Below are 55558 nucleotides of genomic sequence, written 5' to 3'. Positions count from 1 at the left end.
GGGCCGACCTCTTCATCAAGCCGCGCCTCGAAGTGGAGCTTGCCTTCATCATGGGTGAGGATCTCAAAGGCCCGACCACCCGCATCTACGACGTTATGCGCGCCACCGAATTCATCGTGCCGGCGCTCGAAATCATCGACTATCGGACCGAGGTTCCGCGCGCGATCACTGATACCATAGCGGATAACGCGGCCTTCGGCGCCATCGTCGTCGGCGGTCGCGTGATACGTCCGATGGATGTCGACATCCGGTGGATCGGGGCGACGCTCTCCAAGAATGGGATCATCGAGGAGTCCGGCGTTTCGGCGGCCGTCATGGGACATCCCGCGGCAGGAATCGCCTGGCTCGTCAACAAGCTCCATGCGGTTGGCGGCAAACTGGAGAAGGGGCAGATCGTGCTGGCGGGCTCCTTTACCCGCCCGGTCGACATTGCTGCTGGCGACGTCATCCACGCCGATTATGGCCCGATCGGTGCTATCGGCGTCGCTTTTGTATAGGTGAAAACATGAATCTTCCGGAAAATCGCTTCAAGCGGGCGCTTCGCGAAAACAAGCAGCAGATAGGTCTCTGGTGCAGCCTGCCGGGCAGCTATGCCGCGGAGATCGTGGCGCCTTCGGGCTTCGACTGGCTGCTGTTCGACACCGAACACTCGCCGGGTGATGTGCTGACGGTCTTGCCGCAATTGCAGGCGGTCGCGGCCTACGACGTCTCGGCGATCGTGCGGCCTGCCAGCAACGACGCGGTATTGATCAAGCGGCACCTCGATATCGGCGCGCAGACGCTGCTCATTCCCTACGTGCAGAACCGGGAGGAAGCGGAAGCTGCGGTTTCTGCCATGCGCTATCCGCCGACCGGCATCCGCGGCGTGTCGGGGCTGACGCGGGCGACACGTTTTGGGCGTATTGCGAGCTATGCCAGGCGGGCAGAAGAAGAACTTTGTCTTTTGGTGCAGCTGGAAACCCGCTCGGCACTCGAGGCATTGGAAGACATTGCACAGGTTGATGGTGTCGATGGCGTCTTCATCGGCCCCGCGGATTTAGCAGCCAGCCTTGGACATCCGGGAGAGCCCGGCCATCCTGAGGTCGTGGCTGCCGTCGAGGACGCAATCAGCCGCCTTGCGGCTCTCAGCAAACCCGCAGGCATCCTGACGCCGGACACAGCCTTTGCTGCCCGCTGCATCGAACTTGGAACGACTTTTACTGCGGTCGGCATCGATGTCGGCCTTCTCGCCCGCGGGACCGAGACGCTCGCGGCCAAGTTCAAGCAACGCTGACCAGCAGGAATGCGCTATTCGGTAGAGGATCGAAAACATGACCGACGAAATTGCACGTTCGCGCGCCGCGCTGATACCGAAGGGCTACCTGCGTGCGGCGGTCAACCTTGCCAACATCGCCTTGGTGGGCGTCGATCCGGCAACGGGAAAATTTGAAGGCGTCAGCGTTGAACTGGCCCGCGACCTTTCAAAGCGCCTTGGTTGTCGCGTTGAATTTGTCACTTATCCCTCGGCCGCCAAAATTCTGGAAAAGGTCGATCACGACGAGTGGGACGTCGCCTTCCTCGCCGCCGACCCGGCACGTGAAGACAGGCTCTTGTTCTCGCCGGCCTACGCTCTGATCGAAGGTACGCTTGTCGTCCGGGAGGGAAGTCCGTACCGCTCCTTTGCTGATATCGATTCGGACGGCGTAAAAATCTGCGTCACACGAAACGCTGCATATGATCTCTATTTAGCGCGGCGTCTCGCTCACGCCAAAATCGTTCATGCTTCAACGCCAGCGGAAGCGCTCGACCTTTTTGTGAACGGCAATCATGACGCATCTGCTGGCATAAAGCAGGCTCTCGAGCGCTTTATCGGCGAGCATGAAGGGTTTCGTGTCTTGCTGGAACCATTCCTCATTATCAGGCAAACGATCGCTGTCAGTCGTTCCCACCCGGCTGCGGGTCTCCTGGTGCTCGAATTCGTCGAAGACGCTCTCCAGCACGGCTTCTCGGAAAACGTCGTTCGCGAAGCGCAAAGCAATGGCATTACCTTGCGGAAATGAGCCTCCAAAATCTCTGTCGATCGCGGGGCCACAGCAATGGCATGCCGGCGATCCACCTGTTCCATCTATGCGCCTTTCGCATGGGTGGGGTGAGGGATTGTCGCTGTTTTAAACCGATTGAAACGCCTATGTTGCGGTCATCGAAACGACGCCGGAACTAAACAAGGTTGCTGACGTCACATAGCCCTCAGGAAGGGGATTATCATGAACATAGCACGCTCTTTCAACAACTGGCGCAAGTTCCATCAGACCGTCACCGAACTCGGCCGCATGTCCGGCCGCGAACTGCAGGACCTCGGCATCGACCGAGCCGACATCCGCAGCGTTGCCCGCGCATCGGTCGCGCGCTAACCGTACGGCATTTTGTCTAAGAGTTCTCAACGCCCGCTGAAGACGCGGGCGTTTCTGCGTCGAAATCCAACGTATGAGCGATTGGATCTTTGTTCTCTTCGTCAGCCTTTCCGACTTTTGGTCACCGTCTTGCCGCCGATGCCCCGCGCCTCGCAGTAGCGCCAAACCTTCTCTGCGAGCGGCTTCAGCTCCGCCGTCGCTCCTTCGAGATCATTGATATCCTCTGCGAAAGTGTCTTCTGCGCCGACCGATTTGCGGATGCGGTCGGGTCTGACCTGGCGCTCGTCAATTCCACGGGCGATGCCATAGAAATACGCACCGGACTTGCCGAAATGCTCCTTTAGGAAGGCTAGCGACTTCGATTTCAGATCGAGCGCGGTCTCGATCCCATATTTGCGCATGCGCTCGGCGGTCGCTGGCCCGACCCCGTGGAATTTCCTGACAGGCAGTGTTTCGACAAAGCCAGGCCCATGTCCCCTTCGGAATGCCAATCTCCAAAGCAATTTCCCTAGCCCATTTGTGGGGTTTCGCACGGGACGTCAGCCGCGCGATATGGACCGCCCGGCGAGGAGCGGAGCGCACGCGGCGAGTCGATGGGATATGAACTCGGTGAAAAGCCGCACGCGCTTCGTCTTGCGTGTCTCCCCCTGCGTGAGAAGCCAAATCGTCGCAGGTGATTTCAGATCGATGCCCGGAACTCGCGCCAGCAGGTGATCGGCATCTCCGACGAAACAGGGTAATTTGGTCATGCCGATCCCTTGCCTTGCCGCAGCGATCTGCGCGTCGGCGTCCGGCGTCCTGAACGGAACCCCTGTGGCGCGAACCTCCCCTTCGTCGACCCAGGCCGGAACAGCCTGACCGCCGATGACGATGGGCCGGATTGGATCCGGCGAACCCGCACGCCAAGCGGCCAGTCTATCGCGGGACATATAAACACCCGCGAGCAAATCCGGACCTTTCAGACCATGAAGATTGAGCGGCAGGGTCTTGCGATCGGAGACCATCCGGATCGCCACATCGGCCTCCCGGTTGGTCAGATTCACGACCTCGCCGGTCGATACGATCTCCATCTCGATGTCCGGATGCAGACGCGCAAAATCTGCGATATCCGGCATGAGCAGGTGTGTCGCAAGGAACGGGGGCAGCGTCACCCGCAGAAGCCCGCGTACGCTCTGATCGCGCCCGAAGACGCGCGTCTCCAGTTGGTGCGACGAGGCTTCCATCTGGTTCGCGAACTCGAGAACCTCCTCGCCCGCGGCCGTCAGGCGGTAACCCGAAGGCAGCTTTTCGAACATCTGCGCCCCGAGGTGCTCCTCGAGCTGAGCGATGCGTCGCAGCACGGTCGAGTGGTTGACTCCCAGGCTCTTGGCGGCAGCCCGCACTGAGCCGCCACGAGCGGCTGCAAGAAAGTAGCGAACGTCATCCCAGTCGATCATGGTCCATTCCCGCGCCGCATGGGGCGGCTTGCGAAGACCAGTCTACCCTACTGGGCAGGATTGCGCATGATCGTCGCTGCGTTCGATCACGTAAGTGGATCGTTTACGCACCACGGATGCGCGCGATTGCGCACTCACCGCCTGGTGCCCGCGAACCCATATCGAGGCTGTCGGAGGATGTCTCCGAAAAGCGATGACCCGAGACGCGACACAAGGAATGCATGACATGACCAGATTGAATGGAAAGACCGCTGTGATCACGGGCGGCGCCACGGGTATCGGCCTCGCCGCTGCAAGGCGCTTCATCGAGTTGGGTGCCTTCGTCTTCATCTACGGCCGTCGGCAGCAAGCACTCGATGCGGCTGTGGCCGAGCTTGGACCCAATGCCCGCGCGGTGAAGGGGTCGGTCTCGGATGAGGCCGATCTGGATCGGCTCTACGCGGCGGTGAAAGCCGAGCGCGGAAGCCTCGACATCGTCTTCGCCAATGCCGGCGCCGGAAGCCCGCTTCCTCTCGGCCAGATCACTGCCAAGCACATCGACGACACTTTCGACACCAACGTGAAGGGCACGATCTTCACGGTCCAGAAGGCGCTACCACTGATGGGCCCGGGCGGTTCGATCATCCTGACGGGATCGAGCGCCGGCTCCACCGGCGCCCCGGCATTCACTGCCTACAGCGCCAGCAAGGCAGCCGTGCGCAATCTCGCACGGACCTGGGCGGAGGATCTGAAGGGTACCGGTATCCGGGTCAACGTTCTGTCGCCCGGCGCGACGGCGACCGAACTCGCGAAAGAAGCGCTCGGAGAGGAGGGCCAGAAGGCCTACGGCGCGATGACCCCGCTCCAGCGCATGGCCGATCCGGCGGAGATCGCGGCCGCGGCCGCCTTCCTCGCTTCGGACGACAGCAGCTTCATGACCGCCAGCGAAGTCGCCGTCGACGGCGGCCTGGCTCAACTCTGACCCCGGCGCGGTTCCGTGCCTAACTAACGCACAACGAAGGACAAAAGATTATGAAAGCACTCGAAGGTAAAATCGCAGTCATCACGGGCGGAAGCAGCGGGATCGGCTTGGCCACAGCCAAGCGTTTCGTGGAAGAAGGTGCGCAGGTCGTGATCATTGGGCGACGCGAGAAAGCCTTGCAAGAGGCCGCGGCCCTTATCGGGAAAAACGTGACAACAGTCGTGGGCGACGTCTCGCGCTTGGAAGATCTTGACCTTCTCTATGCCACCGTGAAGGAGAAACATGGTCACATCGACATTCTCTTCGCAAACGCGGGCGCAGGTACGGTCGCCCCGCTCGCGGCAGCTTCTGAGGCCCATTTTGACCAGACCTTCGATGTGAACGTGAAGGGTCTGTTCTTTACGGTGCAGAAGGCCCTTCCCATCTTCAAAGACGGCGGATCGATCATTCTGAACTCGTCGGTCTCGAATGTGATGGGGCTGCCAGCGTTTAGCGCCTACGCAGCAAGCAAGGCGGCTGTTCGCAGCTTCTCGCGATCTTGGACCCAAGAGTTGAAGGACCGCAATATCCGCGTCAATACGATGAGCCCCGGCGCGATCGAGACTCCTGCTTTGGCGACAACGACCGGCCTCACCGCTGAGCAAGCCGAGGAGGCGGTCGCCCAGTTTGCTGCACAGATCCCAATGGGTCGCAGGGGCAAGCCAGAGGAAATCGCGGCTGCGCTCACGTTCCTCGCCTCCGATGAAAGCTCCTACATTACCGGTATAGATCTCGCCGTCGATGGTGGTTGGGCGCAGGTCTGACCCAGCGTCAACACAGGATCGGAGAAGCATTATGAGCTACACAATCATCGGCTTCGGCAATATCGGCCGAGCTCTGGCCATGGCCTTTTCCCGCAAGGGAATCGAAGTGTCCGTGGCAACCACGCGCGACCCGGAAAGCTTTGCAGCTGATGCGGCGGCGATCGGGCCCAAGGTCATTGCTAAAACACTAGCGGAAGCCGTCAAGGCGGACATCATCTTCTTGGCTGTCCGTTTCGAGTCGCATCCAGATGTCGCCAAGGCGCTCCCCACCTGGCAGGGGAAGACCATCGTCGATGTGACCAATGCCTACGGCGTGCCTCCTGAAAAACTGGGGGGACAGCCGTCTTCCCTGGTCGTCGCGCAGGCATTCTCTGGTGCAAAACTAGTCAAGGGCTTCAACCATCTGGTCGCTGCCGTCCTTGATCAGGATCCGGCCGTGCATGGTGGCAGGAGGGTCGTGTTCCTGGCGAGCGACGATGACGACGCCGCAGCGGAGATTGGTGTGCTCGCGGAAAATCTCGGTTTTGCGCCAATCAAACTTGGCGGGCTGTCGGAAGGTGGGCTGCTGGTCCACGCGCGCGGAAATAGCTGGGGTCAACTGATCTTCAAGGACCTGGTCAAGTTCGACTGATGAACACGACGTGCCAACCGGCAGGGCTACGATGCACGGATCGGATCGAGCACGATGCGATCGGCGCCAAATGGAGAAATTCCCATGAGCATTGAGAAGAACATCCAGACCGTGAAGGACTTCTTCGCCGCGATCGGCCGCGGCGACAGGGATGGCCTGCTGGCACTGGTCGCCGAAGACATCGAGTGGATCATCCCCGGCAAAGACTGGCCGCTGGCCGGAACGCACCGCGGACACGCGGGGCTAAAGGATTTGCTTGAGACGGCATCCAAGTCGATTGAAACGTCCACGGAACCCCGGGAGTTCGTGGCGCAAGGAGACCGGGTCCTCGTGCTCGGCTTCGCGAGGGGAAGGATCAAAGCCACGAACAAGACGTTCGAGGACGACTGGATCTTCGCCATCACCGTCCGGGACGGCAGACTGACCAACATCCGGGAATACGTCGACACACAAGCATTGGCGCGCGCCGCGCAGATGGGCGCGGCCGGGCCTGCATAGCACTGTTCGGCCATCGGTTCGGTGTAGATGATAGATCAGACGAAAATCGCCCCATTGTACGCCGCGCGCTCGTCTAGTGCCCAACCGCAAAGGAGATTCCGATGTACGACCAATCCATACTATCCGAGTTGATCCGGTTCGCACGTGTAGATGCGGGCTCCACTGTCATTGACGTCTACCCAGGCGACGGCGATTGGACGCGCCTGTTCTCCGACGTCGTGGGAGCCAAAGGGCGGATCTACAGCTTCGTGCCGGCCGAAGTCGCCGACTTCAAGAACGATCCGGTTGGCCGCATGCGGACGCTCGCGAAGGAGCCGGGCCGAGAGAATGTCGAAGCCGTCTCGGCGGACCTCGTCGCGATACTGCAGGCCACGGAGCCAGCGGACGTCCTGTGGCTGCACCTGTTCTACCACGATCTCCATACCGCGCTGATGCAGGCCAGGGGCGCGACGGCGGCCGACTTCAATCGAGCGGTCTACGAGCGGCTGAAGCCCGGTGGGTTCTACGTCATCGTCGATCACGCCGCCGCCGCCGGAGCCGGCACAGGTGATGCCCAGTCATTGCATCGCATCGACCCCGCCTCCGTGCGCGAGGAGGTGGAGACGGCCGGCTTCGTACTGGATGCGGAAAGCACAATGCTCGCAAACAACGACGATCCGCACGCGATCAAGGTGTTCGATCCCTCGATCAAGGGCCAGACCGATCGTTTCGCATATCGGTTCGTGAAGCCCTGACAAAGGCCGGCGCGCCAACCTCAAGTCGACCACCCAAGGATGCCAGGATACTGCTCAACTGCGCCAGTCTGCAGCAACGTCAGCTTTCGGAACTCGCTGGAGAGCCTGCATTGCTGAGGAAGATCTTTTGCCCGAATTGCTCGTACGGGCAGACCCCGCCCCGCTTCAATACTCTCTTTGCCAGTATCGAAGGGCCCACATGCCCCCGAAATAGTAATGGCGTTATGAAAAGCTCACGGCAAATATGCTTATCAGAATTCTTCCGCCAGGGATGATGCAACGTGCTTCGACTGTGTATGATCAGGCATGGAAAGATCACTGCCAAAACAACAAGTGTACGACCGAGGCGAATCTGAGCAGACCGGAGGTTATCAGTCATAATCCCGTCTTCACAACGGCCCATGACATCATTCAAAACTCAAATTATTAGTTTGTTAAACTGTGGAAGCGCGGGAGGCTCGCATGGACGGGCGGGAAATCGAGAAGGCGTTTTACCCGAACTTCAACATGATCAGGCTCGTTGCAGCTTCCATGGTGATCTTCTCGCATGCCTTTCTTATCTCGGAAAAGACCTCGGCGAACGAGCCCTTCCGGCGTTTGCTCGGCCAGGGCACCCTTGGCATCTTCGGGGTCTATGCGTTCTTCATCACGAGCGGCTTCCTCGTCACACAGAGCGCGCAGTTCGGCAGCGCGGGCGGTTTTCTCTGGCGGCGGGCGCTGAGAATATATCCGGCGTTTGCGGTCTGCACGCTGCTGAGCGTCTACGTCTTGGGTGCCTTGTTCAGCCCGTTGGGCATCAGCGGTTACTTGCTCAAGTCGCTTCATGTGAAGACGACACTGCATTCGCTGTTCGACCCGAACTTCGGCATGACTCTGCCGCACGTGCAGTTTTATGATCCCGCAATCTCCTGGCTCGCCACCTTCGTCAACGGCTCTCTTTGGACGATCGGGCAGGAAATCTTCTGCTACCTCATCATCGCGGGATTAATGGCAATCGGGCTTCTGCGAGCCCAGCTTATGGCACTTGTCCTCGCCGTGGGCGTGACCTGGCAGCTTTTCTTCGATCATCCGTGGCCAAACATACGGTTCCTGACAGACTTCACTTTTATCGCTCCCTACTTCTGCTGCGGTTCGCTTCTCTGGATCGTGATGGAAAAGCGACAGCCTAATATTGTCCTGGCATTGATCTTTGTGGTGCTCGGTGTGCTCTGCCTCGTTATCTGGCCCAACTACTTTTACCGCCCTATGTTGTTTGCCTATCCGCTTATCTACATCGCGACCTCGCCGGTAATACGCCTGCCGACTCTCGAACGGGTAGGCGACGTCTCCTACGGCACCTATCTCTATGGATGGCCAGTGGAGCAGGTGATGAACCATGCCCTCGGCCAGTACAGCACGTGGTGGGCGGTCTTTGCCCTTTCTCTGCCGGCATCGTGGTTGCTCGGGTGGCTTTCGTGGCATCTCCTGGAAAAGCGTGCGCTGCGGTTGAAGCGGATCGCACTCCTCCGGTGACAGCCCATCAGTCCTTGAGAAAAGCTGGCTTCGACCCACACATCCCAGCGACTGCGAGACGGAAAAATTCCATAAATTCTATTTATGCCAGCGGCATTTAAATAAAGGGATCAAGGGTCGATTCCCTTCAAGGCGGCTATCTTGGATATTGCTCCACAGTCGATAATATCATATATGTAGGTATGTTCCTACATCGAGGTATTCTACGAGGTATTCTATGAGCATCACAAGTTTGTCTAGCCGGGAGTTGAACCACGACGTCAGCAAGGCAAAGAAGGCTGCCAAAAGAGGTCCTGTAGTTATTACAGATCGCGGGAAGCCGTCCCATGTGTTGATGACATACAGCGAATTCGTCCGCCTGACCGGCAAGCGCCGGAATCTCGTCGATGCTCTTTCAATGCCTGGTTTGTCGACGATTGAATTCGATCCACCGAGAGCCGAAATTGCACCTCGCAAGGTCGATTTGTCTTGAAGTACCTGTTGGATACCAACGTCCTCTCCGAGTTGCGCAAAGTTGGAGACGGTAAAGCAGATGCCAATGTGACGAAGTGGGTCGGTGCGCAAGATTCCAATGACTTGTTCATTTCCGCAATTACGATCCTGGAAATTGAGCGCGGGATATTAACCATCCAGCGTCGCGACGCTGCCCAGGGCTCTCGCTTACGGGGATGGATGGATAGCCGTGTTCGCCCTGAATTCGCCGAGCGAGTTCTGCCAATCGATGATGCGATAGCGACGCGTTGTGCCCACTTACATATTCCAGACCGCCGCAACGAGGCTGATGCTTTGATTGCCGCTACCGCGCTGGTTCACGGTTTAACTGTAGTCACGCGTAATGTTCAGGATTTCGACGATACCGGGGTGATCATAGTCGACCCCTGGCAAGACTGAAATCGGGTGCGGGCACCCCCTAGCGATGTCCATTTAGACTCCCCAGGCCACTCTGCAGTTCATGTCCTTCCAACTGCGCCAGACGTCGAATGACAGGATCTCAGGTTCAGCTCCGGTCGAGAGCCTCACGGCCGTTATCCCAGCGCATCCCTCGGGACACGGGTGGCCGAACCACTGATGAAGTTGGCGATACCAGCCCGGACAAGGTCTATCGCGCCTTCATCGAGGCCGACGCGCTTGCCAAATGGCTTCCGCCGAACGGCTTTCTCTGCACCGTGCATCATCTGGAGCCGGCCGTCGGCGGCACCTTCAGAATGTCGTTCCGCAACTTCACGACAGGTAACAGCCACGCCTTCGGCGGCGAATTTCTCGATCTCGTCCCTGGCGAACGCGTTCGCCCCCACCGCTCGTCAGGATCGAGCTCTGCGACTTCTGCGTCTCTCGGAACGAATTGCTGAATAAATTTACCATCGCAAGAAAATCGTCTTTCATTTCACAGTATATGTGTTAACACTTTATTAGGGATGGGGAGTATTCCGGATCTTATTTAAGAAAAGTTGGCATCGATGCCGATAATACCGGCGCGGCCGCGTGTTCACGCGTGTCATGCTGGTTTGATAATCTTGAATTAGCGCCGGATTACTTGTTTTGTGTTATGGGAGTATTTTGATGGGTACGCAAAGCACCGGCGGCGGCAGCACGACTTCTTTCTCCAATACGCCGCAGGCGAAGGATGACACTTACATCTGGACAGAAGACCAACTGCTCAGTCTCCAGCTCTACAATGCGGCCACCAAAACCATAACCCTCGACGTCATGTCGAATGATCTTGGCGGGAATGCCAAATCCCTCTTTTCGGTCGACGACGGTGATGGCAATCCAATTACCGCCGACTACGAGCTTCTTGCGAAAGACGTCGGAGCGAACGGGGCATCTGCCTGGGAGAAGACCCTGCTCAGCAATTGGGTCAGGATCAATAATGGAAAGATCGAATACCGTCTTAGTGATGGAAGCGGCATCGTCGGCTCGGGCGCGGATATCAACACGCTGTCTGCCGGTGAAATCCTCAAAGATAGTTTCGTCTACGCGATACGGCTCGGCAATGGCACGCTGAGCGAGGCAAATGTCTCGATCTCGCTCACCGGCGCCAACGATGCGGCTTCGATCGTCGTCGATGCGACGGTCACCGACGATCGGGCGACGGTCGAGGCGGGTGCGGCCGGCAGCGGCGATGCGAATGCCTCCGGCAAGCTGACGGTCAGCGATGTCGACGACGGCGAGGCGGCATTTGCCGTCCCGGCCTCCCTCAACGGCATCTATGGCAGCTTCACCTTCAATGCCGCCACCGGCAGCTGGACCTATGCGCTCGACAACAGCCGGGCCGCGACGCAGGCGCTCAACCAGGGCGACGCCGTCAGCGATACGCTGAGCGTCAGCTCGCTCGACGGCACGGCCAGCCACAACATCGTCGTCGCCATCACCGGCGCCAACGATGCGGCTTCGATCGTCGTCGATGCGACGGTCACCGACGATCGGGCGACGGTCGAGGCGGGTGCGGCCGGCAGCGGCGATGCGAATGCCTCCGGCAAGCTGACGGTCAGCGATGTCGACGACGGCGAGGCGGCATTTGCCGTCCCGGCCTCCCTCAACGGCATCTATGGCAGCTTCACCTTCAATGCCGCCACCGGCAGCTGGACCTATGCGCTCGACAACAGCCGGGCCGCGACGCAGGCGCTCAACCAGGGCGACGCCGTCAGCGATACGCTGAGCGTCAGCTCGCTCGACGGCACGGCCAGCCACAACATCGTCGTCGCCATCACCGGCGCCGATGATGGTCCCGCTAGGCAGGCGCCGACCGACATTAAGCTGACGCCTGTCGTTCCGCCGGATAGCGTCAACTTCAATAGTTTTGAGTTCAGTGGTTTGCTGTCGGCGACTGATCCCGACACAGGTGGGTTCAGCTTCAGCATTGCCTCGCAGTCGAATCCGGGCTTATTTTCGATTGCCGGCAACACGCTTCATTCGGATGCGCTATCGACGAATGGTACATTTTCAGTGACGGTAGCGGCAACGCAGACCGGTGATCCTATAGGCCCGGCCTTCGAAAAGACCGAGACGTTCACGATTATCACCGGTGGCAATGGCAACTCAGTGGACAATCCGACCGGTGGAACGGGCGACGACGTTCTCTACGGCGGTGGCGGTAACGATACGATGTTCGGGCTCGGAGGTGACGACACTCTTTTCGGCCAAGACGGCAACGACACCCTAAACGGTGGTGCTGGCAACAACACCCTGACCGGCGGCGTGGGAAATGACACCTTCTTTTTGCAAAAGTTTGCCACCACCACGAACCATATGACTGACTTCAACGCTGGGACGAATAGCACAACCGTGGACAGGTTCCAGTTGGACGTCGGAGGCGGCACGTTCGAGTTCGCCGTCGGCAACAACAATACAAATGTGGACAATGTGAAGGTGGGAAACAACGGCACGATCAATGTTGCCGGAACCGAGGTTGCCGTCAAAACGGACGTGAGCGTCACGAACGCAACCGTCCAGAGCACCATCAATAGTTACAGCAACATAACCACAGGGGCATTGTTCGTGTTCCACAATACGGATCTCGGCCATGCGGCGGTCTACTACGATCAGAACCCAAGTTCAGCCGGCGGCGCGGTGCTGGTCGCTGAATTCGACAACATCACAACCCTCGGCGGGCTTTCAAACTTCAACTCGGGCGACTTCTTGTTTAGCTGAGGCGAGCTGTGATCACGACCAGCATTCACCGCAGACGCAGCCCAATGAAGACCTCGCCTGCGGCGTCAATGACAGGATCCATCGGCGGCGCGGACAGGTGTCTTCCGACAGCAGCGAAATTCTGCGCCCATTCCCGTACTCGGGCCTGACGGGGAGGTCCCGGAGTTTGTGCGCCCAGCGCGCTGGGCGCGACGGATTCATCGGTGGATAGCATCAGGTCACACGCGTTGCGGCAGCCTGCCGACCTCAATTGCTGCCGTCCGGGACGCGATCGAATTGCTCAATATCTTCAATCCGAATTTCCGGTCGAGGTCTGACGCATTCCGGGCCAGGCCGTGAGTGCGATGTCGATCAGACGCTTCAGCAGAGCATTGCAGGCGCCGTCGCAGGCTTGGGCGGACATGCCCTGGATGATCGCGCCGTAGAAGCGCGCGAGCGTGTCGGTATCGGTTTCCGCCGGCAATTCGCCTTCGGTGATTGCGCGATCGAAGCGGCTCTTGAGAACTTGCATCGACGCCTCGCGCAGTGCCGCCGTCATCCGGGCGACCGATGCATTTTCTTCCGCATGCTGGAGGACCGCCGTCGAGACCAAGCATCCCCGCGGCTTGTCAGGCTGGGTATCGCCATCGGCTATATCGTAGAGGTAGCGGCTCAGGGCTTCGTAAACCGGAAGATTGGATTGCAGGATTTCCGACCGGCGACTGTTTTCACGGGCAATGCTGAAGTCGAGCGCCTGACGGTACAATTCTTCCTTGGAGCCGAAAGTCGAATAGAGCGTCGGCGGATTGATCCCCATGGCCTTCGTTAGGTCGGCGGTCGAGGTTCCTTCATAGCCGCGTTCCCAGAACAGGCGTGCGGCGATGTCGAGCCCGACGTCGCGATCGAGCACGCGTGGTCTACCTCGTTTGCGGACTGGCTCATCCATTAAAATAGTGATCCCTATTAAAATATTGACAGACCTTCTTTCACTCTTATTATAGGGGTCACTATTTAATTTATCAACGGAGTGATCAATGTCCCACAGACTCGCAAACAAGACAGCCCTAATCACCGGAAGCTCGCGCGGTATCGGCCGAGCCGCAGCCCTGGCTTTCGCGAAAGAAGGTGCCGCGCTGATCGGCGTGCATTACACCGCCAATTCGGATGCGGCCAATGCCACTGTCCGCGACATCGAAACGCTCGGCGTCAAGGCTGTAGCCGTGAAGGCCGATCTGCGGCAGGGCAAGGACTCTGCCGACAGCCTTTGGGCGCAATTCAGCGAAGCTGCCCGCACCGAGACGGGTTCGCCCGCTCTCGACATTCTGGTGAACAATGCCGGCATTGCGCCCGCGATACCCTTGAAGCAGACGAGCGAAGCCGCGTTCGACGAGGTGATGACGATTAACTACAAGGCGCCGTTCTTCCTGATCCAGGCAGTCGCCGACCACATTCGCGACAACGGCCGCATCATCAATGTCTCGACAGGTTTTACGCGGATCGCGGCCCCGTCGCATCCGGCCTATGCAGCCTCGAAGGGGGCGCTGGAGACGTTGACACTGGCGCTGGCACCAGAATTTGCGGTTCGCGGGATTACGGTCAATGCCGTGCTGCCGGGTGTGACGGAGACGGATATGAATGCAGAGTGGCTGGCGTCACCCGACGCGCGCGCCGGCGCCGAAGCACTCTCAGTCTTTTCCCGTGTCGGCCGGGCGGAAGACGTTGCCGACGTCATCGCTTTCCTTGCATCGAACGATGCGCGCTGGACGACCGGCCAGATGATCGATGCAACAGGTGGTGCTCGGATCTGATCTATCCGAGGCTCCGCTATGCAAGCCGTCAAACCAAGCGGCATAGGGCGTATTCTTGACGAAATTGACCGCGCTCGCTGAGCGCGATCTTGGCTTCGTCCACCGGCTCGCAAGGACGGCAGGCGTCCTGTCAGCTCGGCGGTCGTGAGCGTGCAGATCGGCGCGGCGTCCTCGACCATGGCCCCGCGCGGAGCGGGCCCGTGCGTTTCTGCGCAGAGAACCACATTTGAAAATCGACTGAACTGACTACGCCCTCATTTCGGTCAAAAGGCCGTCATCGCGCCTGATGGGAAGTAGATATCGCCCCGGCGCTGTCCCGCTTTCCGTGCGCCAGTTATGGACATCTGGAAAGCAGGGAAATTACCCGCGCGGCTTTTCTTTGACGTGTCCAAGGGTGCTCGCTCGACCAGCTAATGCCCCACAGGCGGAAGCCCAAGCCGCAGCATCATACCCCAGCGCAGTTCTCAACCAAGCGAGCGTCATCCGCTTTGTAGCTTCAAGCCCGTCTGGTGCCTCGATCTCGGTCTCCTTGGCATCGAGTCCTGCGATGCCGCCCAACCCATGGCCAACGCCATGAAGGGTGAGCAGAGCTCGCGCGCCTGGCCCGTCGTGATACGCATCGGCGTGCCATTCAGGACCACGCGGTGTAAAGTGCGGATTATCATCTGCCCCGCATACGACAAGGCTCTGCGTCGATAGGTGGGCAAAATCGAGATCGAAGAACGGAAAGCGCGCTGCATTCTCTGCCGTGAGATCCGTCCCACCCCGGCCCGGAGCCGTAAGCAGGATCCCTGCCGAGATTCGGGGATCGCAGAACGCCTCTCCATTAAGACGCGCGCCCAAGAGTAGGCTCACAGTGTGGCCACCAAAGGAATGCCCTGCAGCAGCGATGCGTCCATGGTCAAGCCGACCCGCTACCGCCGGTGCTTGCTCCTCGATATCGAGCAGCAGGTCGATAACCGCCCGCACCTCGGCAACGCGCTCTCGCCAAAAGAACGGCGCGCCCTCTGCATCTGCCGAAAGTCCACCGACGCGAGAACTCGCATGCGTTGGTTGAATGACGGCGAACCCACGCTCCGCCCAGAACTGCACCAAGGGAGCGTAACCATCCTTCGACGGAATATAGTAGGAAGGTCCAAAGCCATGCGACAGGATGACGATCGGCAGTTTGCTGCCGATCGTCGGTGCGGTCAAACGCAGTTCCAAAGGTTGCCGCCCGGCAAGATCTAGACGAATCGGTGAGTAGGCGACGGTTAACACCGCCTCCGGGGTCGGTATGTAGCTCGCAAAATTGATCAGGTTGTTGGTCGTCATTTGTGCCTCCTGCTAAGAGCGCCAAAATGGACGGGATCGGTCGGACGTTCTATGCTTGCAAATCCGCATCTATTTAGCGAACGTCCATTATGTCTGATCCGCTCGCCGAAATTGTCTCGCTCCTCAAACCCGCTCCTTCGATCGCCAAGCTGGTAACGGCGGGCGGGACGTGGCTCGTGGAGCGCCGAGATCTTGGGAGCCCGTTTTATTGTGCGATCGTGGAAGGACACTGTCTGCTTACGATCAATGACCGAGTACCGATCAGGCTCGCAGAAGGAGATTTCGTTCTGGTCCCGCAAATCCATACCCTTACCATGAGCAGTCTTATGCCTCCCCCGCGAGGCACCCTGCCGCAGCGGCTGGAGACGAGTCCCGGCGTTTTCCGCCTGGGCAATCCGGAAGCGGCTGCCGAGGTTACCGCCATGGTGGGTCATTGCACCTTCACGGGCAACGACAAGCAGTTGCTGAGCTCGCTGCTGCCGGGCATCGTTCATGTACAGGATGGGAGCAGTCTCACCGATCTAGTTCGGATGATCCATGCGGAGACGGTCAGTATGCTCGCGGCGCGAGACATGATCCTAACCAGGCTGCTGGAGGTGCTGTTCATAGCCGCGCTGCGTAGCGCCGGCAACACTACGACATCCCCCGGATTACTGCGCGGTCTCGCTGACAGTCGACTGGCGCCTGCCCTGCGACGCATCCATCGTGATCCGGCGGGCGAGGTCTCCGTCGAAATGCTGGCTGAGGCGACTGGTATGTCACGCTCAGCGTTTTTCGACCGCTTCCGGCAGCAGATGGGAGTGCGGCCCATGGAATATGTGACGAACTGGCGCATGGCCCTGGCAAAGGATATGCTGCGTCGCAGAGAGGCGCCGCTTGTCGAGATTGCTGCGAGGGTCGGCTATGCCTCCGCCAGTGCCTTCAATGTCGCGTTCGCCCGATATGTGGGAATGACACCCGGTGCCTTTGCGCGGAGCTGCTGAAAAACCTGGCGACCGACCGCTGGCACCGCGGCTAATTGAAAATTCCGTAAAGAGTCCGAAATGAACGCGACAGAAATATTTGGCCAGTGCCGGACTCAAGCCTCCGCAAGCGTCATTTTTCGCGAGGCTGCATCAGCATTGAGCCTGCGGAGACACGTTTGCCTTCGCGCTTATCCATAATCGCTTCGTACAGGGCCACAGCGGCATTGCGCACCTCGCCCTGCATACTGAAGTCCTCGTCAAAATCGGCATGGCTTTCGGCGTAATTCTTCCAATGGCCACCATAGCGGTCAATCTCTGCAAGCGCGCTGGCAGATTCGAGTTCCATCGACCTGTGCCAGTCAGCAAGGGATCGGCTAGATTCCCGGTACAATCAGATAACTATGCCTATGTGGATGAGAATAAAGAATCCCCGTCAGAGCGGGGATCAAGAAAGGGGGTGTTTTCTAGGCATAACGCGTCATGGCGTTACAAAGATACTTTGTGAAGCCTTTGTATCTTGTCAATAAATAATACTTTTTTGAGTTCTGTGTCCACAATTTGTTTTGCAATTAAAGGGTTCATTATTTGATTTCGCTCGAAAATACAAATTGAGCAGTGTTTCGATTAATAGTTTGTATTATTCGGCGGGCCGCTCAGCGAGCACTTGCTAAACCCCAAGCATTGAAATCTCCTGTGCGTTGGGCGGCCGCCACCTCAAACTCCACCGCCTCCCCCCGCTCCACCGCCTCCCCCCGCTCCATCGCCTCTTCCTCGTTGCGACCGCCGGCCACGCTAACAGTTACGGCATCGCTGTCATCACCAATCAAGTCGACTATCCAGCCGATCTTCTCGCGGCAGGTTTTGTGTGTATCAGAAGCACCGTGATCTTCCTATCAGCCACGCTTCCTGCCCTGACGCCAACGCGTATGGCAAAACTCCGCACCCCCTAACGGGATCGTTGGAGACAATCGAAGCAAACACTAACCGATCAGCAGTCACGCTGACATAGGTGTGGAAAAGGGAACAAAACACGAATATCTACTGGCCCGCGCGCAGGCAGTCGCGTATAGACGGAGACCCACGCACGAGGTTCCGAATTGACCTATCGCTTTCTGCATACTGCGGACGTGCATCTCGACTCGCCGTTGAAGACGCTTGCGTTGCGCAATCCCGAGCTGTCCGAAGTGATAGGATTGGCGACGCGGCGCGCGTTCGTCCGGATCATAGACCTCTGTCTCGAAGAACAGGTTGATGCGCTCGTACTCGCTGGCGATCTCTACGATGGCGATCAGACTTCGATGAAAACGGCGCGATTTCTGGCCGAGCAGCTTCGCCGGCTGCACGAGGCTGGGATCAAAAGCTTTATCATCCGCGGCAACCATGACGCCTTGTCGAGGATCACGACCGAGCTGGTGATGCCTGATAGCGTGAAAGTTTTCGGTGCGACCGCCGAAACGGTGGCCATTGATCGCGCGCCAGGGCATTTTCCTGTGGTCATTCACGGGCTCAGCTTCGCCAAGCCACATGCGCCGGAAAGCCTGCTGGTACGCTATCAACCGCCGGTGCCAGATACGGTCAACATCGGGATAATGCATACGAGCCTTGGCGGCTCCGAGAAACACGACTTGTACGCCCCGTGCAGTGTCACCGATCTCCAACGAAGCGGTTTCCGATACTGGGCGTTGGGACACATACATAAGCGGTCAATCGTTGAAGGCGCTTTGTCGGCCGTTGTCATGCCGGGAATTCCCCAGGGCCGCGACATTAACGAGGACGGTCCGAAGTCCGTTTCACTAGTGACCATACGCGACGATAAGTCAGTCGTCGTCGAAGAGCGGCAGACAAGCGTCGCGCAGTTCGAGCGGCTCGAGGTAGATGTGTCGGGTGCGTCGGACTGGAAGGAAATGATCGGCACGATCTTCAAAAAAATGGAGGATCTGCGATCGGTCGTGGAGGCCGACCATCTCGTCACCCGCCTGGAGATTACCGGATCGAACGAGCTGGCCTGGCGTGTTCGTCGCGATCTCGATCTTGTCCGGACCGAGATGGAAACCCGCGGCGCGATGATTGGAAATGTCTGGATCGACAAGGTCCATACGTCATGCGTACCGCCTAGCCGCTCCGAAAACAGGTCGGGAGCGCTTGAGGAACTCGTGACGATAATCGACAAGGAAGTGAAGGATTCGACCGACTACCAGCAGGACGTCCGAGCGATCGCGGACGAACTGCGTGGTCAGCTTCCTCCGGAACTGCGGGACATCTTCGGAGCCGACGAGATATCCTTCCAGCGGATATTGAGAAGCTTCGCCCGAGAGGGATCGTCCGATGTCGTTGCGCGTCTTCGCGGCGGCGAGGGGGAATAGATGAGGATCAATCGCCTCGATCTCACGCGCTACGGCAAGTTCACCGACGGCGTCATCAACTTCGGACCTCGGCCTGCGGATGGGCCCGATCTCCACATAATCTACGGCCCTAACGAGGCAGGCAAGTCGACGACGTTCGACGCCATCCTGGACTTGATCTTCGGCATTCCCAGCTCCAGCAAATATGGATTCCTACATCCCTATCCGACGATGCGGATCGGCGCCAATATGCATGTCGGCGGTCTGGACCACGAGTTTGTCCGCATTAAACGACCTCAGAACAGTCTGCTCGACGACGAGGAGCGGACATTACCGGACGCACTTGTTAGGGCCGACCTCGGGGGCATCGACCGCGACGCCTTCACCACAATGTTCTCTCTCGACGACGAGACGCTGGAGAAGGGCGGAGAGGGAATTCTCGCCAGCAAAGGCGATCTCGGCCAACTGTTATTCTCTGCCAGCGCAGGCCTTTCTGGCCTTGGCCGGCAACTGGTTGCGATCCGTGGCGAGGCCGACAGCTTCTATCGGTATCGCGCTCGCAGCGGCGTCCTCGGCGATCTGAAGGCGAAGCTCCAGGAACTAAAGCAGCAACGCGAAGCGTTGGATCTGCAGGCCAGCGACCATCACAAACTCGTTGAAGAAAGGGACCGGATGGGCCGCCTCTACGAGGAGGCCGTTGGCGATAGGGCCGCGACCCACAAACGGATCAACGAGATAAGGCGCATTCTCCAAGTTTTGCTTCCCATGAACCGGTTGGCGGGACTGAAGGAAAGCCTTCGGCTCATGGAGGTCGTACCGGAGCCGCCGGAATCCTGGCGGGAGGAGCTTTCCACTCTTCGGACCAAGGAAATCGAACATCGGGTCAAGCTGCAGGCCGTACTCCGCTCCATCGGATCGATCGAAGAGGAGGCCACTGAGATCAAGCCGGATCCGGTCGCTCTGCGCTTGGCCTCAAGCATGGACGAGCTGGCTGAACTGAAGGCCCGGTTCCTGACTGCTGAGAAGGATATACCCAAGCTTTCCGCCCGCGCAGCCGATCTTTCTGTTGAAAGCATACTTTTACAGTTAGGACGGTCCGGGGAAGCGTCCCCCACCAGGCTCGTCCTCGATGCCGCGACCGTCGGCACGCTTCGGGAGCTGATCGGTTCGAGATCCGGTGTCGATGCCCAGAGAGCCGCTGCGGCCCACGAGGTCGCCAAGGCGGAGCGAGCGCTCTCAGCCGGTTGCGACGAGGCTTTGGAAGCGAATTCACCCCTTTCATCCCAAAGGGTCAGGGCATTCGAGCTGCTAGCGGCGACGGTCAAGGCTGTTCCACGTTCTGACGAGGAGATTCCGCTGCGCTCACTGGCGCGGCGTCGCGACGCTGCCTCCTTGACGTTGTCGGGAGCGTTGGCGCGGCTTCTTCCGTGGCGTGGCACCGTTGTTGACCTGAGCCTAATGGCAGGTCCTTCGCCGATCAGGTTGGAAGACTGGAAGAATGCCTTCAGGCAGAGCGAAGAAAAGGTAAGAACCTCCCGCGCTGATCTCGATCGGATAGAGCCCGAGGTCCGAAGATTGGAGTCGGAGATTGCGGCGGTCCGCGAGCAGGCGGGCGAAATCGACGAAGCCAGTATCTCCGCCAGCCGTGGTCTTCGCGAAAGCGCGTGGACGACACATCGGCAGACGATGGACGCCGCCTCTGCGGATGCGTTTGAAGCTGCCATGAGGGCGGACGACCATCTTGGATCGAAGCGGCTTTTGCACGCTGCGGAGATCAGCAAGTTGAACCAGCTTCTGCTGCGGCGCGCATCGACCGCCTCGGATGTTCAATCCGCCGAGGAACACCACCGGCGCGCTCTCGGCGAACTCGATCGTATCAGATCTGAGGTCGCCGACGTGGTACGCGAACTCGCGCCGGGCGCCCGGCTTGATCGAAGCCACCCGGCCGAGCTCGAAGACTGGCTTTCGAAGCGGGACGAGGCCCTCAAGGCCAAAGAAGGTCTGGCAAGCATCGAACAGGAAATCGCCGACGTGCGCGATCGGGTTGATCGATCCCGGCTCGTTCTTATGAATGCGATGACCACTGCTGGATTATCCTTCCATCGGGACGCAGACATTGCAGCGCTATTGTCGGTTGCAGACGAGGCGCTGGATGCCCACGGGGCCGCCCTCGGCCGTGTTCAGGAGATGGAGCGGCTTCGCAAAGAACGCCTGGAGCGCCAGCGTGCCCTTGACGACGCCGAGCGTGACGTAGCCGCTTGGAATTCACAATGGGCGGCAGTCTGCGAGACGTGCTGGCTCGGTGAACTTGCATCCGTGCCGGGTCCCAGCGCCGCAAACGAGATACTTGCGGCGCTTGAGAAGCTCGCCTCCGCGATCGAGACCAAGGAGGGGCTCACAGACCGCGTCCAGAAGATGGAGAAGGATAGGGCAGCGTTCGAGGCAATGGTTCTCGAATTATGTCAGAAGCTTGGAATCGCCCCGGATAGATCCCTCAGTGAACTTGCTCAGGCTGTCGTCGACAAGGTGACCGATGCTGGCCTGAATAAGCAGCGCCGGGAGAAACTCGACGGCGAGCTGGACGGCAAACGAAAGGAGCACCACGATCTCAAGCTAGCACAGGAGCTTCTCGATGCGCAGGCCCAGCAAATGATCGCATTCTTCGGCGTTGTCGATTTGAAGGATGTCAATGCACGCATGGATCTTGCTGCGCGGCGCCGAGAGTTAGTGAATTCTATCTGCGAGCTGGAGAACGAAATCGTGCAGAGTGTCGGCGCACGCGACTTGTCCGAAGTGGAGGTCATGGCCGTTTCGGCTGATAGGACTGAACTCGAAGCGGAACTCGCCGGACTGACGCCGTTGTTGCAGGATCAGGACAAGAGGTGCAGTGAAATCTTTCACGCTCGCTCGAAATCGCAGGATTCTCTCGATGCCGTTGGAGGCGACTCGAAGGTCGCTGAAATTGAAGAGCGCAGACGAACGACGCTGCTTGAAATAGAGGATGGTGCAAAGCGGTACATGGAGCTCCGCGCAGGCGTCGTCGCCGCAGATCACGGCTTGAAGCTTTACAGAGACCGTCACCGCAGCGGCATGATGTCAAGGGCGTCCGCTGCGTTTCGGACAATCAGCCGAGGAGCCTATCGGGAGGTGGCCGCGCAGCCCGGCAAGGACGGCGAAATTTTGATCGCCGTTTCCACATCCGGTGGATCCAAAGCAGCCCACGAATTGTCGAAGGGAGCCCGCTTCCAGTTGTACCTGGCACTTCGTGTCGCCGGCTATCACGAGCTGGTGGGGAACCACGCGCCGATCCCGTTCATCGCCGACGATATTATGGAGACGTTCGACGACTTTCGAGCCGAAGAGGCGTTTAGGTTGTTCTCAGAGATGGCCCGACACGGACAGGTGATCTATCTGACTCATCACAGACATCTTATCGACATAGCTCGAAACGTCGCCCCGAGCGCCCGGCTGCATGATCTGGAAGCGCTAACCTCGACGGGACGGATCGACGTCGTTGCCGCGGAATAGTGGCGTTACAATCCCTGAGCCCTTCGGCAACTTGCATGGCTCGAATCTCTTGTAGTAAGTAGCCGAATCTCGGTTGTCGTCCTTTGTCGGCTGAACTAATAAACTTCGCGTTCAGCCCAATCGTTCGCCAGTCGCTGTCTTAGCCCTTAGCGAACTTCTGGACAGCGAGCACGTCGAAATAGTCCCGCCACTCGACAATCTTGTCGCCTTCGACCTCGAAGATTCCCATAATCATCACGCGCCCGATTTCACTGCCGTCGGCACGCTCGAACCGGTCGAGCCTTTCGGTGAGAACGCGGGGGCCGTCTGCCGCTATCGCGAGCATGTCTATATGGACCGTCGAGATGCCCATCGATTTCTCCAGTTCGTCGATCATGGCGATGGCCTCGTCGACGCCCGTCGTAACTGATACACCTTCGTTGACCCAGCGCGTGTTGGGCGTGAGCCAACGACGGACCGCTGGTCTTCCGCCGTCTTCAACGAACGCCGCGCAAAAGGCCGAAACAGTTTCGATTGGGGTGGGCATGGCAGTTTCTCCTGGATCATCAGAAGCCCCGATGGCCTCCGTCTTGAAAGCGACAATAGGATTTGAACCCCGATGCTACGATGCCGGAACTTCCGTCATTCTTGCCCGATCTTCCGGAGCGCTTGATAGGACTGGGCAATCGGCTTAGGGTCGCTCAATGACAGAACTTGACAAAATACGCGACATAGCAATGCGCCACGCAGGCAGTCCGAGTCTTAAATTGCCGAGGCTGTTCGCTTACACTCTCGACCATACGACCGAGATCGACCCGCTGATCTATGATCCGGCGGCATCCTTGGTGATACAGGGCACTCAGCGCATGTTTATCGGCGACAAGAAGTTCGAGCACGGACCTGGTCAAAGCATGATCGTCGCGGCCGAGATCGCCGCGTTGGGACAGGTATGCGAGGCTTCACAAGATAGACCGTTTGTCGCAGTTGGTCTTTTTCTGGACCCGGCTCTGTTGTCCGACCTCGTCCTTGAGATGGCAGCGATGCCCGAGTTGCCGATTGAATCGGGATACGGTGTCAGCACTGCGAGCGCGTCGCTTCTTGGCGCTTGGGGCAGACTGCTGGAACTGCTCGATCGCCCCACCGAAATCCCGGTCATGGCTCAGCTTCTGGAGCATGAACTCATGTTTCGGCTGCTGATGGGCACGCACGGCGGCCTGCTGCGTCAGATTGCCGGGTCAGATTCTCGACTGATGCACATTCGAAAGGCCATGGCCTGGATACGCGACCATTACACCGAACGTCTCGATTTCAAGGCGGTCGCGGCTCTTGCAGGCATGAGCGTATCCGTTTTTTACGACCGCTTTAAAGCCGTCGCCGCCGTCAGTCCGCTTCAGTATCAGAAATACATTCGGCTCCATGAGGCGCGCCGACGCATGATCGCAAATCAGGCCGGTGCGGCCGAGGTGGGGTTCGCGGTTGGTTACGAGAGCGCCTCGCAGTTCAGCCGTGAGTACAGACGTCTCTTTGGAGCGCCTCCGGGTCAAGACACTAAAAGAGCGAAGGCGGGATTGGGAGGCCCTACTCCGTCAAGAGTGCTTGGTGCTCGGCCAGATGGTGCTTGAACAGCTGACCGCGACGACGCTCTCTCGTGGAGCCAAAGCCTCGGGCCATTGTGTTATGCGCGGGAGACCCTGAAATATCATCTGCGTCACGGTCGGGTCGATGAACTCGAAATACCGGAGCACGAACACCGCATCGACCATGCTGAACATGGAACCAGCGATTGCATGAAAGAGGAGACGTGCGTGCGTACTGAAGTTCTTTGCGAGGGTCGAGCAGTAGGAACTCAAAATCTTCCGCTTAGGCCCAATTCGCATGTCCGCTTCTGGTACATTGTTGCCATCTCTGTCACAGCGGTAGCCTTCGAAACGGCACAACGCGCCCTGGTCAAGGTGCGAGGCAAACAGCGCTTACGCTGAACTCGCCGAGGCATTTGCATGGGCCAGCAACGACGAAGCCTTGATGGGCGAAGGTCGGCGTCTGCCGACGGGCAAGGTTGCCGCGCTCGTTGAGTTGCTCTCCGCCGACGACGAAGTGCAGGACAAATGAAATTGGCTGCCACTGTCCCGGCCGCCATGACGCAACCGGTCATGCCGTCGTAAGCACGCGAATGTCACCCTTGCGGCCGATGACGTCTACGACGACATTGCGGCCGGAGCGGCGGATCGCAATGTCGGCCGAGCCTTTGCCGATCAGCAAGCGCCGCAACCTGACCTCGTCAAGGAAACACGGAAGCCGCGGCGTGTTCAAACTGATTTGTAAGGCGTTGGGATCAAACTCAAGACCAAGGCATGACTGCAGTAACGACAAAGGCGTTGCCGCCGCCCATGCTTGCGGGGAGCACGCGACTGGGTAGAAGGTCGGCCCCTGCGCGCGCTTGCGCGGGAGGCCGCAGAAGAGTTCTGGAAGCCGCCGTAAGCCGGTATAGGTCGAGGCGGCAAATAGTCCTTCGAATATCCGCGCGGCTTCAGCGCGATAACCATAGCGGGCAAGGCCGCTGGCGATCAGGGCATTATCATGTGGCCAGATCGAGCCGTTATGGTAGCTCAAGGGATTGTAGCGCACCTCAGTGGAGGCAATAGTTCGAATGCCCCAGCCGCAAAAGGAGGAGGCACTCATCAAAGTAAGGGTGAGCTGTGCGGCCCGTTCGGGATAGACGATGCCGGTGAACAGGGCATGGCCGGCACTGGAGGAGCGGACCCTGCAGGGCCGCTTGTGCCCGTCTAGCGCCAGAACGTATGTGCCGAGCTCCTCGTCGAAGAAACTAATATCAAAGGCGCGCCGCAAGCCCTGTGCCCGCGCTAGGAAGCTAGCGGACCGTTCGGGCCGGCCGAAGAGACGAAAGATCTCGGCCGCCGCCTGCCAGGCGCCAAAGACATAGGCCTGAACTTCGGCGATCGCGATCGGACCCTTTGCCAGCGTACCGTCCGCGTGGAAAATGGAGTCATGACTGTCCTTCCATGCTTGGTTGACCAACCCTTCTTGCGTCTGCCGGCCATATTCGACGAAGCCGTCGCCGTCGCGATCGCCATGGTCATCAATCCATGTCAGTGCGGCTTCGATATGCGGCAGGAGACGGTCGATGGTCGCAAAATCACCGGTTCGCCTGAGATATTCGCCGGCCAGCATCACGAACAGCGGCGTCGAGTCGACGCTGCCGTAATAGCGGCGAAAAGGAACTTCGCCGAGTTCTGCCATTTCACCGGCGCGTATTTCGTGCAGGATTTTTCCCGGCTCGGCGTCCGAAGCCGGATCTACATCCGTCGCCTGGTTGGCGGCAAGATGCCCAAGTACACCGCGGGCGATCTCCGGATCGAGCCACAGGGTCTGCAGCGCTGTGATGATTGCATCGCGTCCGAAGACAGTGCTGAACCAGGGAATTCCCGCATAAGGATAGGGACCTTCAGGCGTGTCTGTCATCAGCATGTAGAGGTCGGCGATACTGCGTCGGGCGACTTCGTTGAAGATTTCATTCGACGTTGCAATCAAAGCGGCGCGCGACGAAGAAGCGCGCAGGGCCCTGCGTGCATCCCGCAGGGCAAGGAAAAACGAACGATGGCCGGGTTTTCGAGGCTCAGTCGCGTCACAACCGATTTCTATGAACAAAGACCGGCTTTCATGCGGTGCCAGGCGGAGATCGTAAGTGACATGGTCGGTGCCGATCTGGTCCGGCTTCGGCTCGAAGGAAAGACGCGTCGATCGGCTCCTCTTGTCGAGGCCGATATAGGAGAGAAAGACACAATCCTGCTCGATGACGGGGGAAAGATGGCGCCCTCTTCTCGTCCTGACCGTTCCTCGAACTTCGAACAGATCGGCAAAATCGGCTCCGAACGCAATCTCGACACGAATGAGCTGCGGCCGGTCGTCAAAATTCCTTATCGAGAGCCGCTCGTAACAGTGAGCATTCCAGAGGAAGCGAGACCTGCAGGTGAATGAGGTCATGGCCGAGGACGAGCCGTTCCTTGTCGTCGAACAGGTCGGGATTGGTGAGATCGCAGGTAAGCGTCGCGTTGTCGTCGCGCAGGGTCGACGACAACAGCATCGGGCGCTTGCCGTTGATCGTCAGGTAGAGATGCGACAGATGTCTGGTGTCGCGATGAAATAGGCCTTCCGGGCTGCCTGGCCAGGAAACTGCGTCGCCATTGTGATCGAAGACGGCGAAAGTATCGCCATGCTTGAGGGTGCGCGGCCGGCGCTCCTGCAGCGATGCGGCAGCCGGAATGAAAAATTGCCCGGTCGGTGCCGCCGGGCCGGCCGATGCGGGCGCGGAACTGCTGTTTGCGGAAGCGATCGGCATTGCTCCTCCTGAAGTCTCAGGCGACCACCTGCAGGTCGAGTGGGTGCCCATTCGACCGGCGAAGTGGAGCGGCTTTGGTACGGACGCCGGGTAGGTTGCGGTAGAGGTCGAGGTAGTCGCGCGCCATCCGTTCCGCGGTGAAGCGCTTCTCGTATGTCGCCCGCACTCTGCGGCGGTCCATCCGAAGCGCCCATTCGACGTTGTCGGCCGCCTCGGTCACGCTGTCGACCAGAATGCCGGACACGCCGCTGTCGATAACCTCCGGAACCGAGCCGCAGCCGAAGGCGATGACCGGGGTGCCGCAAGCCATTGCCTCGATCATCACCAGTCCGAACGGCTCCGGCCAATCGATCGGAAAAGCAAGGCTCCAGCATTTCCAAGGAACGCCGCCTTCTGATGCTCATTGATCTCGCCGATGAACTCGACATTGGAGTGACGTTTCATCATCGGCTCGATGACCGTTTCCCAGTAGGCCCGATCGGCATAGTCGATCTTGGCGGCGATCTTCAACGGCATGCCGACTTTTGCCGCGATCTCGATGGCGCGATCGGGTCGCTTTTCCGGCGAAATGCGGCCGAGAAACGCGAGGTAATTGCCCTTTGGTTTTTCTGTGAAGGGTAGCAGATCGGCGGGTAGGCCGTGGTAAACCGTCCCCGCCCAGTTGACAGGTGGCATCGGCCGGCGCTGGTCATTGGAGATCGATACGAGCGGAATATCTGCGAAGGCCTTGTAGAAGGGCTTGAGATCCGCCAGATCGAGACGGCCGTGCAAGGTCGTCAACGTACGATCGGCAAAGTCCCGGATCAGCGGAAAATGCAATAGATCGATGTGGAAATGCAGCACGTCGAACTCATAGGCGCGGCGGCGAACTTCCTCAAGCATCACGACCTGATGCGGCAAGTGGTCCTTGACCGCCAGGTTGAGTCGGAGCGCAAGATCTGAGCAGGGCACCAGTCTCGCATCGGTGACGGAGTCGCCACTGGCAAAGAGCGTGACCTCATGGCCCTGTGCAACGAGTTCTTCGGTGAGATAGGAGACAATCCGCTCCGTTCCCCCATAGAGCTTTGGGGGAACGCTTTCGGCGAGCGGTGCGATCTGAGCGATCTTCATCGGCAAAACCTCCTCAAGTGAGCAAAGAGTCGTCGGCAAAAATCTTCTCCGCGTCCGAAACGCGGCGGTCAGAGGGAATCGAATAGTTGTCTGCGACGCCCTCCTTTCCAGTAGCTGCACAGGCCGAAGCCGCCACCGGATCGGTGCGCGAGGGGTCTGCGGCGGCGGCTTTTGCTGTCGTTGAGGGAAGCGGCCGGCTTTTGCGACGAGGTGCTCTGATCACCGCCATCGAGGGCCTTCAAAGCCGCAAGAACCTCATCATAAGAGACGATCTGTTCCGTACCCGGATAGCGTCGCCAGGCCGGCATGGATTCGATTGCACATATATCGGACGCCCACGAGGCCAGAATGGCCCGCTTCTCGTCCTTGCTGATATTGTCTGCCATCAGCACGTCGCGGGGATGATCGAAATGCATGGCCGGGTGCAACAGATGCGCGGCGCTGATTGTTGCTACGGCATGCTTGGCTGCAGAATTGCTATCGGTTTCCTTTCTCATGTTCCGACTCCTCGGATATAGGACCAATGGACCTTGTCGACTCTCCTATGGTCACGCCCGCCTGAGTAGGCTGCTTTTCGAACAGTCCGCGCGCGGCCTGAACCATGGTCTTCAGCTGTTCTCTATTGCGAACGCCCTGCCGATAAAGCTCCACGACGATGGCCGCGATGCCTTCGGCTTCTTCAGAATTGCGAGGCACGTCCGCCATCGTTCTGAGGTCATCGAAGACGTGCTGGCAGACTTCCAGGTCACGGGAATCAAGCGGCGCTTGCGACTTCTTGATGATCGTTTGAACCATTTGTTCCTCCATTGCTGGAGGCCCGCCCTTCAAGAGCAGGGCGGGCCGGCGTGCCCTAGAAATCCATGCCGGCACCGGCGGGGATCGCCGGAGCGGCTTCCTTCTTCGGTTTTTCGGCGATCATGGCCTCCGTCGTCACCAGCAGGCCGGCAACGGAGGCTGCATCCTGGAGCGCGGTGCGCACGACCTTGGCCGGATCGATCACGCCCTGTGCGTAGAGATCACCATATTCGCCGGTCTGGGCGTTCCAGCCGTAGGAGAAGTCGGACTTCTCGCGCAGCTTGCCGACGATGATCGAACCTTCTGCGCCGGCATTTTCGGCGATTTGACGCACAGGTGCCTCGATCGCGCGACGCACGATCTCGACGCCGACACGTTGGTCCTGGTTGGCCGTATTCAGATTGTCGAGCGCCTTGACGGCCCGCAGCAACGCCACACCGCCGCCTGGCAGAATGCCTTCCTCGACGGCCGCACGGGTTGCATGCAACGCGTCGTCGACGCGGTCCTTCTTTTCCTTGACTTCGACTTCCGTCGAGCCGCCGACGCGGATGACGGCAACGCCGCCGGCGAGCTTGGCAAGGCGCTCCTGCAGCTTCTCGCGGTCGTAGTCAGAGGTGGTTTCTTCGATCTGCGCGCGGATCTGCGCAACGCGGCCGTCGATCTCGGTCTTGGAACCGACGCCATCGATGATCGTGGTATTTTCCTTCTCGATCGCCACCTTCTTGGCCCGGCCAAGCATATTGAGCGTGACGTTTTCAAGCTTGATGCCGAGGTCTTCGGAAATGACAGTGCCGCCTGTCAGGATGGCGATGTCTTCGAGCATGGCCTTGCGGCGGTCGCCGAAGCCCGGGGCCTTGACGGCAGCAATCTTCAGACCACCGCGCAGCTTGTTGACGACGAGGGTGGCAAGGGCCTCGCCTTCGACGTCCTCAGCAATGATAAGCAAAGGCTTGCCGGACTGGACGACGGCTTCGAGAACCGGCAGCAGCGATTGCAGGTTCGAAAGCTTCTTCTCGTGGATGAGGATGTAAGGATCTTCGAACTCGACGCGCATCTTCTCGGCATTGGTGACGAAGTAAGGGCTGAGATAGCCACGGTCGAACTGCATGCCTTCGACGACTTCGAGTTCGGTTTCGGCCGTCTTGGCTTCCTCGACGGTGATGACGCCCTCGTTGCCGACCTTTTCCATTGCCTCGGCAAGATAACGACCGATCTCTTCGTCGCCGTTGGCCGAAATCGTGCCGACCTGGGCGATCTCCGAATTATTGGAGATCTTGCGCGCGTTGGTCTTCAGTTCCTTGACCACGGCGTCGACAGCAAGGTCGATGCCGCGCTTCAGGTCCATCGGGTTCAGGCCCGAGGCCACCGCCTTGGCGCCTTCCTTGACGATTGCCTGGGCAAGAACGGTCGCGGTCGTTGTGCCGTCGCCGGCGAGATCGTTGGTTTTCGATGCCACCTCGCGCAGCATCTGGGCGCCCATGTTTTCGAACTTGTCTTCGAGTTCGATTTCCTTGGCGACCGAAACGCCGTCCTTGGTTATGCGCGGTGCGCCGAAGGATTTGTCGATCACCACATTGCGCCCCTTCGGGCCAAGCGTCACCTTCACAGCATTGGCAAGCACATCGACCCCACGCAGCATGCGTTCACGGGCATCGGTATGAAACTTGACTTCTTTCGCAGCCATTTCTTTAACTCCTCAATAGGCAGCTAATTTACGGATGAGTCGGCCTTCAGGCGGCCTGCTTCTGCTCTGCCGGGGCTTCGATGATGCCCATGACATCGCTTTCTTTCATGATCAGCAGGTCCTCGCCGTTGATCTTGATCTCGGTGCCGGACCATTTGCCGAACAAGATGCGATCGCCCGACTTGACGTCGAGCGCCTGGACCTGGCCGGCATCGTTGCGCGCGCCGGGTCCGACGGCGATAACCTCGCCTTCCTGCGGTTTTTCCTTGGCGGTATCGGGAATGATGATTCCACCCTTCGTTTTCTCTTCGGACTCAACCCGGCGGACAAGAATGCGATCATGAAGCGGTCGGAACGACATGTTTTCCTCCGATGGACAAACAATGATGACGTTGTTCCCCTGGCCGGACCGGATGACCAGTCCGGGCAGGTGCAAAACCTCAGTCGAGCGTTTTGCGCAAAATGATCTGGTTTGCCGGTTTTTCGATTTCAAGAGGTCAGCACGAAAAAATTAGCACTCGTATTGATCGGCTGCTAACATGCTGGAAAGGAACAATAAACTGTCGTTCTTCGTTGAAAACCTGTTGATGGCCGCAAAATTTTGCGCCACATTCGCAATGTCGTGAAACGGAGATGAAGCATGCAATTTTCATCGGATCTTGAACGCCAACTCAATGGCTATGGTCTCACCACCGCGCATATCCTCTACCGCATTCCCGATTTCGAATCCGTCCTTCAGACTTATATCTGGCAGGATTACGACCTGGCTCCCGATTTCCCCGAGATGCAGAGGTTCCTCAACTACTGGCAGGCCAACCTTGACGGGCCGCTGCATTCCGTCCGCTATACGCATCAGCGCCTGATCGGACCCAACGAATGGCGCCGCGTCGAAGGCGAGTTCAAGCTGCACTGAGACTTAAAATTTGGATTTTTCGTTTGCAAAAATCGAATTGAGTGGCGAAGCGTCGACAAGCGACGGCGGATTTAACCGCACCGCCCGGCACCGAGCCTAAGAGCAGAGCTGATTGCGGCAACGACTTCAGCCCAGCGAAGCAAGTTCCTTCTCGTCGCAAAGCAGCTTTAGCTCGCTCTTGCCGAGTTCGATTTGATTCCAGCGTATGCGATAGCCGCGATGTCTGCGGCGCAGGCGGAAAAGACCCAGGACATGTGCGCCTATCGGCGATGCTGACATTCGCTCCATGGTTGCATACAAGCCGACATGGAATTCGGTTATGACAAGATCTGGTCCTTCTTGCTCCGCCCGTACCTCCTCAATATGACCAATTGTTTTTCCTTCCCTCGATAAGACGGCCCGACCCACCAACAATTCGATATTGATCTCATCCATCTCATGCTCCAGGAATTTTGCTCACCACCCTGTCTCGTAACCAATCTTGCCAATCAAAAATTGCGGTATCGCTCACGGCCACGTCCAACTTAAGGTCAACGCCAACGTCGCGGACGGTGCTCCATGCCACGCGATGGGGTCTTGAGTGTACCTCTCCGCCAAGTTTGGATGCGAGCCAAGTTGTCCATTGCTGTGGCCGTTGGCCAAATCGACGGGCCATGACAATAGCGCCGACCTCTATTGCGACCACGCGGGGCGGGCCGTCTCGCCGAAGTTCGGCGACGATGCCGTCGACCTTGCCCATCTTGACGCCATGTCGGTCGACCAATTGCTTGTCGAGAACATCACGCAGCAAATCCATCATGTGCCTCCAAGTAGCTCAAGCGGGATGCTCACAATCGCCAAGATAGAGCCCAGCAGGATGATCGAGACGACTGCAGAATTGGAGATGAGTCCGTTCCCATGTTTTCCAACATATCGCTCGTCATTCATCAGGAATAGAAACGGGATAACTGTTAGCGGAAGTGTTGCTGCGGTCAAAGCCATGGACAGGATCGTCAGATTTAGCGGATCGAAACCAGAGACGATCGGAATGGCCGCAAACAAAAGGGCCAGCGTATAGGCGGCGCTAAATCCTGGGTCTTCGCTTGGTTTGCGATCTTCGCCCCAGTTCCAACCCAGTCCCTGAGCTACCAGATAGGCCTGCTGTAACCCAAGTTCGAGGATCGCGCCGAAACAGGCGATACCCAAGGAAGCAACAAACAGCCAGTATCCCCAGCGACCAAACACGGGGACGAGCATTGTCGGCAACTGATGGTAATCTGTGACTTGGACCACCCCGTTGGGAGCCAGCACGAGGGCCGCCACAATTAGCACGGCGATCGATATCGTGCCGCCAAAGCTCATTCCCAGTCCTGCAATGGCGCGATTGGTGCCTAGGTACGTTTCGTCCCATTGATCTTCGACGGCGCCAGACGAATAGAACAAGAATAGGTATGGCGATATCGAGGCGCCGAGAATGCTGACGACCATAAACCAGTAACTGGCATAATCGTGCTTTGGCATGCTTGGCAAAGCCCCGGCGGCCACCGACTTCAAATCAGGTTTTAGCAATACTGCTGCAACGACGAAACAAAGCGTCACCAAACCGAGGATGGAAACGCCTTTCTCGATGAAACCGAAAGTGCCCTTCCAGAGCAACAACCAGGCAAGGAACGCAACGGCCGGTGCCCACCACTGAAAGGCAATGCCTGTGGCAAGCTCCAGCGCAATAGCGGCGCCTCCAATTTCAGCTGCGAGAACCATTAAATTGAGCAACAGGGTCGAGAGAAAAGGCAGCAAGAAGAAGTTGAACCCGAACCGTTCACGGATGCCGTCCGAAATCGTGTGGCCACTTACCGCGGCAAAACGGCCAGCCATCTCAACAAGGAAAATGATGCAGACAGTGCCGAGTATGATCGCCCAGATGAGTTGAAGGCCGAAGGCCGATCCAGCTTGGGCAGCCGTCGCCAGCGATCCGATTTCAAGAAAGCCGCCGACACTCGTCACTATTCCCAGCGATATTTCCAACATCTTTTTCATGTGGAGCGTTTCACACCCGAAGTCAGGCTGAGACCCTCGATCGCATCTTTGAGGTGCAGCGTCGTTTGTACGGTATCGTGATCTCCATGCGCAACCTGGCTCTGCGCTTGTCTGAGTAAATTGACAATGTCGGTGACCGACCTAGCCAGCATTTCGCGCTGCGCCGTGTCGACGTCGCGGAGGGCTTCGATTTCAGAAGCTGCTCTTTCGACATTGCCCTGCATCGACTGCAAGGTTTGCCGTACGTACGCTTCCGGCAATTGGTTCAAGTGCCAGCCTTCCAGCGCCATGCGAGCCGAATTCGAGCAGGAAGAAATCAATTTCGACTGCACGCTAACCTGATCAGACTCGGAAGAAGAGCAGCCTGCCAGGGCTGCGGCCAAGCAAAGAACACTGACGCGGATTTTCGAGACATTCCGATGGTCCATGTGAGTCCCGCACAGCGGTTTATTGCCTTCGTCATGAAACGCAGGCCCAGTCAGCATGTTCCAAAGGACCGAAGCGGCAGGAGGTCTTTGCGGGACGAAAAAGTGGGCTTCTCTGCCCGTTCGACGCCCGCTTCAGCGCAGGGCTCTCTAAACATCAATTGCAGGTTAGAACCAGTCTCGGTGTGCGGCGGTTGCAGCGCTCGAACGCGCGCGAGGCCTCCGGTGAGGGTCCGTTCGCCGGAGCTGGCCGCTATTGGGCGGAGCTTAATGCCGGAGCGTTCAGGCGTGCCCAACCACAATCGACATGGTCCCGATTAGGGTGGGAGTTCCCGAGCCCACAGTAGCCGTCGCTGAAAAATTCGAGGGCAGCCGCTTCATACGTTGTGGACCGGGCATGTGCCACCTCCTGACCGACAATAGGAATAGTGTCGCAATGGCTTGTTGGGGAGGAAGCCGAGTGCCTCATGCATTCAGTGAAAGGTGGGGCCGCTCGCGACGCGATGCGTTCTTGCGCGAGCGTTCTGGGCTGCCATGGATAACGCGTCCACGATTCCTTCGGGGCTCGCCGGCTTGGTGACGACAGCCTCCGGATTCTCGATAAGGCCGGGGTTCACGGTGAAATAGACCACCCCAAGTCCGAATCCCGAAAAGAGGGCGCGGGCAATGGATGGCCCGGTGAGTCCGTCCCCAAGCCGGACGTCGATGATGGCGATGTCCGCTTCAGAGCCGAGCTCCAGAGCCTCTGACATGTTCCCCGCAATGCCAGCGATTTCGAATCCGGCGTCGATCGCGACGTCCTCCATCATCAGCGCGATTCCCGGTTCGTCCTCGACGATGAGCAGGCGCATGTTTCGTCTCCCGGTCGGCTACAAAATCAGCGCGGCGCCTCCTGGCGTCGCTAATCGAAAACACTCATCACCACAAGCGGTTCCAGGTGTAGGACTTGAGTCTCAAGCACCCCCAACTAAGGTCCGAGATCCGGATGTCTCACTGGGGTCGCGCGCCCGCGCCCTGCGACCCGTGCGACCGAAATGTCGGTGGACCAGATCGTGAGGCTAGGCGGAATTCCTCCAGCATTTCACCGATGTGCGGCTGACATATCTACCCCCTTCTACGAAAGTAGAGGGTCTACGTCGGACGAAAGTCCGTTTGCGCCCGCAGAACAAAGTTAGAGTGTAGGCGTGTTGAAGGCGATCTTCCAACAAATGTCGGCGGCTGGGATTCGTCCGCTCCGAATTGAATGTACGAAAACGACAGAAATCAAAAAGCAGTCCCTTCACCTGTACGAAAGTATCTTTGTGATTGACGTGGCGAGAGTTCTGCAATGCTTCCATATAAAGATGAGGATCGAGGAAACACGTTTCATTCTGACCAGCCTCTGGTCTCAGTAGTCATCCCGGCCTTCAACGCTTCCACTTATATTGAGCGCACGCTTCGGTCCGCTATGCGCCAGACCTACGCAGCCCTGGAGATTGTCGTTGTCAACGACGGTTCCACGGACGACACGGCAAAACTCGTCGAGCAGATAGCGACGTCAGACTCACGAATCCGCCTCCTGTCCACCCCTAACCGCGGTGTCGCCGCCGCAAGGAATACTGGGATCAAGGCATCATCAGGTCGATTCGTGGCATTCCTTGATGCGGACGATCTCTGGCACCCAACGAAAATCGAAAAACAGGTGAACGCTCTCAACCGGTTGTCCTCGCACTGGGCTGCGGTCTACACGCTGCATTGCATGATCAACGAGGACGACGAGATCATTTGCCCTGGCAGTTCCGATGTCGCAAGAGGATATATCTATGCCCGGCATCTGAATGTTAAGTATATAGGGAATGGAAGCGCGCTTCTCGTCCGGCGTGACGTCGCGCTTGCGATAGGTGGGTTCGATAGCTCATATGCAGCCGCCGGTCTTGGAGGCTGCGAAGACCTCGATTTCGAGCTCAAGCTAGCCGCGCGCTACTTCATCGAAGTCGTTCCCGAGCGGCTGGTGGGATATCGAAAGCATCCCGGCAGCATGTCTTCCAATCACCTGCGAATGGGCAAAAGTGCCTTGGAAGTGGTCAGGCGTTCGCTGGCCGAAAATCCACAGCTTCCCCGATACGCGATCGGAAGTGCAATCGACGCCACGCAAAAATATGCGTTTTGGGAATTCCGACGTGCTCGGAGAACCTATCTTTCACTTGTGACAATTGGGAGGATACTACGAAGCGATCCGTGTTTCGTGGTCCGGCTTATGTTTGAGAAGGGTCTGCGCGGAATACAACACCGTCTTCGTCTCGGCATGACCACAGCAAACCGTGAACATCAACCGCGAATGAAGTGGTCGAAATTCGACGATCAAATTGCTCCTTCGCGTCTCGAATGCCCAAAGGAGACCCCGCGATTACGACGTCATCTGATACGGCTGGCTGCGGTGGATGCCAAGCTGAATTCGAACCTTGCCGCCGAACGAACGGTACCTGATGAGGATGAAGGTGCAATGATAGAGGGATCGCGGGCCCTGGAAACGGACCCGCGATCCTCTCAAGTTATTGGATGACCTCAATCACCGTGCGGGTCTTCGGATTGACGAGCACACGCTTCTTGTTGACGACAACATAACCGTAATCAGGTTGATCGGGGATTGTGTGGATCTCGACCGTGTCAGGAAGTGCCGTACCGACCGCGACGTCACCTTCAAAGGTGACGGATGGTGTTTCCTGTTTCTGGACATAGGTCTTGACCTCGCCAGGAACGACGACCGTCGTCGTCTGCGCGACCGCCGCTCCTCCGAGTGCCAGAAACAGCGAGACCGCAGAGATGACCAGTGTTTTCATGTTATCCTCCGGGGATGTTGAGTGTCCCGATAAACGCCACCGATAAGATATGGTTCCTCCGCCACGGAAGGTGACTGGACGGAAAAACAGCAACAGAGGTCCTGGAGCTCAGCGCGCTCATATTGTCTCCGATTGGGGCTAGGTTCTCCCACGCGGAACTTTCGACTGATCCCTCAGTTACGCTTCTGAAAAGGAGGAAGTGTCATGGGCATGAAATCACCAAAGAACGGTGCGCCAGGCACCACGGATCAATCGCCACGCTGGGAAGGCCCTCAAGAAAACACCCCTCGGGGCTACTTGCCGGCGAAGGACAATCCCGACAAGAACCGGGATGCAAACGGGGAAAGCAATAGCGACCCGGAGGTCAAAAAGGTTTCCGACGCATTCAAGACCAAAGGGGATTGATCCGGGAGACCGAGAGTAAAGCAAGAGGCGAGTTCGCCGAAGCTCAGGTTGCCTTTGGCGCTGGGAACGTCATGCTGTCGATGCAGTGGAAAATTGCTCTCGTTGCCGTTGTGTGCGCAGGCGGTGCCACGGCTGCTGGCGTGTATGTTACCGCGGCCCGCCCGCCGTTTTCGAAGGGGGATCCGCAATTCCAGGGTGCGGGCGATGTCGCGAAAGGGCACCTCGTATTCGCCGCTGGCGATTGTGCGTCCTGCCACGCGTCACCGGGCCAGCCCGATCGCCTGAGGCTTGGGGGCGGCATGGCTCTTGCCTCGCCATTCGGCACCTTTCGGCCGCCCAATATTTCCCCCGATCCGATCGATGGGATCGGCGCGTGGAGCGTGACCGATCTCGCAAATGCACTGATCGGCGGCGTATCGCCTGCACACCAGCATTATTACCCGGCCTTTCCCTATACGAGCTACACTGGCATGACGGTCGCCGACGTCAGGGATCTCTACGCCTACCTGATGACGCTTCCCAAGGTATCGGGGCGCGTGCCGCCGCACGATCCAGCGATACTGTTTCGTATTCGGCGGTTCGTAGGGTTTTGGAAACTGCTGTTTTTTCGTGAGCGTCAGTCGCCGGCTCGGCTGAATGGAGATCCGAACCATGACCGCGGCGCCTATCTCGTCGAAAGCGTCTCGCATTGCGCCGAGTGCCACTCCAGCCGAAACCTCTTCGGCGCCATCAAATCCGACACCCGGTTTGCCGGCGGTGTCGATCCCCAGGGCACAGGGTTCGTGCCAAATATTACCGAGGAAACGCTCGGGAAATGGAGCGAGGGCGACATCGCAAGGATGCTCAAAACCGGCGAAACGCCCGAGCATGGCCGCGTGGGATCTTCGATGGCGGATGTCGTGACCAATACGGCCATGCTACCCGACAGCGACCGTGAAGCGATCGCTCGTTATGTCAAGACGCTCTCGCCTTTACCCACGCCTCATCCGTGAACTCAATGGCTGTAGAGATAGGCGGCGAGGTCCTTCGCCTCGCGTTCCGATATTCCGGTGTTCGGCATCGCCGTCCGCGGCGAAAAGTCCTGGGGCGAAACGATCCAGGCGACAAGATTGTCCGAGCTGTTTTCCAGCACGCCGGCGATATAGACGTGCTTGGATAGCCCTTCGAGTGGTGCACCGGTCTTGCCATCCGCGCCCGGTATGCCTGGAATCGTGTGGCAGCCAGAGCAACCATAGCGACGAAAGAGTGCGGGAGCCCGGGCTGGATCCCCTCCCGTCAGCGCGACAGCTGCGGCCGTCCTTGTTTCGTTGTCACGCAGGACATCCGTTGTGATCACGGCGCCCAGCCCAGCGGCAATGGCGGCCGCCGCCCAAGCGGTGCGGTGAAAAGTTGGAATGAGGACATCAAGCATTTTGCGCCTCTCGTTCGCTGGAGCCCCGAATCCAGAGCGCCAGCATCGTCATTGCCGCGCCAGCATAGATGGTACCGGCCGGAACCCACATGATCATGCCGGCAAGTTGCTGATCCTCCAGGGGTGTCAGCCCCCAACCGAACGCGGTTTGCGTTTGGGCAATATAAAGAACACGAGGCGCGAGCGCCATCAGAGCTCCGAGGATGCTGGTGTGTATCATCGTTGCGAACAGGTGCCAGGCTGCGATCCCCCGCTCACTTTTCCAGACAACCGCCCACCAGAACAGGATCGCCGTCGCGAAAAAGCTGAAGTGCTGGAGGCGATGCATTGCGCTTTCGGTCACGGCTGCATCGAATAGCAATGGCAGATGCCAGATCCAGATGGCGACGCCATGAATGACGGTGGCGCTGGTCGCCCCCGTGCACCGGTCCCATGACCGCCGGACGAGAGGAGCTCGCATAGCAGTGCCCAAGCCCCGACGGACGCGTTTCGGCAATCCCCATAGAAGGAGGCCAACGGGGCGTGCAAGCACGATCGACGGCGCCGAGACAGCCATGACGATCTCGTGTTCGATCATATGAAAGGTAAAGAGGTGCTCTCCGAGCCAATGGAGCGGCGAGATGAGAGCACACGCCACAGTCACCATCCCGCTTAAGAAGAAAAAATCCTGCCGCCGCATAGGGCCGGTGCTGTGTGCCCGCCGCGAAAGCGTGACGCGTCCCGAAACATAGAGAAGGCCGATCATGATAATGGGAAGCACGATCCAGGGATCGAATGTCCAGTGCAACCCAGATGCATGCGCATCGTCACCATGCGCCAATGCCGGGGCAGCCATCATAAGTGAGATCAAGATGCAAATCAGCGCTGACATGGATCCAGCAGCATCGACGCCGCTCCCTGCAATATCAGCGCAAAGACAAATGCCGACGCGATCAGAAATCCTGCATCGACGACAAACCGCTCCACCCTGCCGACGGGCGTTGGAAACAGACGAGAGCCAGCGGTTCCCACAATAGAAACGAACAAGAGGGTTGCGCAAAAGGCGGATGTCAAAGGCACATGCTGGCGGCAATCGGTATAGGGGGTGATCTGCCCAAGCTGGGTTGCAATGGCCCAGGCAAGAGGGGGGACAGCAAGTCCACTATATCGCAGCAAACGTCTGCTCATAACCGTGGCAACCAATAAAGGCAGGCATACATCGGCAACCAGGTCGCGACCACGAAGTTCCAGTACATCGCATTGTCGCTGACATCGCCGTAGCGCCGCGGATTGTCGCCATGCCTGGAAAACATAAGACAGGTCAGCACCAGCGTGTCGATCAGATCGGTGATGATATGGGTCGTGTGAAGCCCAAGCATAACCCAGACGGTCGAACCATAGGCATTCTGGTCCCATGAGATGTGCATCGCCGGGAATTCAAAGATACGAATGGCAAGTGGCGCAAGTCCCAGCAGGGACATGATGATCAAACCGACGCGGACCTTCACCAAATTTTGCTGGCGCGCCCAACGGGCAATGAGGATATTGGGAAATAGGCTGGCAATCAGCAGCACTGTCAGCGCCGTTCCGGGGAGCAGATCGGGACGCGGCGCATTCAGGGGCCAGTGCGATGCCAGACTCATGAGGTAAAGATAAACGACGATCGACAGCGCGAAGCCTGTTCCCTCGATCAACATGAAGGCAAGCGTACCCCACCAAGTCGGGCTTGCGATGCCGAGGCCATGCGGGGGAAGTTTACTCAGATCGAGCACCACGGATTGTTTCATGCGTCGTCCTCCGGAACGCCTTTCGGCCAGAACCATCCGACAAGGGCAATTGCGACGGGGATCGAGCCCCAGACGACAGCCCAGGGCGTGAAGATCGACCAAATCAGCATTGCGGTGGTCGCAAGCGCCGACCAGAACGGCCAGATCGAATTCCGGGGCGACGACTCTCGTGCCTCCGGCAGCGCTTCGACAAGACTGCTGACGATCAGTTCGCGGCGGTCGACGGACAGGCCGGCGGCAACGGCCAGCGATTCGGGATTATCAGACAGCGGTTCGAGGTTGCCGACCACCGGCAATCGGAGGAAATTATAAGACGGCGGTGGTGACGATGTCGCCCATTCGAGCGTAGACGCGCCCCAGGGATTGGCTGGCGCAGGCGCATCTGATGCTGCGCTGCGAATGGCGTCGACAAAGAACAGCAGGAAACCGGCCGCCAGGATAACAGCGCTCAGGCTCACGAACATGTTCAGACCGGACCATGGCATTTCCGGCTGATAGGTATAGATGCGGCGCGGCATGCCCTGCAGGCCGAGGATATGCATTGGAAAGAAGGTCAGGTTGAAGCCGGTGAAGATCAGAGCGAATACCCAGCGTCCCAGCGTCTCGCTCATCATTCGCCCGGTCAGCTTGGGGAACCAGTAATAAATGGCGCCAAGCAGCGGGAAGACTGCACCTCCAACCAGGACGTAGTGGAAGTGGGCGACGACAAAATAGGTGTCGTGGACCTGCGTGTCGAAGGGGACGGAGGCCACCATCACGCCTGTCATCCCGCCGATGACGAAGATCACCATGAAGCCGATGACGAACAGGAACGGCGTCTTGAATACAGGTCTGCCGGCCCACATCGTCGCCAGCCAGCAGAATATCTGCAAGCCGGCGGGAATGGCGATCGCCATGCTTGAGGCGGTAAAGAAGCTTTCGCCAAGGCGCGGCAGCCCGGCGACGAACATGTGATGCACCCACAGCCCGAAGGACAGAACCCCGGTCGCGATCAAGGCCATCACCATGGCAAGGTAGCCGAACACGGGTCGTCGCGTGAACGTCGCGACAATCGTTGAGACCATGCCGACGGCTGGCAGAAAGATGATGTAGACCTCCGGATGGCCGAAGAACCAGAACAGGTGCTGCCACAGCAACACGTCGCCGCCTTCAGCGGGATTGAAGAAATGTGTGCCGACCAGGCGGTCGAGGATCAGCGCTGTGCTGGCGATCATTATTGCCGGCATGGCCATGATGATAAGAAACGATGTAACAAGCATCGACCATACGAACAATGGAATACGGTCCAGCGACATGCCCGGCGCGCGCTGTTTGAACACAGTCACGACGATCTCCACGGCGACGGCCAGCGCCGAGACTTCCGTGAACGTGATCATCTGTGCCCAGATGTCGGCCCGTTTTCCCGCGGCATATTGCGGCCCCGACAGCGGCACGTAGGCAAACCATCCAACGTCAGGGCCGGTATCGACCGCAAAGGAGACCCACAAAAGCAGCCCGCCTGCGAGATAAATCCAGTAGGAAAATGCATTGAGGCGGGGGAAGGCGATGTTGCGGGTGCCAACCATCAGCGGCACCAGGTAGACGGCCATCGCCTCCATGATGGGCACGGCAAACAGGAACATCATGTTCGTGCCGTGCATGGTAAAAATCTGATTGTAGCGGTCGGGGCCGATGAACCGCGCTTCCGGCCGGGACAGTTGCAGTCGCATTGCGAGCGCGAGTATCCCGCCGAGCGCCAGGAACAGGAATGCCGTCACGATGTAGCGACGGCCGATGATTTTGTGGTCGACCGTCGAGAGAGCGCCCCACAACCCCGCCGGCGTCGACCAGGTGGCTGCAAGACGGCGGTCGAGTTCTCCCTCGTCCAATCCCGTATCGCGAAGATCCCGGCCGTCCTCCGTGAGCGTCATTTGAGGCTCTCCATATAGGCGGAGATATCTCGCAGCTCGATGCTGGAAAGGGGGACCATCGGCATGTTGTTGCCGGGCTTGAGCGTCTGTGGATCGGCGATCCAGGCCGCAAGCGACCCGCGCGTGGTTTCAAGAAGGCCGGCCGCGATCGTCTGACGGCTGCCAATATGGGTGAGATCAGGGCCGGCGGTGCCGGTGGCCGGCGTTCCCCGAACCGTATGGCAGGCCGCGCAAGGCTTAGATAAGAAGGCAACCTTTCCGGCGGCAGCGTCCTGGTCGGTAGGCGTCACGCCGTTTTCGCGCTGTGCCGCAGCCCAGCGCTCATAGTCTGCGGGCTCATCGACGACGATTATCATCGCCATGTGGGTGTGCTGCAGCCCGCAAAACTCGGCGCACTGACCGCGATAGATACCGGGCCGCTCCGCACGAAGTAGAAGACTGTTATTCCGTCCCGGTACGAGATCCTGTTTGCCGGCAAGGCTCGGCACCCAAAATGAATGAACGACGTCGGCGCTTTCGAGCTGGATGCGAACATCATGCCCGACCGGGATATGGATTTCGTTGGCAGTCTGGAAGCTGAGCGCTGGATCTGGATCGGCATAGAGGACCTGCCACCACCATTGCTGTCCTCTGACGGTGATCGTCAGTGCGCCATTTTCCGGGAGCCCGATGCTGCGCGTGGTGTAGAAGCTCGCGACCGTTAGACCTGCGATGATGACAACCGTCGCTGCAACTGCAGTGGACACCGTCAACGTCAAGAGCCGGGGCTGGCTGCTGTCGCTGGACCGTTCCCGCATCAGTGCCCAGCCGAGCATGGCCATCACCAGGACCCAGACAATCGAGCAGATAATTGTTATGCCGATGATAAGATGCTCGACATGGATCGCGGGAGCGCCGTGGGGATCCAGTGCCGACTGGTTGCTGCTGCAGCCCGCGGCAGTAGCCATGATCGAAAGCAGAAGGGCGGGGGCGGTTCTCAAGGGGATGGCCCCTGATCTGGATGGATGCCGACCGGTCCTTCATCGAACAGGATCTTTGCCGGCGCTCGGTTCTCGGCCGGCCGCGTCTGGCGGTCGTCGTTGCGTCCGGTCGCCGCCACTTTAGCCGAATAGGCGCCGATCGTTTGAACATAACCGGCCAGTTGCCAGATCTGCTCGATCGTCATCCGCTGACGAAAGGGTGGCATGCCGTGAGGTCGGCCATCGCGGATGGACGCGACGATGGACACCATCTCCGGGCCATAAAGCCACCATCCATCGAGGAAGGAAGGACCGTTGTTGCCGCGACCGTCTCCGTGGCACGTTTGGCAGCCGAACCAGGCGTAGAGGCGTTTGCCCTGGCTGAGATTATATGAATCGGTTTCGTAGAGCTTGCCGAGCGCGAAATAGTTCTCAGGCGGTGTGCCGCTGATGCCGTTTCGCATCAGCCGGAATCTGTCGAGATCGGCGGCGACGGGCGGATCGGTACGAAGTTCCCGTGGCTGTCGAGCCCAGCCTAGGAAAGCGCCCGCGGCGACCAGAAGAATGAAGGTCGCCAGAAACGGCCACTTCGCATTGTTGATCGTCCCGGGCTTCATGTGGCGTCATCCGGCGGGGCTGTCATGTGAGATCTCGATCGATCGGCTGAGACGCACCGGAAGAAGCTTGTAGGAGGGCGTTTTTGACTTCGGGTCGTGGTGCGCCAGCGGAAAGAGCGGATTTGCTTCCGGATAATACGCCCCGCAACAGCCCTTGGGAATGTCGTAAGGGACGATCCTAAACGCCGTCACTTTGCGAAGATTGTTCGCGTCGATCGCGGTCGTCACATCGACGCGGTCGCCATCCTCGAAACCCAATCGGACGATATCTTCCGGGTTCACAAAGAGAATTTTTCGCGTCCCTTCCACCCCGCGAAAACGATCGCTGTAGCCATAGATCGTCGTGTTGAACTGATCGTTGGACCGCAGGGTCGTGAGATGGAGAATGTCGGCGCCCTGCGATATCGAAAATTCGGGAAACAGTTTTTCCGGCGTCAGGAAATTCGCCTTGCCGCTTTTCGTGACCCACTTGCGTTCGCGCGCCGGCAGCGGCCTAACAAATCCCCCCGGCGTAAAGAGCCGTTTGTTGAAGTCCTTGAATGTCTCCGGATAGGTTCGCTCGATCGCATCGCGGATCTGGGCATAGTCTCCGACCCAGGCGTCCCAGGGAACCTTGGTTTCGCCGAGCGTAGCCTTTGCCAGGCCCGCGACGATTGCCGGCTCGGAGAGAAGCTCCGGGCTTGCCGGTTTCGTCTTCCCGCGTGACCCATGAATATGGGCAATGGAACTTTCGATCGACACTGCCTGCGGTCCGGTCATCTGCTCATCCAGTTCAATGCGACCGAGACACGGCAGGAGATAGGCGATCTCGCCGTGGACAACATGGCTGCGATTGAGCTTGGTGGCGATCTGTACGCTGAGATGCAGCTTGCGCCATCCGTCTTCCATAGCTGCCGTGTCGGGCACGGCTCTTAAGAAGTTGCCGCCAAGGCTGATGAACGCTCGCGATTGGCCGCGCATGATTGCCTCACACGTCTCGACGGTCGAACGGCCTGTCCAGCGCGGCGGTTCAAAACCATAGAGCTCGGAGAGCTTGTCTAGCGGCGCCAGTCCCGGCTTTTCGGTGATCCCGACAGTTCGTTGCCCCTGGACGTTCGAGTGGCCGCGAACAGCGCAGATATTGGCCCCCGATTTACCGATATTGCCGCGCAGTAGGGCGAGATTGCAGACCATGTGGACATTTTGGACGCCCATAAGCTGTTGCGTCAGGCCCATGCCATAGACCATCATCACCGCATCGGATTTCGCGTATGTGTCTGCAGCCTGCGTCATCTGAGAACGGCTAAGGCCGGAGACCCGCTCTAGTTCCTCCCACTGATGCCCGCGTGCGGCCTCCGCAAACTCCTCGAACCCCGTGGTGTGCTCCCTGATGAAGTCATGGTCGAGAACATGCTTCTTGTCGGCCGCTAAAATCGATGCGGCAAAGGCGACCATGGCTGCGTTGTCCGGATCTTTTGGTTTCCCGTCGTCCCCCGCGACGCTACTTTTCCCGGATCCCTTCAAGGCATCATCCGCCTCGATCAGTGCCTTGCAAACGCCGAACAGCGCCGCGATATCACCGCCGTTCTTTACCTGATAATATTCGGAGGAGATTTTTGTCTCTTTACCCGTGAGCATCTGCGAAGGCGATTGCGGGTTGACGAATCGCTCGAGCCCGCGTTCCCGCAGCAGATTGAAGGTGACGATCTTCACCCCACGATCGACGGCGTCCTGCAGATCGTGGAGCAAACGCGGCGAGGACGTACCGACGTTCTGCGCGATGTAGAAAATGCAATCGGTGTTCTGGAAGTCGGACAAAACGGCGGTGCCGACAGATGCCCCGATACTTTCCGGGAGGGCTACCGAGGAGCTCTCGTGGCACATGTTGGAGCTGTCGGGCATGTTATTGCTGCCGTACATACGCGCGAACAGTTGGTACATGTAGCTCGTTTCGAGCGATGCGCGGCCTGACGTGTAGAAATCGACCTGATGAGGATCGAGGCCGCGCAGTTCCCGACCGATCTCTTCAAACGCGTCTGCCCAAGCGACCGGAACATATCTGTCCGTCGCTGGATCCCAACGCATTGGATGCGTCAGTCTTCCCTGTTCCTCGAGATCATGATCTTCCCAGGTCTCCAGTTCGTGGAGAGGGTGCTTATCGAAGAATGCCCGGTCGGCGCGTCGCGAGGTCACCTCCCAGGCCGTGGCCTTGGCCCCATTCTCGCAGAATTCGAGCGGGTGGGGCTTGGCAGGTTTTGCCCAGGCGCAACTCACGCACATATAACCTTCCGGCTTATTTTGCGTCGACAGCAGCCCGGGTCCCCGGAATGCGACATGCTCCTTCAACGTGATCTCGGCGACGGATTTTGCAGAACCCCATCCGCCGGCTGGCCCAGAATAAGCCCTGATTTCGGGAGAACGTGCTTTCGATGTCATCTTTGCCTCACGCGGTGAGACGGAAAACCAATTCCAGTTGGTGGAGCTCATCAGGAAGCAGTAACCCCTGATGCCCCACCAAGTTCCGCCCTGCGCCGAAATGCCGTGTCAGCGCGTCCGCTTTTCGCTGGATACGGCGGGCACTCGTCGTCAGGGCCTCTATCCCCGAAACTCGCCCTCATTCGTGTCGCGCTCATCGTAATTGACATCCCAGTCCTTGGTGTCTTTGCTCTTGCCGGGCATTTTCTTGTGGACGGTTGCGTCGTCGGAACGGGTGATGACACGCGGTTTGGCGCTGCTGACGCCATTGTTGGATCCGCCAGCATGATTGCTTTCGGACTGCCCTCTGGCATCCTGCTCGATCCGCGATTTAGACGGTTTTTCATTTTCTTTCACGTTGAAGCTCCTGGATAGTTGGGGTGGTCTCAATTGCTTCATCTGTCTGAGCCGCCTCTGCCACAGCGCCTCGGCGCTACTTGTTGAGGTCTTTCGCCATCTGCAGGTGGTGTTCCAGGGCAGGGCGCGTGGTTGCAGCCCATGCTTTCAGGCCGGCATTATCGCCTTTATCGCCATAGCGCTTGAACAAATCGACGGCGTCTTCATGCACGGCTTCCTGATCGGCGTGATATTGCTTGTTGAAGTCCGCTCCCTGGAGGCCGTTCAGCTTGTCGAGCATGCTCTGCTGACTGGACGTCATGGCCGTAGGCAGCGGCGCTGCGACTTTTCCCCTTGTCACCAGTCCCTTAAGTTCGTTGGTGGTCTTCTGATGGTCGGTCACCATCTGCTGCGCGAAGGCTTTCGTCGCAGCGTCACCGCGTTCCAGGGCAAGCTTGCTCGAGGCGATCTCGAACATGTCGCTGGTCGCGGCTTCCTTGACGAAGTCCTCCGTCTTTGGCGCGACGCCGATAAGGGAATTGACGCCGGTCTTCTCAGCCGCAGACTGTGCGAAGGCTGGACCTGCAAGCGCGAGAGCAAGCGAGGCGATGGCTAGGCGTTTCATGGCTATCTCCTGAACGGTCTTCCGCGTAAAAACGGTTTTTCGACCTGACTGTTCCCTGGAAACCCGCCATTGGCCGAAATGAAAGCCGCGCCAAGAAAACGATGAAGGCGGCGCGCGGTTCGAACCTTCGCCCGGTGCGCCGCGGCAGATTCAAGGATCAGGCGACAACCCTCAGAACCACTTTGCCGCGGATATGCTTTTCCTTGAGCGCGGCAGGGAAGATCTTTCTCGGTGACGATCGGATATTTGCCCTCACGCATCTTCACATCGACCGGATTGATGCTTGCGGCGAAGACCTTGATGAGAACTTCATTGGCGGCCGGGATCGGGCGATCGATCTCCTCGATCGCCATATCCTCCGGCCCGCCGAAGCGATGAATGCGCACAGCCTTCATGATGAAATTCCTTTGATGTTCTGGGTTGGTGGCTTCTCAAGCGGAAACAGCACCGCAAAACGTTTGTTCCGTGACAGCGGGTGCGGGGAACAACTCTGCTGACCATCGGTTTCGCCTTGCGCGAACTGGAGGCAGCCATACCCACCGAAAACTCGAACGATGGGCCGGTCTGCCTCCCATATGACAGGAGCAACCATGTCTCTCAAAGCACTCGCCTTGAACGGCACCTTGAAGTCCTCGAATTCCTCTGAGGCATCCTCCACCGGCAAATTGCTCGATCTCATTGCCGAAGAGTTCAAGAAGTATGGCGTCAAAACCGAGACCATCCGTCTTGCCGATCACGATATTAAGCCGGGCGTGACGTCCGATGAAGGCGAAGGCGATGCCTGGCCGGCCATCCGCAAAAAGATCCTGGAAGCCGATATCCTGTTCGTTGGAACCCCTATCTGGCTCGGGCAGCCCGGAAGCATCTGCAAGCGGGCACTGGAGCGTATGGACGCATTTCTCGAGGAAACCGACGAACAGGGCCGCATGGTGTCCTATGGCAAGGTCGCTGCTGTGGCCGTCGTCGGCAACGAGGACGGTGCTCACCACGTGTCGGCGGAGATCTTTCAGGCCCTTAATGATGTCGGATTTACAATCCCGGCCAACGCAGTGGCCTACTGGGTCGGCGAAGCCATGGGGTCGACCAACTTCGTCGATCTGAAAAGGACCCCGGAGGCCGTTGAGACAATGATATCGATCCTGACGCGCAACACGGCGCATCTCGCCAACCTTCTGAAGAAGTCGCAATATCCAGGGGAAGAAGAGTAAGGGGAAATGGCGACGGTTACGAGAAAGCCGCAAGGCGCCCGTGTCGGCTCCAATCCGGCTAGCCCTGGCCGAACGGCGGTCTGCTGCTGTGCGCCCGCATCACGCGGCCTACCGCTTCTAATTGCCAAGCTACCACAAGCGCGCCGTCGACCCCATGGGGCCGGCTCTTTCACTGCTGTGCCCTAGCTTGTGAAGAATGTCCTTCAACGTGCCGGCTATCCGCTTGCGGGCAGGGTGGTCCAACGTCTTGATCGGCCGCGGTGTGCAAGGAACTTCGGCCCGGAAATGGAGTTGATGTTGTCGATTGACAGCGATCGAACGAGGCTTTTCAGATGTCGAACAAATCCAACTTCTTCTCTTCCTTCGCAACCATGGTCGCCGATCTCTCGGGAAAGCCGTTCACCTTTGTCGCGGCTTTGGCGCTCGTGCTTGTCTGGGCGGTGTCCGGCCCTTTTTTCGGCTATTCTGAAACCTGGCAGCTTGTGATCAATACCACTACGACCATCATTACCTTCCTGATGGTATTTGTCTTGCAGAACAGCCAGAACCGTGACGGAAAGGCTCTGCAGGCCAAGCTTGACGAACTTATCCTGACAAGCCAGGCCGCCAATAAGTTTGTCGGCATCGAAAAGCTGGAGGAGGGCGAACTAAGGGAAATGAGCAAGGCCCTTGCCGAAAAAGCCGAATGCGTCGAGGAAAAAGCGGATGAGAAATCTGCTGCAGAGTCAGCGTCCGCCTAATTCGCACTCTCCGTGATTTGGCCGTGATGTTGCTGGCGCATCCCCTCGATTGCGTCGGCATCTTTCTTCTCAGCCGCAATCCAGTGGTTTCCTGCCTTGCTTGAGCGGATCAATTCATCGAGCTTGGCATGAAGCGCCATCATATCCCGGTTCTGGGAGTGCTGCAGGAGCAGCAAAATAAAAAATATAATGAGAGTCCCCAGCATGTTGGTCAGCAGAAACCACTGCCGTGGGAAGGAAAGGCTGAGACCCACTGCCGTCCACAGGGCTACGAACGCAATCAGCGTGACAGGGACCGCACGATGCCCTGCCCATAAAACGGCCAAATCAGAGATCTGTCGAAAGCGCCTGCGCATACGGCTCTCCAACGCGCGTAAAACGGAAGATAGAGAAGTTCCTATCCACCTACGCTCAATAAATAGGGCGTCGCGAATGACATAAAACCCGCGTTTCCGCGGGTTTTATCTGACGAGTAGCCGTTCTCTGGCGAACGTGACGACGGTCAATTCAATTTGACCGATGGCTCCCGGCCCCAGACCCGCAGTTTGCCAAGTGCCTCGATAAAGGCGGTGACATCCTTCGCCGATTCGAGCGCAATCACGCCTTCGTCCAGGGAGTCGGCAATACCTGCCTTCTGCATGAGCGGCAGCGCCGTTTCCACAAAACCGATGAATTTGCAGTGCACGAAGGCGTCCGCCACGAAATCGCGGGCGGTTGCCTCCTTCAGCAGATCACCGGTTCCCTCGGCCGAGGGAAGGAGGGCGACGGCGTCGTAAAGCACCGAAGGTCCGCCGTCGATCATCTGATGCGCCTCTATCCATTTGCCGTCGGAAAGTGTGACGCCGCCGATCTTTGGCGCGATCACTTCGAAGGTTGCCTTCTGCTCGGTGATTTGGGCAAGCAGCGCGTTGAAGATAACGCCATCAGTGCCGTCGCTGACAAGAATGCCGAGCTTGCGTCCTTCGAACCGCTTCGGACCGCGCTCGATGATACTGAGTGGGGGCGACGGCTCGAGATCCTGCCGCGTCGGCATGGCGGCATCGGCAGGTTTCGGCATCGATTTGAAGCCGAGGGCGTGGCCGACCTTGCTGGCCAAGGTCTCGTCGATGTTCATCAGATGTGAGACCATGCGCTCGCGAATGACTGGTGTCTCGACCTTGCTCAGCTCGAAGATGAGTGCCGCGGCGATATGGCGTTGCTCCGGCGGAGTCTGGCTGATGTAGAACTGCCGGGCCTGACTGTAGTGATCGGCAAAGCTTTCCGGCCTCAGCCGGACTTTGGAACCCTGTTCTTCGGCGGGGAAGTGCCGGTAGCCCTGAACCGGCGATTCCCGCGGTCCCTGATTCCAGGAGTTCGGCTGGTAATTGACCCGTCCGACAGGATTGCGCATCGCCATGTGGCCATCCTGCTGGAAATTGTGGAAGGGACACTTCGGTGCGTTAATGGGCAGATGGGTGAAATTCGGACCGCCCAGGCGTTTCAGCTGTGTGTCGAGATAGGAGAAGTTCCGTCCCTGCAGAAGCGGATCGTTGCTGAAATCGATACCGGGTGGCACGTTCTGCGTCATGAAGGCGACTTGCTCGGTTTCCGCGAAAAAGTTCTCGGGCATTCGGTCGAGCACGAGACGGCCGATCGGTTTGACCGGAAGGATCTCTTCGGGAATGATCTTCGTCGGATCGAGGATGTCGAAGTCGAATGCGTCGGCGAAGTCCTGATCGAACAACTGCACGCAAAGCTCCCATTCGGGGAAGGCCCCCGACTGGATCGACTGCCAGAGGTCGCGGCGATGAAAGTCCGGATCCGCACCATTGATCTTGACTGCCTCGTTCCATGTAACGGACTGCAGGCCGAGTTTCGGTTTCCAGTGGAATTTGACGAAGGTCGATTCATCCGCGGCATTGACGAAGCGGAAGGTATGAACGCCAAAACCGTCCATGAACCGGAACGAACGCGGAATGGCGCGATCCGACATCACCCACATGATCATGTGCATGCTTTCGGGTGTCAGCGTGATGAAATCCCAGAAATTGTCATGCGCCGACTGCGCCTGCGGAAATTCCTTGTCGGGTTCCGGCTTTACGGAATGAATGACGTCGGGAAATTTGATCGCATCCTGAATGAAGAAGACGGGAATGTTATTGCCGACCAGATCCCAATTTCCCTGCTGCGTATAAAGCTTCACCGCAAAACCGCGCACGTCGCGCGCCAGATCAAAGGAACCCTTGCTGCCGGCGACGGTCGAAAACCGGACGAAGGCCGGCGTCTTTTCGCCAGGCCTCTGGAAAAGATCGGCGCGGGTATAAGCTGCCAGGGATTCGTAGGTTTCGAAGTAGCCGTGGGCGCCGTATCCGCGCGCATGTACGACCCGTTCGGGGATGCGCTCGTGGTCGAAATGAAAGATCTTTTCGCGGAAATGGAAGTCCTCGAGGAGGGCGGGGCCGCGGGCGCCGAGACGAAGGGTATTTTGATCGTCCGAGACGGGGCCGCCTTGCGCTGTCGTCAGTACCGGCATCCCGTCTTCGGCAAGCTGATGCAGCTCACCGCCTGCCCCCCGGTGCAGTTTCTGATCATGGATCGTTGGATTGTCTGCGGGCGCGGTTTTGGACGTCTTCTTGGCCATCTATTTTCTCCGGAAAGGGTTTGACTTAACCGAAGCTCAAAATTGGCCACATGTTCCGTTCGAGGCGAAATAAACTCGCCACTTGCAGCACCGCGCGTCTCTTAAGGCGCGCAGCGACGCCGATGCTCACATAAAGCGGGCGCGGAGCTTTCGACCCCGCGCCCCGATTTCCGCCGGTTCTCAGAGCCGGGGCCTGACGAGCAGGTCTTCCTCTTCGTCGCGTTGCGATCCGCCAAACGCAGCAGCGGCGGAGGCGATGAAGGCTCCGATCAGAAGTGACAACGAGCCGAGCAAGGCCGCGGTGGAGGCCGCCTTGCGTGCCTCGTCGGCCGCTTTCTGGGCGGCAACCTTGGCGTCGTCGATACGCTTCAGCACCGTATCCACGCGGCTGCGTGCATCGGCTTCGGATAGGCCGGTCCGTGCAGCGACGACGGTGGCAAGATAGGCCTTGTCGTCGTCCGGGATCTGACCGGCGGCTGCACCCTTGAGGAGGATACGGGAGATTTCCGTTGTTGCCGCAGCATCCTTGGTCGCTGCCGTCGCACGGGCCTGTTCCGGACGCAGCAATGCGTCGGTAAAATAGGCGGTTGAGAGGTCTACAGGCGACGAAGTCGATGATGCCGCTGCCGTGCCTGCGGCCGTGGCGGCCGAACCCACGGCTTGTGCGCCTGCACCGGCAAGCGAGGTCAGCGACGAGGCTAGAAATCCGGCAACGAAGATCGTTGCCAGCGCCCAGCTGATGAAGCCATGCGCCGTGTCACGGAAGAACACCTCATCGGTGTGGCCGGCCGCCCACTTCGTGCGCAGCCGGCCAGTAATATAACCTCCTAGCGCGGAAGAAAGCCACTGCACGACAACGAGCCAGATCGCCGCCGTTACTCCGACCGTGCCGAGCGAACTGCTTTGCCCCGACCAGGGCGACACCATCGTCAACCCGACCCCAGATCCGAGAAGCAAAAGGATGAGGGTCACGCCGATGGCCGCCGCGGCGCCTGCGAAGATAGGCCCCCATGTCATGGCGGATTTGGAAGATTCGACCGGAGTGGCAATCTCTCCGGAACCTGTCATTGAAACCGACATGATCTGTTCCTATCGCATAAACAGAGCAAGAAGGATGATGATCGGCAGTGGAACACCAAGCAGCCAAAGCAGAATACCGCGACCCATGAAAGACCTCCTGTCAGAAACTGACGTTACGTGGTTGATGCCCCTCAACTTTAAACCGTAGTCTTTGTTCCCGGCCGACCTGGTCATCGGCGATCTTCATGCAGAGCTCGTGGAGATCGACGAGAATTTTAAAGTTCCGCTACCGGATCGTGATCGCGAGCTTTCACATCCACGAGGGAGGCCGTTCGGATCCGACGTTTCCTCCCCCTTTCTGGATCGCGAAGAAACGGTCGTTAAGGAGGGGCGGGTCCACTCAAGGAACAAAGCAAACGCAAGCGCGTTCGGGTCCTGCGATTATCGCATTCCCAACCACACGAATGTCCGGTGTCCATGATGAACGATCATACGTTGAAGGATCCTCGAAAGATTTACCCCGCGCCTCCCTTTCCCGATCAACCACAACCGGCTCCAGGGCTTGCAAGAAGGATGAACCCCACTCCGGACCATGGTGAAAAAAGCTATCGCGGTTCCGGCAGACTGACAGGACGCAGGGCGCTTGTGACTGGTGGCGATTCCGGAATCGGCCGCGCCGCTGCCATCGCTTTTGCCCGCGAGGGTGCGGATGTCGCCATCGCCTATCTTTCGGAAGAAGAGGCAGATGCGAGAGAGGTGGTCAGTCTTATCGAGGCTGAAGGCCGAAAGGCTACGGCTTTGGCAGGCGACATCAAGGAGGAAGCCTGGTGCCGGGAGCTGGTCGCAAAGACCGTTTCCGACCTTGGCGGTCTTGATATCCTTGTCATCAATGCGGGCCGTCAGCAGTACCGCGAGAAGATCGAGGAGTTGTCGACGGAAGATTTCGACAAGACATTGAAGACGAATCTCTACGCGCTCCACTGGATCGCTCAGGCTGCCGTTCCCCATATGCCCGCGGGGTCGGCGGTCATCACAACCGCTTCCATCCAGGCCTATCAGCCGTCGCCGATCCTACTCGACTACGCGACGACAAAGGCGGGTATTGTCGCCTATACCAAAGCGCTCGCCAAACAACTGATTGAGCGCGGCATCCGCGCCAACGTCGTGGCGCCCGGACCGGTCTGGACGGTTCTTCAGCCGAGTGGTGGACAGCCGGAGGAAAAGGTGAAGAATTTCGGCAAGGACAGCGACTTTGGCCGTCCCGGTCAACCGGTAGAACTGGCGCCTGTTTTCGTGCTGCTTGCCTCGTCGGAAGCAAGCTTTATCAATGGCGAAGTCTACGGCATCACCGGTGGCAAAGGCGTAGCCTGAGCGCTGGTTCCGACGCAGAAGCCGCCTTGTAGAACTGGCCGGCGGTGGCTCGCCGGGTGCGGTATTCATGAGAGTGCTTATGAAAGACATTGGGAACTGGCGGCATATTTGCGTCGATGCTCAGCGCATGTTCATTGAAGACACGCCGTGGAATGTGCCTTGGATGAAACGGGTGCTTCCAGAACTCCTTGAGATCGCCCGGTATCATGCGGAACGAACGATTTTCACGCGTTTCGTTCCCCCAGTTCGGGCGGAAGACGCCTTCGGTTCCTGGAAAGACTACTACCGGAAATGGTGGATGATGACGGGCGAGCATTTGCCCGAGGGACTGATTGGACTAGCCCCCTCGCTGCAAAAGCTTGTGCCACCAGCGCGCGTCTACGACAAATCGACTTATTCGCCTTGGATCGATGGCAGATTGTTCTCGCATCTTCACCAGCAAGGGGCGACTTCGCTCGTCGTAACCGGAGGCGAAACCGACGTCTGTGTGCTCACCACCGTGCTGGGCGCGATCGACCTCGGTTTCCACGTCATTGTGCTCAGCGATGCCGTGTGCAGCGGCGCCGATGAAACACACGATGCCGCTATCGATCTGTTGGGTGACCGTTTCTCGGTTCAACTTCAACTCTTTAAGACGGAGGAGTTTTTGTCTGCCATCTCGTGATGCGATCCTGTCACCGAGCTAGCCTGGCAGTCAGGATTGGGTGGGGCATCCAGACGAGGAACGGTGTGGGATGCTTAGTTTGTAGATCCCATCGTCTTTCGTCAGTTGGCAAGTTTGCGTGCGAAACCGGCTAGTAGCAGCTTCGCTGCCAGGCCCATAAACTCCTATCGTCCGGTAGCCAGGTGCCCTGTCGCCAATTCTGCACGGCAAGCCTCACCAAAATCGAGGAGAAAGTTCATCGCGCCGGAACGGGCAAGATCCCGGATTTCAGAGAGCGAGCGATTGGGCGTCAAATAGGTCTCGACGATCCTTGCCATCGCCAGTTCGGCTGCGTCCACGACCGGACGGGACGAGATCAGACGCATCTGGGCGACCAATGCATAAAGCAGCACGAGGTCGGAAACGTCGTCCTTCTGGTGGCTTAGTGCGTCACCGAACAGCCGTGTGGCCTCGGCGATGAAATCGGAGAATAGCTTTTCGCGCTTGGCAATCTCGACCTCGCGATATTTTTCCCGCACCTGTGATCGATGCGTCATCCACGTGCTGGCAAACGAGGTCAGGCTGCCGATCGCAATACCGGCGAGACCCATCAGAGCAGAGATGTATGCGTCCATGAGATTTCTCCTCGCGGAACGAGCCGGCGCGCGTACCACGTAAATGACAGGGCGGGTGGCCGATCAGCCCCAGGTCCTATTCGGCAGGCGGAGGCCCCACCCACACGCCGTCTGGCACTTCCGGGATACAATTCGCCAATCCGTCGAGCATGCCTTGCAACACGCCTTCGCTCAGCTCTTCAATCTTG

General features: G+C 58.6%; 56 protein-coding genes and 5 pseudogenes (1 of these 61 cut by a window edge). 27 read left to right on the top strand and 34 right to left on the bottom strand.

The window, feature by feature from the left end; all coding sequences use genetic code 11:
• The 4 genes from hpaH to EFD55_RS30035 all read left to right on the top strand — a co-directional run.
• Nucleotides 1-497, top strand: partial view of a 2-oxo-hept-4-ene-1,7-dioate hydratase gene (hpaH, locus tag EFD55_RS30050; RefSeq protein WP_125850339.1) — the 3' portion only. The gene continues 286 nt to the left of window position 1, outside the view; 497 of the gene's 783 nt are visible here — the last part of the coding sequence; its start codon lies off the left edge, out of view; it ends in the stop codon at nt 495-497.
• An 8-nt stretch (nt 498-505) separates the two neighbouring features.
• A complete protein-coding gene (hpaI, locus tag EFD55_RS30045; RefSeq protein ID WP_125850337.1) occupies nt 506-1273 on the top strand; it encodes a 4-hydroxy-2-oxoheptanedioate aldolase in 768 nt (255 codons plus the stop codon).
• 37 nt (nt 1274-1310) lie between these two features.
• Nucleotides 1311-2039: a transporter substrate-binding domain-containing protein gene (locus tag EFD55_RS30040; protein WP_125850335.1), complete on the top strand. Its 729-nt coding sequence runs from the start codon at nt 1311-1313 to the stop codon at nt 2037-2039.
• A gap of 204 nt (nt 2040-2243) precedes the next feature.
• Nucleotides 2244-2390 (top strand): DUF1127 domain-containing protein, encoded by a 147-nt coding sequence (locus EFD55_RS30035; protein WP_125850333.1) that lies wholly within the window; start codon nt 2244-2246, stop codon nt 2388-2390.
• Nucleotides 2391-2509: 119 nt separating this feature from the next.
• Here EFD55_RS30035 and EFD55_RS30030 read toward each other — a convergent pair.
• Together EFD55_RS30030 and EFD55_RS30025 are read right to left on the bottom strand one after the other, a co-directional pair.
• Nucleotides 2510-2863, bottom strand: a pseudogene (locus EFD55_RS30030) (DinB/UmuC family translesion DNA polymerase); the annotation flags it as partial.
• Nucleotides 2864-2929: 66 nt separating this feature from the next.
• Entirely contained in the window at nt 2930-3826 is an 897-nt protein-coding gene (locus EFD55_RS30025; protein WP_125850331.1) for a LysR family transcriptional regulator, read from the bottom strand.
• Nucleotides 3827-4052: 226 nt separating this feature from the next.
• On the opposite strand from EFD55_RS30025, the gene EFD55_RS30020 reads away from it, so the two are divergent.
• The 10 genes and pseudogenes from EFD55_RS30020 (at nt 4053) to EFD55_RS29975 (ending at nt 12616) form a co-directional block, all read left to right on the top strand.
• Nucleotides 4053-4787 carry an SDR family NAD(P)-dependent oxidoreductase gene (locus EFD55_RS30020; RefSeq protein ID WP_125850329.1) on the top strand — a complete coding sequence of 245 codons (735 nt, stop codon included), beginning with the start codon at nt 4053-4055 and terminating at the stop codon, nt 4785-4787.
• A gap of 50 nt (nt 4788-4837) precedes the next feature.
• Nucleotides 4838-5590 (top strand): SDR family NAD(P)-dependent oxidoreductase, encoded by a 753-nt coding sequence (locus tag EFD55_RS30015; protein WP_125850327.1) that lies wholly within the window; start codon nt 4838-4840, stop codon nt 5588-5590.
• A 31-nt stretch (nt 5591-5621) separates the two neighbouring features.
• Nucleotides 5622-6221: an NADPH-dependent F420 reductase gene (locus EFD55_RS30010; RefSeq protein WP_125850325.1), complete on the top strand. Its 600-nt coding sequence runs from the start codon at nt 5622-5624 to the stop codon at nt 6219-6221.
• A gap of 84 nt (nt 6222-6305) precedes the next feature.
• Nucleotides 6306-6719 carry a nuclear transport factor 2 family protein gene (locus tag EFD55_RS30005; protein WP_072378902.1) on the top strand — a complete coding sequence of 138 codons (414 nt, stop codon included), beginning with the start codon at nt 6306-6308 and terminating at the stop codon, nt 6717-6719.
• Between the two features lie 101 nt (nt 6720-6820).
• Nucleotides 6821-7453 (top strand): class I SAM-dependent methyltransferase, encoded by a 633-nt coding sequence (locus tag EFD55_RS30000; protein ID WP_125850323.1) that lies wholly within the window; start codon nt 6821-6823, stop codon nt 7451-7453.
• Nucleotides 7454-7915: 462 nt separating this feature from the next.
• Entirely contained in the window at nt 7916-8965 is a 1050-nt protein-coding gene (locus EFD55_RS29995; protein WP_125850321.1) for an acyltransferase family protein, read from the top strand.
• 217 nt (nt 8966-9182) lie between these two features.
• Complete coding sequence (locus EFD55_RS29990; RefSeq protein ID WP_125850319.1) at nt 9183-9437, top strand: type II toxin-antitoxin system Phd/YefM family antitoxin; 255 nt, start codon at nt 9183-9185, stop codon at nt 9435-9437.
• Nucleotides 9434-9856, top strand: a complete 423-nt coding sequence (locus EFD55_RS29985) for a type II toxin-antitoxin system VapC family toxin (RefSeq protein WP_125850317.1) — start codon at nt 9434-9436, stop codon at nt 9854-9856. The genes EFD55_RS29990 and EFD55_RS29985 overlap by 4 nt, the downstream gene beginning before the upstream one ends.
• A 146-nt stretch (nt 9857-10002) precedes the next feature.
• Nucleotides 10003-10254: pseudogene (locus EFD55_RS29980) on the top strand (SRPBCC domain-containing protein); the annotation flags it as partial.
• A 271-nt stretch (nt 10255-10525) separates the two neighbouring features.
• A complete protein-coding gene (locus tag EFD55_RS29975) occupies nt 10526-12616 on the top strand; it encodes a VCBS domain-containing protein (protein WP_125850315.1) in 2091 nt (696 codons plus the stop codon).
• Between the two features lie 289 nt (nt 12617-12905).
• On the opposite strand, the gene EFD55_RS29970 is transcribed toward EFD55_RS29975, so the two are convergent.
• Nucleotides 12906-13541, bottom strand: coding sequence for a TetR/AcrR family transcriptional regulator (locus EFD55_RS29970; RefSeq protein ID WP_125850313.1), 636 nt, complete (start codon nt 13539-13541; stop codon nt 12906-12908).
• 88 nt (nt 13542-13629) lie between these two features.
• Here EFD55_RS29970 and EFD55_RS29965 point away from each other — a divergent pair, with 88 nt between their 5' ends.
• On the top strand, nt 13630-14403 hold the full coding sequence (locus EFD55_RS29965) for an SDR family oxidoreductase (protein ID WP_125850310.1): 774 nt from the start codon (nt 13630-13632) through the stop codon (nt 14401-14403).
• 360 nt (nt 14404-14763) lie between these two features.
• Here EFD55_RS29965 and EFD55_RS29960 read toward each other — a convergent pair whose 3' ends face one another.
• The gene (locus EFD55_RS29960) at nt 14764-15717 is read right to left on the bottom strand and encodes an alpha/beta hydrolase family protein (protein WP_125850308.1); all 954 of its coding nucleotides are present in this window, start codon (nt 15715-15717) and stop codon (nt 14764-14766) included.
• 89 nt (nt 15718-15806) lie between these two features.
• Here EFD55_RS29960 and EFD55_RS29955 point away from each other — a divergent pair, with 89 nt between their 5' ends.
• Entirely contained in the window at nt 15807-16700 is an 894-nt protein-coding gene (locus tag EFD55_RS29955; RefSeq protein ID WP_125850306.1) for an AraC family transcriptional regulator, read from the top strand.
• A gap of 112 nt (nt 16701-16812) precedes the next feature.
• On the opposite strand, the gene EFD55_RS29950 is transcribed toward EFD55_RS29955, so the two are convergent.
• The gene (locus tag EFD55_RS29950) at nt 16813-17028 is read right to left on the bottom strand and encodes a hypothetical protein (protein ID WP_125850304.1); all 216 of its coding nucleotides are present in this window, start codon (nt 17026-17028) and stop codon (nt 16813-16815) included.
• Between the two features lie 751 nt (nt 17029-17779).
• On the opposite strand from EFD55_RS29950, the gene EFD55_RS29940 reads away from it, so the two are divergent.
• Both EFD55_RS29940 and EFD55_RS29935 read left to right on the top strand, forming a co-directional pair.
• Nucleotides 17780-19045, top strand: a complete 1266-nt coding sequence (locus EFD55_RS29940) for a metallophosphoesterase family protein (protein WP_125850301.1) — start codon at nt 17780-17782, stop codon at nt 19043-19045.
• Nucleotides 19046-22552 (top strand): ATP-binding protein, encoded by a 3507-nt coding sequence (locus EFD55_RS29935; RefSeq protein ID WP_125850299.1) that lies wholly within the window; start codon nt 19046-19048, stop codon nt 22550-22552.
• A gap of 139 nt (nt 22553-22691) precedes the next feature.
• On the opposite strand, the gene EFD55_RS29930 is transcribed toward EFD55_RS29935, so the two are convergent.
• Nucleotides 22692-23078 (bottom strand): limonene-1,2-epoxide hydrolase, encoded by a 387-nt coding sequence (locus EFD55_RS29930; protein ID WP_125850297.1) that lies wholly within the window; start codon nt 23076-23078, stop codon nt 22692-22694.
• A gap of 157 nt (nt 23079-23235) precedes the next feature.
• Between EFD55_RS29930 and EFD55_RS29925 the strand changes: the two genes are divergently transcribed.
• Nucleotides 23236-24153, top strand: a complete 918-nt coding sequence (locus tag EFD55_RS29925) for an AraC family transcriptional regulator (RefSeq protein WP_125850294.1) — start codon at nt 23236-23238, stop codon at nt 24151-24153.
• Nucleotides 24154-24679: 526 nt separating this feature from the next.
• On the opposite strand, the pseudogene EFD55_RS29915 reads toward EFD55_RS29925, so the two are convergent.
• From EFD55_RS29915 to groES, 6 genes and pseudogenes are all read right to left on the bottom strand, one after another.
• Nucleotides 24680-26888: pseudogene (locus EFD55_RS29915) on the bottom strand (amylo-alpha-1,6-glucosidase).
• Nucleotides 26889-26904: 16 nt separating this feature from the next.
• Nucleotides 26905-27998: pseudogene (locus tag EFD55_RS29910) on the bottom strand (glycosyltransferase family 4 protein).
• Between the two features lie 68 nt (nt 27999-28066).
• A complete protein-coding gene (locus EFD55_RS29905; RefSeq protein ID WP_125850292.1) occupies nt 28067-28495 on the bottom strand; it encodes a hypothetical protein in 429 nt (142 codons plus the stop codon).
• The gene (locus EFD55_RS29900) at nt 28476-28793 is read right to left on the bottom strand and encodes a hypothetical protein (RefSeq protein WP_245438290.1); all 318 of its coding nucleotides are present in this window, start codon (nt 28791-28793) and stop codon (nt 28476-28478) included. The genes EFD55_RS29905 and EFD55_RS29900 overlap by 20 nt, the downstream gene beginning before the upstream one ends.
• A gap of 55 nt (nt 28794-28848) precedes the next feature.
• A complete protein-coding gene (groL, locus tag EFD55_RS29895) occupies nt 28849-30477 on the bottom strand; it encodes a chaperonin GroEL (protein ID WP_125850290.1) in 1629 nt (542 codons plus the stop codon).
• Nucleotides 30478-30523: 46 nt separating this feature from the next.
• Nucleotides 30524-30838 (bottom strand): co-chaperone GroES, encoded by a 315-nt coding sequence (gene groES, locus EFD55_RS29890; protein WP_125850288.1) that lies wholly within the window; start codon nt 30836-30838, stop codon nt 30524-30526.
• 279 nt (nt 30839-31117) lie between these two features.
• Here groES and EFD55_RS29885 point away from each other — a divergent pair, with 279 nt between their 5' ends.
• The gene (locus tag EFD55_RS29885; RefSeq protein ID WP_125850286.1) at nt 31118-31390 is read left to right on the top strand and encodes an usg protein; all 273 of its coding nucleotides are present in this window, start codon (nt 31118-31120) and stop codon (nt 31388-31390) included.
• 126 nt (nt 31391-31516) lie between these two features.
• On the opposite strand, the gene EFD55_RS29880 is transcribed toward EFD55_RS29885, so the two are convergent.
• The 5 genes from EFD55_RS29880 to EFD55_RS29860 form a co-directional block, all read right to left on the bottom strand.
• Nucleotides 31517-31825: a hypothetical protein gene (locus tag EFD55_RS29880; RefSeq protein WP_125850284.1), complete on the bottom strand. Its 309-nt coding sequence runs from the start codon at nt 31823-31825 to the stop codon at nt 31517-31519.
• 1 nt (nt 31826) lies between these two features.
• Complete coding sequence (locus tag EFD55_RS29875) at nt 31827-32186, bottom strand: hypothetical protein (protein WP_125850357.1); 360 nt, start codon at nt 32184-32186, stop codon at nt 31827-31829.
• Nucleotides 32186-33406, bottom strand: a complete 1221-nt coding sequence (locus EFD55_RS29870; RefSeq protein WP_125850282.1) for an Nramp family divalent metal transporter — start codon at nt 33404-33406, stop codon at nt 32186-32188. The genes EFD55_RS29875 and EFD55_RS29870 overlap by 1 nt, the downstream gene beginning before the upstream one ends.
• The gene (locus EFD55_RS29865; RefSeq protein WP_125850280.1) at nt 33403-33834 is read right to left on the bottom strand and encodes a hypothetical protein; all 432 of its coding nucleotides are present in this window, start codon (nt 33832-33834) and stop codon (nt 33403-33405) included. The genes EFD55_RS29870 and EFD55_RS29865 overlap by 4 nt, the downstream gene beginning before the upstream one ends.
• Nucleotides 33835-34304: 470 nt before the next feature.
• Nucleotides 34305-34682 (bottom strand): response regulator, encoded by a 378-nt coding sequence (locus tag EFD55_RS29860; RefSeq protein ID WP_125850278.1) that lies wholly within the window; start codon nt 34680-34682, stop codon nt 34305-34307.
• Nucleotides 34683-35158: 476 nt separating this feature from the next.
• On the opposite strand from EFD55_RS29860, the gene EFD55_RS29855 reads away from it, so the two are divergent.
• Complete coding sequence (locus EFD55_RS29855; protein WP_245438630.1) at nt 35159-36373, top strand: glycosyltransferase family 2 protein; 1215 nt, start codon at nt 35159-35161, stop codon at nt 36371-36373.
• Here the strand turns inward: EFD55_RS29855 and EFD55_RS29850 are convergent.
• A complete protein-coding gene (locus EFD55_RS29850; protein ID WP_125850276.1) occupies nt 36363-36650 on the bottom strand; it encodes a DUF1236 domain-containing protein in 288 nt (95 codons plus the stop codon). The two genes, EFD55_RS29855 and EFD55_RS29850, sit on opposite strands and share 11 nt — an antisense overlap.
• 204 nt (nt 36651-36854) lie before the next feature.
• On the opposite strand from EFD55_RS29850, the gene EFD55_RS29845 reads away from it, so the two are divergent.
• A complete protein-coding gene (locus EFD55_RS29845; RefSeq protein WP_125850274.1) occupies nt 36855-37055 on the top strand; it encodes a hypothetical protein in 201 nt (66 codons plus the stop codon).
• 71 nt (nt 37056-37126) lie between these two features.
• Nucleotides 37127-38047 (top strand): c-type cytochrome, encoded by a 921-nt coding sequence (locus EFD55_RS29840; protein ID WP_125850272.1) that lies wholly within the window; start codon nt 37127-37129, stop codon nt 38045-38047.
• 2 nt (nt 38048-38049) lie between these two features.
• Here the strand turns inward: EFD55_RS29840 and EFD55_RS29835 are convergent, their stop codons facing one another.
• The 11 genes from EFD55_RS29835 to EFD55_RS33960 form a co-directional block, all read right to left on the bottom strand.
• The gene (locus EFD55_RS29835; protein ID WP_125850270.1) at nt 38050-38466 is read right to left on the bottom strand and encodes a c-type cytochrome; all 417 of its coding nucleotides are present in this window, start codon (nt 38464-38466) and stop codon (nt 38050-38052) included.
• On the bottom strand, nt 38459-39337 hold the full coding sequence (locus tag EFD55_RS29830; protein ID WP_125850268.1) for a cytochrome c oxidase assembly protein: 879 nt from the start codon (nt 39335-39337) through the stop codon (nt 38459-38461). The genes EFD55_RS29835 and EFD55_RS29830 overlap by 8 nt, the downstream gene beginning before the upstream one ends.
• Nucleotides 39325-39633 carry a hypothetical protein gene (locus tag EFD55_RS29825; RefSeq protein WP_125850266.1) on the bottom strand — a complete coding sequence of 103 codons (309 nt, stop codon included), beginning with the start codon at nt 39631-39633 and terminating at the stop codon, nt 39325-39327. The genes EFD55_RS29830 and EFD55_RS29825 overlap by 13 nt, the downstream gene beginning before the upstream one ends.
• A complete protein-coding gene (locus EFD55_RS29820) occupies nt 39630-40232 on the bottom strand; it encodes a cytochrome c oxidase subunit 3 (protein ID WP_125850264.1) in 603 nt (200 codons plus the stop codon). Before EFD55_RS29820 ends, EFD55_RS29825 begins: the two co-directional genes overlap by 4 nt.
• Nucleotides 40229-42142 carry a cytochrome c oxidase subunit I gene (ctaD, locus tag EFD55_RS29815; RefSeq protein WP_125850262.1) on the bottom strand — a complete coding sequence of 638 codons (1914 nt, stop codon included), beginning with the start codon at nt 42140-42142 and terminating at the stop codon, nt 40229-40231. Before ctaD ends, EFD55_RS29820 begins: the two co-directional genes overlap by 4 nt.
• Nucleotides 42139-43122, bottom strand: coding sequence for a cytochrome c oxidase subunit II (coxB, locus tag EFD55_RS29810; RefSeq protein WP_376774116.1), 984 nt, complete (start codon nt 43120-43122; stop codon nt 42139-42141). The genes ctaD and coxB overlap by 4 nt, the downstream gene beginning before the upstream one ends.
• Nucleotides 43119-43718: a c-type cytochrome gene (locus EFD55_RS29805; RefSeq protein ID WP_125850260.1), complete on the bottom strand. Its 600-nt coding sequence runs from the start codon at nt 43716-43718 to the stop codon at nt 43119-43121. The genes coxB and EFD55_RS29805 overlap by 4 nt, the downstream gene beginning before the upstream one ends.
• 6 nt (nt 43719-43724) lie before the next feature.
• The gene (locus EFD55_RS29800; protein WP_125850258.1) at nt 43725-46133 is read right to left on the bottom strand and encodes an FdhF/YdeP family oxidoreductase; all 2409 of its coding nucleotides are present in this window, start codon (nt 46131-46133) and stop codon (nt 43725-43727) included.
• A gap of 159 nt (nt 46134-46292) precedes the next feature.
• On the bottom strand, nt 46293-46529 hold the full coding sequence (locus tag EFD55_RS29795) for a hypothetical protein (RefSeq protein WP_210276388.1): 237 nt from the start codon (nt 46527-46529) through the stop codon (nt 46293-46295).
• 76 nt (nt 46530-46605) lie between these two features.
• Nucleotides 46606-47133, bottom strand: coding sequence for a DUF4142 domain-containing protein (locus tag EFD55_RS29790; protein ID WP_125850257.1), 528 nt, complete (start codon nt 47131-47133; stop codon nt 46606-46608).
• 2 nt (nt 47134-47135) lie between these two features.
• Nucleotides 47136-47528 carry an MDR/zinc-dependent alcohol dehydrogenase-like family protein gene (locus EFD55_RS33960; RefSeq protein WP_245438628.1) on the bottom strand — a complete coding sequence of 131 codons (393 nt, stop codon included), beginning with the start codon at nt 47526-47528 and terminating at the stop codon, nt 47136-47138.
• Between the two features lie 195 nt (nt 47529-47723).
• On the opposite strand from EFD55_RS33960, the gene EFD55_RS29780 reads away from it, so the two are divergent.
• Together EFD55_RS29780 and EFD55_RS29775 are read left to right on the top strand one after the other, a co-directional pair.
• The gene (locus EFD55_RS29780) at nt 47724-48341 is read left to right on the top strand and encodes a flavodoxin family protein (protein ID WP_125850256.1); all 618 of its coding nucleotides are present in this window, start codon (nt 47724-47726) and stop codon (nt 48339-48341) included.
• Nucleotides 48342-48673: 332 nt separating this feature from the next.
• Nucleotides 48674-49081 (top strand): low affinity iron permease family protein, encoded by a 408-nt coding sequence (locus EFD55_RS29775; protein WP_125850254.1) that lies wholly within the window; start codon nt 48674-48676, stop codon nt 49079-49081.
• Here EFD55_RS29775 and EFD55_RS29770 read toward each other — a convergent pair.
• From EFD55_RS29770 to EFD55_RS29760, 3 genes are all read right to left on the bottom strand, one after another.
• Nucleotides 49078-49437 (bottom strand): low affinity iron permease family protein, encoded by a 360-nt coding sequence (locus EFD55_RS29770; RefSeq protein ID WP_125850252.1) that lies wholly within the window; start codon nt 49435-49437, stop codon nt 49078-49080. The genes EFD55_RS29775 and EFD55_RS29770 overlap by 4 nt on opposite strands.
• A gap of 146 nt (nt 49438-49583) precedes the next feature.
• Complete coding sequence (gene katE, locus EFD55_RS29765; RefSeq protein ID WP_125850250.1) at nt 49584-51701, bottom strand: catalase; 2118 nt, start codon at nt 51699-51701, stop codon at nt 49584-49586.
• A gap of 180 nt (nt 51702-51881) precedes the next feature.
• Nucleotides 51882-52781, bottom strand: coding sequence for a hypothetical protein (locus EFD55_RS29760; protein WP_125850248.1), 900 nt, complete (start codon nt 52779-52781; stop codon nt 51882-51884).
• A 420-nt stretch (nt 52782-53201) separates the two neighbouring features.
• On the opposite strand from EFD55_RS29760, the gene EFD55_RS29755 reads away from it, so the two are divergent.
• Together EFD55_RS29755 and EFD55_RS29750 are read left to right on the top strand one after the other, a co-directional pair.
• Complete coding sequence (locus tag EFD55_RS29755; protein WP_125850351.1) at nt 53202-54092, top strand: SDR family oxidoreductase; 891 nt, start codon at nt 53202-53204, stop codon at nt 54090-54092.
• A 79-nt stretch (nt 54093-54171) separates the two neighbouring features.
• Nucleotides 54172-54756, top strand: coding sequence for a cysteine hydrolase family protein (locus EFD55_RS29750; protein WP_125850246.1), 585 nt, complete (start codon nt 54172-54174; stop codon nt 54754-54756).
• A 164-nt stretch (nt 54757-54920) separates the two neighbouring features.
• On the opposite strand, the gene EFD55_RS29745 is transcribed toward EFD55_RS29750, so the two are convergent.
• Both EFD55_RS29745 and EFD55_RS33955 read right to left on the bottom strand, forming a co-directional pair.
• Nucleotides 54921-55370, bottom strand: coding sequence for a hypothetical protein (locus EFD55_RS29745; RefSeq protein ID WP_125850244.1), 450 nt, complete (start codon nt 55368-55370; stop codon nt 54921-54923).
• Between the two features lie 76 nt (nt 55371-55446).
• Nucleotides 55447-55558, bottom strand: a pseudogene (locus EFD55_RS33955) (TetR/AcrR family transcriptional regulator); the annotation flags it as partial.

Source organism: Rhizobium pisi, from assembly GCF_003938655.1.
Classification (GTDB): Bacteria; Pseudomonadota; Alphaproteobacteria; order Rhizobiales; family Rhizobiaceae; genus Rhizobium; species Rhizobium pisi.
Note: the sequence above shows the minus strand (reverse complement) of the source record. Positions and strands in the feature narration are given on the sequence as shown.

What these genes read in the sequence shown, in the direction of transcription:
- hpaI (WP_125850337.1), top strand. Translation starts at nt 506, where the DNA reads ATGAATCTTCCGGAAAATCGCTTCAAGCGGGCGCTTCGCGAAAACAAG.
- EFD55_RS30040 (WP_125850335.1), top strand. Translation starts at nt 1,311, where the DNA reads ATGACCGACGAAATTGCACGTTCGCGCGCCGCGCTGATACCGAAGGGC.
- EFD55_RS30035 (WP_125850333.1), top strand. Translation starts at nt 2,244, where the DNA reads ATGAACATAGCACGCTCTTTCAACAACTGGCGCAAGTTCCATCAGACC.
- EFD55_RS30025 (WP_125850331.1), bottom strand. Translation starts at nt 3,826, where the DNA reads ATGATCGACTGGGATGACGTTCGCTACTTTCTTGCAGCCGCTCGTGGC.
- EFD55_RS30020 (WP_125850329.1), top strand. Translation starts at nt 4,053, where the DNA reads ATGACCAGATTGAATGGAAAGACCGCTGTGATCACGGGCGGCGCCACG.
- EFD55_RS30015 (WP_125850327.1), top strand. Translation starts at nt 4,838, where the DNA reads ATGAAAGCACTCGAAGGTAAAATCGCAGTCATCACGGGCGGAAGCAGC.
- EFD55_RS30010 (WP_125850325.1), top strand. Translation starts at nt 5,622, where the DNA reads ATGAGCTACACAATCATCGGCTTCGGCAATATCGGCCGAGCTCTGGCC.
- EFD55_RS30005 (WP_072378902.1), top strand. Translation starts at nt 6,306, where the DNA reads ATGAGCATTGAGAAGAACATCCAGACCGTGAAGGACTTCTTCGCCGCG.
- EFD55_RS30000 (WP_125850323.1), top strand. Translation starts at nt 6,821, where the DNA reads ATGTACGACCAATCCATACTATCCGAGTTGATCCGGTTCGCACGTGTA.
- EFD55_RS29995 (WP_125850321.1), top strand. Translation starts at nt 7,916, where the DNA reads ATGGACGGGCGGGAAATCGAGAAGGCGTTTTACCCGAACTTCAACATG.
- EFD55_RS29990 (WP_125850319.1), top strand. Translation starts at nt 9,183, where the DNA reads ATGAGCATCACAAGTTTGTCTAGCCGGGAGTTGAACCACGACGTCAGC.
- EFD55_RS29975 (WP_125850315.1), top strand. Translation starts at nt 10,526, where the DNA reads ATGGGTACGCAAAGCACCGGCGGCGGCAGCACGACTTCTTTCTCCAAT.
- EFD55_RS29970 (WP_125850313.1), bottom strand. Translation starts at nt 13,541, where the DNA reads ATGGATGAGCCAGTCCGCAAACGAGGTAGACCACGCGTGCTCGATCGC.
- EFD55_RS29965 (WP_125850310.1), top strand. Translation starts at nt 13,630, where the DNA reads ATGTCCCACAGACTCGCAAACAAGACAGCCCTAATCACCGGAAGCTCG.
- EFD55_RS29960 (WP_125850308.1), bottom strand. Translation starts at nt 15,717, where the DNA reads ATGACGACCAACAACCTGATCAATTTTGCGAGCTACATACCGACCCCG.
- EFD55_RS29955 (WP_125850306.1), top strand. Translation starts at nt 15,807, where the DNA reads ATGTCTGATCCGCTCGCCGAAATTGTCTCGCTCCTCAAACCCGCTCCT.
- EFD55_RS29950 (WP_125850304.1), bottom strand. Translation starts at nt 17,028, where the DNA reads ATGGAACTCGAATCTGCCAGCGCGCTTGCAGAGATTGACCGCTATGGT.
- EFD55_RS29935 (WP_125850299.1), top strand. Translation starts at nt 19,046, where the DNA reads ATGAGGATCAATCGCCTCGATCTCACGCGCTACGGCAAGTTCACCGAC.
- EFD55_RS29930 (WP_125850297.1), bottom strand. Translation starts at nt 23,078, where the DNA reads ATGCCCACCCCAATCGAAACTGTTTCGGCCTTTTGCGCGGCGTTCGTT.
- EFD55_RS29925 (WP_125850294.1), top strand. Translation starts at nt 23,236, where the DNA reads ATGACAGAACTTGACAAAATACGCGACATAGCAATGCGCCACGCAGGC.
- EFD55_RS29905 (WP_125850292.1), bottom strand. Translation starts at nt 28,495, where the DNA reads ATGAGAAAGGAAACCGATAGCAATTCTGCAGCCAAGCATGCCGTAGCA.
- EFD55_RS29900 (WP_245438290.1), bottom strand. Translation starts at nt 28,793, where the DNA reads ATGGTTCAAACGATCATCAAGAAGTCGCAAGCGCCGCTTGATTCCCGT.
- groL (WP_125850290.1), bottom strand. Translation starts at nt 30,477, where the DNA reads ATGGCTGCGAAAGAAGTCAAGTTTCATACCGATGCCCGTGAACGCATG.
- groES (WP_125850288.1), bottom strand. Translation starts at nt 30,838, where the DNA reads ATGTCGTTCCGACCGCTTCATGATCGCATTCTTGTCCGCCGGGTTGAG.
- EFD55_RS29885 (WP_125850286.1), top strand. Translation starts at nt 31,118, where the DNA reads ATGCAATTTTCATCGGATCTTGAACGCCAACTCAATGGCTATGGTCTC.
- EFD55_RS29880 (WP_125850284.1), bottom strand. Translation starts at nt 31,825, where the DNA reads ATGGATGAGATCAATATCGAATTGTTGGTGGGTCGGGCCGTCTTATCG.
- EFD55_RS29875 (WP_125850357.1), bottom strand. Translation starts at nt 32,186, where the DNA reads ATGGATTTGCTGCGTGATGTTCTCGACAAGCAATTGGTCGACCGACAT.
- EFD55_RS29870 (WP_125850282.1), bottom strand. Translation starts at nt 33,406, where the DNA reads ATGAAAAAGATGTTGGAAATATCGCTGGGAATAGTGACGAGTGTCGGC.
- EFD55_RS29865 (WP_125850280.1), bottom strand. Translation starts at nt 33,834, where the DNA reads ATGGACCATCGGAATGTCTCGAAAATCCGCGTCAGTGTTCTTTGCTTG.
- EFD55_RS29860 (WP_125850278.1), bottom strand. Translation starts at nt 34,682, where the DNA reads ATGCGCCTGCTCATCGTCGAGGACGAACCGGGAATCGCGCTGATGATG.
- EFD55_RS29855 (WP_245438630.1), top strand. Translation starts at nt 35,159, where the DNA reads ATGCTTCCATATAAAGATGAGGATCGAGGAAACACGTTTCATTCTGAC.
- EFD55_RS29850 (WP_125850276.1), bottom strand. Translation starts at nt 36,650, where the DNA reads ATGAAAACACTGGTCATCTCTGCGGTCTCGCTGTTTCTGGCACTCGGA.
- EFD55_RS29845 (WP_125850274.1), top strand. Translation starts at nt 36,855, where the DNA reads ATGGGCATGAAATCACCAAAGAACGGTGCGCCAGGCACCACGGATCAA.
- EFD55_RS29840 (WP_125850272.1), top strand. Translation starts at nt 37,127, where the DNA reads ATGCTGTCGATGCAGTGGAAAATTGCTCTCGTTGCCGTTGTGTGCGCA.
- EFD55_RS29835 (WP_125850270.1), bottom strand. Translation starts at nt 38,466, where the DNA reads ATGCTTGATGTCCTCATTCCAACTTTTCACCGCACCGCTTGGGCGGCG.
- EFD55_RS29830 (WP_125850268.1), bottom strand. Translation starts at nt 39,337, where the DNA reads ATGTCAGCGCTGATTTGCATCTTGATCTCACTTATGATGGCTGCCCCG.
- EFD55_RS29825 (WP_125850266.1), bottom strand. Translation starts at nt 39,633, where the DNA reads ATGAGCAGACGTTTGCTGCGATATAGTGGACTTGCTGTCCCCCCTCTT.
- EFD55_RS29820 (WP_125850264.1), bottom strand. Translation starts at nt 40,232, where the DNA reads ATGAAACAATCCGTGGTGCTCGATCTGAGTAAACTTCCCCCGCATGGC.
- ctaD (WP_125850262.1), bottom strand. Translation starts at nt 42,142, where the DNA reads ATGACGCTCACGGAGGACGGCCGGGATCTTCGCGATACGGGATTGGAC.
- EFD55_RS29805 (WP_125850260.1), bottom strand. Translation starts at nt 43,718, where the DNA reads ATGAAGCCCGGGACGATCAACAATGCGAAGTGGCCGTTTCTGGCGACC.
- EFD55_RS29800 (WP_125850258.1), bottom strand. Translation starts at nt 46,133, where the DNA reads ATGACATCGAAAGCACGTTCTCCCGAAATCAGGGCTTATTCTGGGCCA.
- EFD55_RS29790 (WP_125850257.1), bottom strand. Translation starts at nt 47,133, where the DNA reads ATGAAACGCCTAGCCATCGCCTCGCTTGCTCTCGCGCTTGCAGGTCCA.
- EFD55_RS33960 (WP_245438628.1), bottom strand. Translation starts at nt 47,528, where the DNA reads ATGAAGGCTGTGCGCATTCATCGCTTCGGCGGGCCGGAGGATATGGCG.
- EFD55_RS29780 (WP_125850256.1), top strand. Translation starts at nt 47,724, where the DNA reads ATGTCTCTCAAAGCACTCGCCTTGAACGGCACCTTGAAGTCCTCGAAT.
- EFD55_RS29775 (WP_125850254.1), top strand. Translation starts at nt 48,674, where the DNA reads ATGTCGAACAAATCCAACTTCTTCTCTTCCTTCGCAACCATGGTCGCC.
- EFD55_RS29770 (WP_125850252.1), bottom strand. Translation starts at nt 49,437, where the DNA reads ATGCGCAGGCGCTTTCGACAGATCTCTGATTTGGCCGTTTTATGGGCA.
- katE (WP_125850250.1), bottom strand. Translation starts at nt 51,701, where the DNA reads ATGGCCAAGAAGACGTCCAAAACCGCGCCCGCAGACAATCCAACGATC.
- EFD55_RS29760 (WP_125850248.1), bottom strand. Translation starts at nt 52,781, where the DNA reads ATGTCGGTTTCAATGACAGGTTCCGGAGAGATTGCCACTCCGGTCGAA.
- EFD55_RS29755 (WP_125850351.1), top strand. Translation starts at nt 53,202, where the DNA reads ATGAACGATCATACGTTGAAGGATCCTCGAAAGATTTACCCCGCGCCT.
- EFD55_RS29750 (WP_125850246.1), top strand. Translation starts at nt 54,172, where the DNA reads ATGAAAGACATTGGGAACTGGCGGCATATTTGCGTCGATGCTCAGCGC.
- EFD55_RS29745 (WP_125850244.1), bottom strand. Translation starts at nt 55,370, where the DNA reads ATGGACGCATACATCTCTGCTCTGATGGGTCTCGCCGGTATTGCGATC.